General features: G+C 70.9%; 45 protein-coding genes and 1 pseudogene (1 of these 46 only partly in view). 30 read left to right on the forward strand and 16 right to left on the reverse strand.

Annotation, left to right across the window (positions count from 1 at the left end):
- A protein-coding gene (locus tag ACZ6AA_RS02395) for an FAD-dependent monooxygenase (RefSeq protein WP_471455807.1) crosses the window boundary here: on the reverse strand, positions 1-1,067 show its 5' portion. The gene continues 487 nt to the left of window position 1, outside the view; 1,067 of the gene's 1,554 nt are visible here — the first part of the coding sequence; it begins with the start codon at positions 1,065-1,067; its stop codon lies beyond the left edge, outside the window.
- A gap of 38 nt (positions 1,068-1,105) precedes the next feature.
- Between ACZ6AA_RS02395 and ACZ6AA_RS02400 the strand changes: the two genes are divergently transcribed.
- On the forward strand, positions 1,106-1,762 hold the full coding sequence (locus ACZ6AA_RS02400) for a TetR/AcrR family transcriptional regulator C-terminal domain-containing protein (RefSeq protein ID WP_468480445.1): 657 nt from the start codon (positions 1,106-1,108) through the stop codon (positions 1,760-1,762).
- On the opposite strand, the gene ACZ6AA_RS02405 is transcribed toward ACZ6AA_RS02400, so the two are convergent.
- The 3 genes from ACZ6AA_RS02405 to ACZ6AA_RS02415 all read right to left on the reverse strand — a co-directional run bounded on the left by ACZ6AA_RS02405 (position 1,728) and on the right by ACZ6AA_RS02415 (position 5,309).
- Positions 1,728-2,594 carry a class I SAM-dependent methyltransferase gene (locus tag ACZ6AA_RS02405; protein ID WP_468451033.1) on the reverse strand — a complete coding sequence of 289 codons (867 nt, stop codon included), beginning with the start codon at positions 2,592-2,594 and terminating at the stop codon, positions 1,728-1,730. The two genes, ACZ6AA_RS02400 and ACZ6AA_RS02405, sit on opposite strands and share 35 nt — an antisense overlap.
- A gap of 310 nt (positions 2,595-2,904) precedes the next feature.
- Entirely contained in the window at positions 2,905-4,311 is a 1,407-nt protein-coding gene (locus ACZ6AA_RS02410; RefSeq protein ID WP_471456596.1) for a polysialyltransferase family glycosyltransferase, read from the reverse strand.
- A gap of 17 nt (positions 4,312-4,328) precedes the next feature.
- Positions 4,329-5,309, reverse strand: coding sequence for a glycosyltransferase family 2 protein (locus tag ACZ6AA_RS02415; protein WP_468451034.1), 981 nt, complete (start codon positions 5,307-5,309; stop codon positions 4,329-4,331).
- Positions 5,310-5,507: 198 nt separating this feature from the next.
- Here ACZ6AA_RS02415 and ACZ6AA_RS02420 point away from each other — a divergent pair, with 198 nt between their 5' ends.
- The 8 genes from ACZ6AA_RS02420 to ACZ6AA_RS02455 all read left to right on the forward strand — a co-directional run bounded on the left by ACZ6AA_RS02420 (position 5,508) and on the right by ACZ6AA_RS02455 (position 23,888).
- Positions 5,508-6,851 carry a DUF6716 putative glycosyltransferase gene (locus ACZ6AA_RS02420; RefSeq protein ID WP_471455811.1) on the forward strand — a complete coding sequence of 448 codons (1,344 nt, stop codon included), beginning with the start codon at positions 5,508-5,510 and terminating at the stop codon, positions 6,849-6,851.
- A 203-nt stretch (positions 6,852-7,054) separates the two neighbouring features.
- Positions 7,055-8,359: a cytidylyltransferase domain-containing protein gene (locus tag ACZ6AA_RS02425; RefSeq protein ID WP_471455814.1), complete on the forward strand. Its 1,305-nt coding sequence runs from the start codon at positions 7,055-7,057 to the stop codon at positions 8,357-8,359.
- A gap of 13 nt (positions 8,360-8,372) precedes the next feature.
- Positions 8,373-9,314: an N-acetylneuraminate synthase family protein gene (locus ACZ6AA_RS02430; protein WP_468451038.1), complete on the forward strand. Its 942-nt coding sequence runs from the start codon at positions 8,373-8,375 to the stop codon at positions 9,312-9,314.
- Between the two features lie 136 nt (positions 9,315-9,450).
- Positions 9,451-10,683 (forward strand): hypothetical protein, encoded by a 1,233-nt coding sequence (locus tag ACZ6AA_RS02435; protein ID WP_468451040.1) that lies wholly within the window; start codon positions 9,451-9,453, stop codon positions 10,681-10,683.
- A 443-nt stretch (positions 10,684-11,126) separates the two neighbouring features.
- On the forward strand, positions 11,127-12,635 hold the full coding sequence (locus ACZ6AA_RS02440; RefSeq protein WP_471455818.1) for an FG-GAP repeat protein: 1,509 nt from the start codon (positions 11,127-11,129) through the stop codon (positions 12,633-12,635).
- Positions 12,636-12,797: 162 nt separating this feature from the next.
- Entirely contained in the window at positions 12,798-16,412 is a 3,615-nt protein-coding gene (locus tag ACZ6AA_RS02445) for a LamG domain-containing protein (protein ID WP_471455820.1), read from the forward strand.
- A gap of 106 nt (positions 16,413-16,518) precedes the next feature.
- Positions 16,519-23,481 carry a polymorphic toxin-type HINT domain-containing protein gene (locus tag ACZ6AA_RS02450; protein WP_471455822.1) on the forward strand — a complete coding sequence of 2,321 codons (6,963 nt, stop codon included), beginning with the start codon at positions 16,519-16,521 and terminating at the stop codon, positions 23,479-23,481.
- Between the two features lie 92 nt (positions 23,482-23,573).
- On the forward strand, positions 23,574-23,888 hold the full coding sequence (locus ACZ6AA_RS02455) for a hypothetical protein (RefSeq protein ID WP_471455824.1): 315 nt from the start codon (positions 23,574-23,576) through the stop codon (positions 23,886-23,888).
- 84 nt (positions 23,889-23,972) lie between these two features.
- Here ACZ6AA_RS02455 and ACZ6AA_RS02460 read toward each other — a convergent pair.
- Positions 23,973-24,509 (reverse strand): annotated as a pseudogene (locus ACZ6AA_RS02460) (tyrosine-type recombinase/integrase); the annotation flags it as partial.
- A 366-nt stretch (positions 24,510-24,875) separates the two neighbouring features.
- Here ACZ6AA_RS02460 and ACZ6AA_RS02465 point away from each other — a divergent pair.
- The gene (locus ACZ6AA_RS02465; protein WP_471455826.1) at positions 24,876-25,433 is read left to right on the forward strand and encodes a hypothetical protein; all 558 of its coding nucleotides are present in this window, start codon (positions 24,876-24,878) and stop codon (positions 25,431-25,433) included.
- Positions 25,434-26,246: 813 nt separating this feature from the next.
- Here ACZ6AA_RS02465 and ACZ6AA_RS02470 read toward each other — a convergent pair.
- Positions 26,247-27,335 (reverse strand): glycosyltransferase, encoded by a 1,089-nt coding sequence (locus ACZ6AA_RS02470; protein ID WP_471455828.1) that lies wholly within the window; start codon positions 27,333-27,335, stop codon positions 26,247-26,249.
- Positions 27,336-27,804: 469 nt separating this feature from the next.
- On the opposite strand from ACZ6AA_RS02470, the gene ACZ6AA_RS02475 reads away from it, so the two are divergent.
- From ACZ6AA_RS02475 to ACZ6AA_RS02520, 10 genes are all read left to right on the forward strand, one after another.
- Positions 27,805-28,431 (forward strand): hypothetical protein, encoded by a 627-nt coding sequence (locus tag ACZ6AA_RS02475; protein ID WP_471455830.1) that lies wholly within the window; start codon positions 27,805-27,807, stop codon positions 28,429-28,431.
- Positions 28,432-28,779: 348 nt separating this feature from the next.
- Complete coding sequence (locus ACZ6AA_RS02480) at positions 28,780-30,015, forward strand: amidohydrolase (protein WP_471456598.1); 1,236 nt, start codon at positions 28,780-28,782, stop codon at positions 30,013-30,015.
- 300 nt (positions 30,016-30,315) lie between these two features.
- Positions 30,316-31,398: a BMP family lipoprotein gene (locus ACZ6AA_RS02485; RefSeq protein WP_468451060.1), complete on the forward strand. Its 1,083-nt coding sequence runs from the start codon at positions 30,316-30,318 to the stop codon at positions 31,396-31,398.
- Positions 31,399-31,730: 332 nt separating this feature from the next.
- The gene (locus ACZ6AA_RS02490; RefSeq protein WP_468451062.1) at positions 31,731-32,783 is read left to right on the forward strand and encodes a BMP family lipoprotein; all 1,053 of its coding nucleotides are present in this window, start codon (positions 31,731-31,733) and stop codon (positions 32,781-32,783) included.
- Positions 32,784-33,028: 245 nt separating this feature from the next.
- Positions 33,029-34,684, forward strand: coding sequence for an ABC transporter ATP-binding protein (locus tag ACZ6AA_RS02495; RefSeq protein ID WP_471456600.1), 1,656 nt, complete (start codon positions 33,029-33,031; stop codon positions 34,682-34,684).
- Positions 34,681-35,832 carry an ABC transporter permease gene (locus ACZ6AA_RS02500; protein WP_468480453.1) on the forward strand — a complete coding sequence of 384 codons (1,152 nt, stop codon included), beginning with the start codon at positions 34,681-34,683 and terminating at the stop codon, positions 35,830-35,832. Before ACZ6AA_RS02495 ends, ACZ6AA_RS02500 begins: the two co-directional genes overlap by 4 nt.
- On the forward strand, positions 35,829-37,091 hold the full coding sequence (locus ACZ6AA_RS02505; RefSeq protein ID WP_468451066.1) for an ABC transporter permease: 1,263 nt from the start codon (positions 35,829-35,831) through the stop codon (positions 37,089-37,091). Before ACZ6AA_RS02500 ends, ACZ6AA_RS02505 begins: the two co-directional genes overlap by 4 nt.
- A 25-nt stretch (positions 37,092-37,116) precedes the next feature.
- Complete coding sequence (locus ACZ6AA_RS02510) at positions 37,117-37,515, forward strand: cytidine deaminase (protein WP_468451068.1); 399 nt, start codon at positions 37,117-37,119, stop codon at positions 37,513-37,515.
- Between the two features lie 127 nt (positions 37,516-37,642).
- Positions 37,643-38,923: a thymidine phosphorylase gene (locus ACZ6AA_RS02515; protein ID WP_471455835.1), complete on the forward strand. Its 1,281-nt coding sequence runs from the start codon at positions 37,643-37,645 to the stop codon at positions 38,921-38,923.
- Between the two features lie 330 nt (positions 38,924-39,253).
- Positions 39,254-40,036 carry a hypothetical protein gene (locus ACZ6AA_RS02520; protein ID WP_471455837.1) on the forward strand — a complete coding sequence of 261 codons (783 nt, stop codon included), beginning with the start codon at positions 39,254-39,256 and terminating at the stop codon, positions 40,034-40,036.
- A 74-nt stretch (positions 40,037-40,110) separates the two neighbouring features.
- Here the strand turns inward: ACZ6AA_RS02520 and ACZ6AA_RS02525 are convergent, their stop codons facing one another.
- Positions 40,111-41,073, reverse strand: coding sequence for a LysR family transcriptional regulator (locus ACZ6AA_RS02525; RefSeq protein ID WP_468451074.1), 963 nt, complete (start codon positions 41,071-41,073; stop codon positions 40,111-40,113).
- A gap of 62 nt (positions 41,074-41,135) precedes the next feature.
- Between ACZ6AA_RS02525 and ACZ6AA_RS02530 the strand changes: the two genes are divergently transcribed.
- Together ACZ6AA_RS02530 and ACZ6AA_RS02535 are read left to right on the forward strand one after the other, a co-directional pair.
- Positions 41,136-42,485 carry an MFS transporter gene (locus ACZ6AA_RS02530; protein WP_471455840.1) on the forward strand — a complete coding sequence of 450 codons (1,350 nt, stop codon included), beginning with the start codon at positions 41,136-41,138 and terminating at the stop codon, positions 42,483-42,485.
- Between the two features lie 192 nt (positions 42,486-42,677).
- A complete protein-coding gene (locus tag ACZ6AA_RS02535; RefSeq protein WP_468451078.1) occupies positions 42,678-43,661 on the forward strand; it encodes a sigma-70 family RNA polymerase sigma factor in 984 nt (327 codons plus the stop codon).
- On the opposite strand, the gene ACZ6AA_RS02540 is transcribed toward ACZ6AA_RS02535, so the two are convergent.
- Positions 43,572-43,904 (reverse strand): STAS domain-containing protein, encoded by a 333-nt coding sequence (locus ACZ6AA_RS02540; protein WP_468451080.1) that lies wholly within the window; start codon positions 43,902-43,904, stop codon positions 43,572-43,574. The two genes, ACZ6AA_RS02535 and ACZ6AA_RS02540, sit on opposite strands and share 90 nt — an antisense overlap.
- A gap of 367 nt (positions 43,905-44,271) precedes the next feature.
- Here ACZ6AA_RS02540 and ACZ6AA_RS02545 point away from each other — a divergent pair, with 367 nt between their 5' ends.
- The 4 genes from ACZ6AA_RS02545 to ACZ6AA_RS02560 are packed head-to-tail and all read left to right on the forward strand — an operon-like array spanning position 44,272 to position 47,089.
- Positions 44,272-44,409 (forward strand): lasso RiPP family leader peptide-containing protein, encoded by a 138-nt coding sequence (locus ACZ6AA_RS02545; RefSeq protein ID WP_468451082.1) that lies wholly within the window; start codon positions 44,272-44,274, stop codon positions 44,407-44,409.
- 34 nt (positions 44,410-44,443) lie between these two features.
- Positions 44,444-46,354 carry an asparagine synthase-related protein gene (locus tag ACZ6AA_RS02550; RefSeq protein WP_471455844.1) on the forward strand — a complete coding sequence of 637 codons (1,911 nt, stop codon included), beginning with the start codon at positions 44,444-44,446 and terminating at the stop codon, positions 46,352-46,354.
- 16 nt (positions 46,355-46,370) lie between these two features.
- Positions 46,371-46,664, forward strand: coding sequence for a lasso peptide biosynthesis PqqD family chaperone (locus tag ACZ6AA_RS02555; RefSeq protein ID WP_471455846.1), 294 nt, complete (start codon positions 46,371-46,373; stop codon positions 46,662-46,664).
- On the forward strand, positions 46,661-47,089 hold the full coding sequence (locus ACZ6AA_RS02560) for a lasso peptide biosynthesis B2 protein (protein WP_471455848.1): 429 nt from the start codon (positions 46,661-46,663) through the stop codon (positions 47,087-47,089). Before ACZ6AA_RS02555 ends, ACZ6AA_RS02560 begins: the two co-directional genes overlap by 4 nt.
- 808 nt (positions 47,090-47,897) lie before the next feature.
- Here ACZ6AA_RS02560 and ACZ6AA_RS02565 read toward each other — a convergent pair.
- Positions 47,898-48,212: a hypothetical protein gene (locus ACZ6AA_RS02565; RefSeq protein WP_471455850.1), complete on the reverse strand. Its 315-nt coding sequence runs from the start codon at positions 48,210-48,212 to the stop codon at positions 47,898-47,900.
- A gap of 116 nt (positions 48,213-48,328) precedes the next feature.
- Here ACZ6AA_RS02565 and ACZ6AA_RS02570 point away from each other — a divergent pair, with 116 nt between their 5' ends.
- On the forward strand, positions 48,329-49,048 hold the full coding sequence (locus ACZ6AA_RS02570) for an ATP-binding cassette domain-containing protein (RefSeq protein WP_471455852.1): 720 nt from the start codon (positions 48,329-48,331) through the stop codon (positions 49,046-49,048).
- Between the two features lie 4 nt (positions 49,049-49,052).
- Here ACZ6AA_RS02570 and ACZ6AA_RS02575 read toward each other — a convergent pair whose 3' ends face one another.
- Positions 49,053-49,814, reverse strand: a complete 762-nt coding sequence (locus ACZ6AA_RS02575; protein WP_468451092.1) for an alpha/beta hydrolase — start codon at positions 49,812-49,814, stop codon at positions 49,053-49,055.
- Positions 49,815-49,917: 103 nt separating this feature from the next.
- On the opposite strand from ACZ6AA_RS02575, the gene ACZ6AA_RS02580 reads away from it, so the two are divergent.
- Together ACZ6AA_RS02580 and ACZ6AA_RS02585 are read left to right on the forward strand one after the other, a co-directional pair.
- On the forward strand, positions 49,918-51,111 hold the full coding sequence (locus ACZ6AA_RS02580) for an adenosine deaminase (protein ID WP_468451094.1): 1,194 nt from the start codon (positions 49,918-49,920) through the stop codon (positions 51,109-51,111).
- Between the two features lie 132 nt (positions 51,112-51,243).
- Complete coding sequence (locus tag ACZ6AA_RS02585; protein ID WP_468451096.1) at positions 51,244-51,762, forward strand: ATP-binding protein; 519 nt, start codon at positions 51,244-51,246, stop codon at positions 51,760-51,762.
- 102 nt (positions 51,763-51,864) lie between these two features.
- Here ACZ6AA_RS02585 and ACZ6AA_RS02590 read toward each other — a convergent pair whose 3' ends face one another.
- The 5 genes from ACZ6AA_RS02590 to afsQ1 all read right to left on the reverse strand — a co-directional run bounded on the left by ACZ6AA_RS02590 (position 51,865) and on the right by afsQ1 (position 55,697).
- Positions 51,865-52,065 carry a PspC domain-containing protein gene (locus tag ACZ6AA_RS02590; RefSeq protein WP_468451098.1) on the reverse strand — a complete coding sequence of 67 codons (201 nt, stop codon included), beginning with the start codon at positions 52,063-52,065 and terminating at the stop codon, positions 51,865-51,867.
- A gap of 103 nt (positions 52,066-52,168) precedes the next feature.
- Positions 52,169-52,720: a VanZ family protein gene (locus tag ACZ6AA_RS02595; protein ID WP_468451100.1), complete on the reverse strand. Its 552-nt coding sequence runs from the start codon at positions 52,718-52,720 to the stop codon at positions 52,169-52,171.
- Between the two features lie 90 nt (positions 52,721-52,810).
- Complete coding sequence (locus ACZ6AA_RS02600; RefSeq protein ID WP_468451102.1) at positions 52,811-53,419, reverse strand: hypothetical protein; 609 nt, start codon at positions 53,417-53,419, stop codon at positions 52,811-52,813.
- Entirely contained in the window at positions 53,416-55,023 is a 1,608-nt protein-coding gene (locus ACZ6AA_RS02605; RefSeq protein WP_468451104.1) for an ATP-binding protein, read from the reverse strand. Before ACZ6AA_RS02605 ends, ACZ6AA_RS02600 begins: the two co-directional genes overlap by 4 nt.
- Positions 55,020-55,697: a two-component system response regulator AfsQ1 gene (gene afsQ1 / locus ACZ6AA_RS02610; RefSeq protein WP_037659607.1), complete on the reverse strand. Its 678-nt coding sequence runs from the start codon at positions 55,695-55,697 to the stop codon at positions 55,020-55,022. The genes ACZ6AA_RS02605 and afsQ1 overlap by 4 nt, the downstream gene beginning before the upstream one ends.
- 201 nt (positions 55,698-55,898) lie before the next feature.
- On the opposite strand from afsQ1, the gene ACZ6AA_RS02615 reads away from it, so the two are divergent.
- On the forward strand, positions 55,899-56,675 hold the full coding sequence (locus tag ACZ6AA_RS02615; RefSeq protein WP_190114670.1) for a SigE family RNA polymerase sigma factor: 777 nt from the start codon (positions 55,899-55,901) through the stop codon (positions 56,673-56,675).
- 242 nt (positions 56,676-56,917) lie between these two features.
- Here ACZ6AA_RS02615 and ACZ6AA_RS02620 read toward each other — a convergent pair whose 3' ends face one another.
- On the reverse strand, positions 56,918-57,553 hold the full coding sequence (locus tag ACZ6AA_RS02620; protein WP_468451106.1) for a uridine kinase family protein: 636 nt from the start codon (positions 57,551-57,553) through the stop codon (positions 56,918-56,920).
- Between the last annotated feature and the right edge of the window lie 118 nt (positions 57,554-57,671).

A 57,671-nucleotide genomic window follows, 5' to 3' on the forward strand; every position in this document is an offset into this window, starting at 1 on the left:
TACGTGTCGAGCAGCCCCGCGTCCGCGCCGTGCCGCAGCACCGCGCCCAGCTTCCAGCCCAGGTTGTAGGCGTCCTGCACGCTGGTGTTGAGGCCCTGGCCGCCCGCGGGGGAGTGCACGTGCGCCGCGTCGCCCGCGAGGAAGACGCGGCCCGCGCGGAAGGCGTCCGCGAGCGCGGCGCGCGGCCGGAAGTCGGAGGCCCAGCGGACCTCGGTGACGTCGGCGGCGGTCAGGTGGGTGCGCGCGGCCACCGCTTCGCGTACGCCGTCGGGGGACAGGTCGGGCTCGGCGCCGCCCGTGAACCGGGCGACCAGCTGGAAGTCCGGGATCCCCGGCAGCGGGCAGATCGCCGCGAAGTCGCCGCCGCTCGCGGCCCCTTCGGACGGGTGGGTCCCGGCCGGCGGGAACACGTGCCAGTTGTCCCGGTCGAGCGCGCCCTCGGCGACGCGGATGTCGGCCACCAGCATGGGCTGCGGGTCCACGGTCTCGCCCGTCATGCCGATGCCGAGCGCGCGCCGCACGGCGGAGCGGCCGCCGTCGGCGGCGACCGCGTACGCGGCGCGGACCGTGCCGCCGCCCGCCAGGCCCGCCGTGACCCCGTCCGCGTCCTGCGCGATCCCGGTGGCCTCCGCGCCGAAGGCGACCGACCCGCCCAGCTCCGTCAGGCGGGCGTACAGGATCTCCTGCGTGCGCCACTGCGGCACGAGCACCGGACCCGCGTACGGCGCCGAGTCCACCGGCTCCGGCTCGTCGAACATGCGGTACTCGCCCTGCCGGACGCCGTCCCGCCACACCATGCCGACCGGCGGCGCGCCGCCCGCCTCCAGGATCGCCCCGGCCACCCCGAGGTCGTCGAAGACCTCCAGCGTGCGCGGCTGCACGCCCTTGCCGCGCGAACCGGGGAAGAGGCCCGCCGCCCGCTCCACGACGAGGGCGCGCACACCCCGGCGCGCCAGGTCGCAGGCGAGGGTCAGGCCGGTGGGGCCCGCGCCGACGACCAGGACCTCGGTCGTCGTCACGCCATTCGGGTGGTTTGAGGGGATTCCCTTAACGTCGTTAAGTGCCATACCCCCGAGGGTGCGCTTAACGGTGTTAAGTTGTCAAGGTGGCTACGACACGACTGGACCGGCGGCGGGTGGCGCGCGTCGCGCTCGGCCTCCTGAACGAGACCGGGCTCGACGGCCTGACCCTGCGCGCCATCGCCAAGGAGCTGGACGTCAAGGCCCCGGCTCTGTACTGGCACTTCAAGGACAAGCAGGCGCTGCTCGACGAGATGGCGACGGAGATGGTGCGCGGCGCGGCGGCCGACCTCACGGGCGCCCCGGACGCCGACTGGCAGACCTCCGTCACGACGGCGATGCGCGCCCTGCGCCGCATGCTGCTGCGCTACCGCGACGGCGCGAAGGTCTACAGCGGCACGTACTTCACCGACACGTCGTACGCGGCGCCCGTGGAGGCCCAGCTGCGCCGCCTCACCACGGCGGGCTTCACCCCGGGCGCGGCGGCCCGCGCCCTGCTGACCGCGACGAGCTACACGATCGGGTACGTCATCGAGGAGCAGGCCACGGGGCCGCGCCCGGGCGAGGGCGGCGAGGGGTACGACCTGGCCGCGCGCGCCGAGCGCCTGAAGGACTACCCGCTGGCGGCGGCCGCGGGCGAGGAGATGTTCCGGGGCTACGAGGACGGCTTCGAGGCGGGCCTCGCGGCGGTGGTGGCCGGGGTCGGCGTCACCCTGCTCGGCCCCGGCGCACGGCCCGCGTGACGACCGGCGGGAGCAGGTCGGCGGCGAGGCGGCGGGCGCGGGAGCGGGCCAGGGAGCGGGCGGCGGCGGGGCGCTGGGCGGCGGCCGCGGGGGACTGGGCGGCGGAGCGGGGGCCGCGCTCCGGGGCGTCGGCCCGGGTGGCCGCGCGGTAGTGCCGTGACGGGGGGAACGCGGGCGCCGCCATGCCCTTCTTGGACTTGACCCGGATGATCCGGTGCCCGGCCGCCTCCTGCACGCTCAGATGGCAGTCGTCCCGCTCCCGCACCATGTCGAGCAGCTCCTCCTGCACGGGCCCCGGCTCGTCCCAGGTGCCGTACAGCTTCTGGGAGCTCAGGCAGATCGGCTTCAGGCCGCGGTTGAGCACCGCCTCCCAGGCCGCGATGGACACGCCCGGCGTGTGCTCGGAGCGGAAGTCGTCGAGGACCACGATGCCCTCGGGCAGCAGGGTGTCCCTGGCCGCGCCGATGTCGCCGTGCACGTGCTCGTACAGGTGCGAGGCGTCGACGTGCACGAACCGGCAGGACCTCGGCGGCACTTCGCCCGGCACCACCGAGCTGGGCCCGCGCAGGACCCGCGGCAGCTCGTCGTGGAAGGAGAGGTAGTTCCGCTCGAACGCCTGCTTGGTCAGCGTCGGATAGGACTTCTTCGACTCCGCCTTGTTGGCCCCGTCCGGCGCCTCGTCCTCGAAGAGATCGCAGACCGTGTAGCCCTCGCCGTCGACCAGATGGTGGCCGAGGAAAATCGCACTCTTGCCCATATAGACGCCGATCTCCAGGAGATCGCCCCGAACTCCCCGGCTCTCCTGCCGGGTCAGCAGCCAGTCGAACAGCATTTGATCAAGATTCGGGAACCAGCCGGGAACGTCACTGAGCTCTTGCGGCGGCATGGATATGTCGTGCGCAGCAGGCATGAGGGAAAACCACTCTCTTGTTGCGGACGCAAGTTTCCCGGGAAACTAGGGGATACCCCGGAAGCGGTCAAGGCGCGTGCCGCAATGCTGCTTTTGGACATCCGCAGGACGGCTGAGAAGGTCCGGGAAGATGAATTCCCCGTGAACGCGAGCGGATTTTCACCTTACCCGCGGCCGGGGTGCGCGGCACGCCGGTGCCCCGCACCCCCCGACCGCCGAGGAACGCGCCCGCTCAGCCCAGCGCCGCCCGCTTGATCGACCGGGCCCGCCGCGCGACCTTGCGCACCGCCGCGTTGCGCGGGATGAACGCGAGCTGCACCGGGATGCCGCCGGGCAGCGCGAGGGCGGTCAGCCTGCGCTTCTTGAAGTACCGCCAGGTGCGCTCGTTCAGGTGCGCGGCGAGATAGCGCTCCGTGGCCGGGCGCAGGCTCGGGTAGATCTTGGGCTGCATGGCGAAGCCCACGGCGCGCACCAGACCGCTCAGCGCCGCCGCGTCCGGCTCCTTGCGGCGCCCGGAGACGGCCTCGCGGTCGCCGAGCTCGGGCAGCAGCGCGTCGACCAGCGTGACCGGGATGCGGTTGCTGTTCTCGTACGGCTTCAGGCGCTCCAGGAGCGTCTCCGTGCCGATGCGCGCCACCGGCAGGTCGTAGAACGCGGAGGCGGTGAGGAGCGCCGTGGAGAAGCAGCCGACGACGAGGGCGGGCCGCATGCGCTGGTAGAGCACCTCGGCGAGCACCGGTGTGTCCAGGACGGTCAGCTGCACGCCGAGCCGCTCGGCCTCCTGCTCCAGCTGCCGCGACCAGCGCGCGGGGGCCGTCGGATGGGGCTTGAAGACCACCTGCCTGTGGCCGAGCGCCGCCGCGCCGCGCAGCATCCGCGCGTGCAGGTCCTCTTCCTCCTCGGGGTCGAGGATGTTGAGGGCGGAGAGGTACTGGCCGAGCAGCAGCGCCGGTTCGGCGATCCGTGACAGCGCGTCCAGGGAGCCCGACTCCGCCTCGCTGTCGGCGAGTTCACCGAGGACCTTCAGGAAGGTGTCGGTCGGTACGAGCTCGGGCTCGACGGCGAACTCGGTGAGGAGCAGCGGCTTCAGGCCGGGCACCAGGTCGAGGTGGAGCAGTCGCCGCACCCGGGTGCCGACCAGCGGGTCGATCTTGTTGCGGGTGGGGCCGTAGCTCATCAGGCCGTCGGCGTAGACGTCGACGGGCGCGCCCGTGAAGATCTGCGTCAGCGCGAGGGCCGGGTTGACCTGGATGGACTCCACGGCCAGCTCGATGTTGTCGTCGCCGAGGTCCCAGGCGAGCCGCAGATAGCGCTGCCACAGCGGCAGGTCGTCGCCGCGCGGGGACCAACTGCCCGGGTGGAACGGCGAGATGGCCTCGTTCCAGGAGAGCACGTCGTCGAAGCGGCCGCGCAGCCGCTCGAAGCCGGGCATCGTGTCGACGGACGGCGTGGTCTCCGGGGTCGCCGCGTTGTTGGCGATCAGCAGGACGCGCCGGTCGGCCGGGCCGAAGCGGTCGGCGTCCAGGGCGGCGGCCAGGGTGGCGACGCCGTACAGCGTGGACGCGAAGAAGATCTGCGTGGTGCGGCGGCGGGCGTCGGGGCGCGCGGCGGCGAGGGCGGCGGCGTGCGGGTCGGGCACGGCCTGGCCTGCGGGGCTCACGCGGCCACCTCCCCGGCGCCGACGGCGCGGCGGCGCAGTCGGCGCAGCCGCGTGGCGCGCTGGACGTCCATGGAGTCCAGGGCCTCGTCGAGGACGCCCTGGGGCATGCGCTTGAGCGCGGCGGCGCTCAGCGACTTCAGTTTCCGGGCCACGGCCGGCTCGAACCTTTCGATGGATCCCAGGTGGTGGGAGATGATCGCGCAATACGTGCGCACGGCCTTCGGCAGCAGCAGGTCCGCGTCGCGGTCCTCGGCCGTCTCCCGCACCACCTGGTCGAACGCCTTGATGAAGTCGAGCTGGCGGACGTCGCCGATCTGCGTGAGCGACGAGGCGACCCCGCGCCGGTAGAAGACACCGAGCAGCCCCACCGCGGCGAACGACTTCGCCTCCCGGTGCAACCGCCAGATCCACGGCCGGTCCTCGGCCGTGCGCAGCCCGTGGGTGAAGTGCAGAAGCCCCTGGTCGAGCAGGCGGCGGTGGTACATCCCGGCCCAGGCGAAGGCGTAGTCCACGGACGTGGAGCGGTCGGCGGGCAGGATCACGTCGCGCGGGGACATCACCGCACCGCGCAGGCCGTGCGGCACCCGGTGCACGCTGCGGGCGCGCGCGGTGCACTGCACATGGTCGGTGCGGACGAAGTCGCAGCCCAACTCCTCCATGGCGCCGAGCAGTTGCTCGTAGTAGCCGGGGGCGAGCCAGTCGTCGCCGTCGAGGAAGGTGATGTACTCGCCGCGGGCCGCGTCCAGACCCGTGTTGCGGGCCGTGGCCAGGCCCCCGTTCTGTTCATGTCTGAGGTGGACGGCGCCGGGGAGCTCGCGCGCGGCACGCTCCAGCACGTCCGGGGTCTCGTCCGTCGAACAGTCGTCGACGAAAATGAATTCGAAGTCTCCACGCACGTTCGCGTGCAGGGACTTCAAGGTGTCGGGCGCGTATTGCTGCACGTTGTAGAACGGCACGATGACGGAGAGCTTAACCACGTGCGAGACGTTAGGTGTCGGCCCGGCATTCGTCTTGTCCCGCAGTGGGATGTCAGGTGAACGAAGCGTGGCGGAATGGTTAACCGGGCATCCCGTCACACGTTTGCCAGCCCCCTTCGCCATTCGTCGGCATGCTGTTAACCGTTTGTTGCACCTGAGTTGGGCCATCAATCGGAATGCCTTCCTAGCGTCTTCGCTGTGCCAGTAAGCAACAAGACGACGCGGGTCGCCGTGCTCGCCGACTCCGACACCCGGTGGAAATGGGGCTCGCTCACCGCGAAGCGCCTCACGGGAGCCGCCGAGGGCGAGGAGGCCGCACCGGACCTCCGCCTCGACGGTTATCTGCTCCGCGGCCGGGCCACCCCCACCCCCCGCCAGCTCGAAGAGGTCGGGGTGCGCGCGGACAGCATGCGCGAGGTCACCGCCATCGAGTTCCTGAACGCCGTCGGGTCCCGCCGCGACGAGGAGGCGTACGACGTCATCGTCCTCGCCCTCGTCGGCGGCGCCGTCCAGGCCGTCCTGCACGGCCTCGCCCGCGCCCACGACGGCGCGGCCCGGCGCCCCGTCGTCGTCACCGGCTACGTCGGCGTCGTCTACGAGAAGCTGGCCGACGGACTCCTCCTGCGGCACGGCGCGGACGTCGTCCTCGCCAACTCCCGCCAGGACGCGGAGCGGTTCCGCGCCGTGTACGAGGGCGTGGGCGCCGACGCGTCCGGCGTCGTGGAGGCAGCGCTGCCGTTCCTCGGCGGCGAGCCGTACGCGCCCCGCGACCCCTACACCGTCGTCTTCGCCGCCCAGCCCTCCGTGCCGGAGAAGCGGGCCGACCGGGTCTATCTGCTGTCCCGCCTCATCCAGCACGCCCGGCGCCACCCCGAGCGCGAGGTGCTCCTGAAGCTGCGCAGCAAGCCCGGCGAGCACACCACGCACATCGAGGAGCTGCCGTACCAGAAGCTGGTCCGGGGCGAGGAGCAGCCCGCCAACTTCCGCCTCGTCTACGGGCACATGGGCGAGGTCCTGGACCGCACCGACCTGCTCGTCACCGTCAGCTCCACCGCCGCCCTCGAATCCCTGCACCGCCGCATCCCCACCGCCGTCCTCACCGACCTCGGCGTCCGCGAGGCGCTCGGCAACCACGCCTTCATCGGCTCCGGCTGCCTCGCCTCCTGGGACCAGCTCGACGCCGGACAGAGCCCCGAGCCCGACCCCGACTGGGTCGCGCGCCAGGGCGTCGCCGCCGACGGGGCGTACGAGACGGCGTTCGACGCGGCCCGCGCGCGGGTGGCGGAGCTGACCGGCCGGGCCCGCGACGGCAAGCTCCCGCCGATCCAGCCGTACTACACCCAGGTCACCGCCCCCGGCTACCTCCCCGGCATCCTGGCCCGCCACCACCTGGGCCCCGACGCCGCGCCCCTGCCCGGCGCCCCGTCCGCCGACCGCGACCCGGGCCCCGTCCGCCAGGCCGTCCGCAGCGCGGCCCGCGGGGCGTACCGGCACGGCGTGCAGCGGGTCGCGCCGGTGATCCGGCGGATGGGGGAGCTGTGAGGGGGGCGGACGCGGTCGAGGCCGGCGCGACCCCGTCGCACGCGGCCGAGAGCCCCTCGGGCCCCGAGGCCACCGCCATCCCGCCGCAGGGCCCCACCCGGCCCGCGCCGACCACCCCCACCCGGTCCACCCCCGAATCCGCCACCCTCCCCCGGCCCGCCGCCCCGACCAGCCCCCCACCAGGCATCCCTGAAGGAGCCTCCATGTCCAAGCCCCACCCAGCGGGCCCGTCCCACCCGGAGGGCGAACCGGTGCGCCGCGTCCTCGCCGTCATCCCCGCGCGGGGCGGCTCCAAGGGTGTGCCCGCCAAGAACCTCGCGCCGGTCGGCGGCGTCCCGCTGGTGGCCCGCGCGATCCGCGCCTGCGTGGCCTCGCCGCTGGTCACCGACGTCGTCGTGTCCACCGACGACACGGTGATCGCCGAGACCGCGCGGGCCGCCGGGGCCGAGGTCGTGCTGCGCCCCGCCGCCATCGCCGGGGACACCGCGACCAGCGAGGTCGCGGTGCTGCACGCCATGGACGGCTACGAGCAGCGGCACGGCGTCACCGTCGACGTGGTCCTGCTCGTGCAGTGCACCAGCCCCTTCATCGTCCGCGAGGACGTCGACGGCGTGGTCGGGGCGATCACCCGCGGCGGCGCGGACACCGCGCACACCGTCGCGCCCTTCCACGGCTTCGTGTGGCGCGACGCGAGCGACGAGCCGCCCGCCATAGAGGGCGAGCGCACCGCGGCCGAGGGCGGTACGACCACGGTCGTCACCGACACCACCACCTCCGGCGGCTACGGCGTCAACCACGACAAGTCCTTCCGCCCCCGCCGCCAGGACCGCCCCCAGGACCTCCTGGAGACCGGCGCGGTCTACGGCATGGCCGCCACCGGCTTCCGTACCCACAAGCACCGCTTCTTCGGGCACACGGAACTCGTCCGCACCGACCCCGCGCGGGTCCTGGAGATCGACGACCCGCACGATCTCGCCCGCGCCCGCGCCCTCGCCCCGCTCTTCGACGCGGACCGCGACGGCGCCCTGCCGACCCGCGACGACATCGACGCGGTCGTACTCGACTTCGACGGCACCCAGACCGACGACAGGGTGCTGATCGACTCCGACGGACGGGAGTTCGTCACCGTGCACCGCGGTGACGGCCTCGGCATCGCCGCCCTGCGCAGGTCGGGTCTGACGATGCTGATCCTGTCCACGGAACAGAACCCGGTCGTCGCCGCCCGCGGACGGAAGCTCAAGATCCCCGTTCTGCACGGCATCGACCGCAAAGACCTCGCACTGAAGCAGTGGTGCGAGGAGCAGGGCATCGCTCCCGAGCGCGTGCTCTACGTCGGCAACGACGTCAATGACCTCCCGTGCTTCGGCCTCGTCGGCTGGCCCGTGGCGGTCGCGAGCGCCCACGACGTCGTACGCGGCGCCGCACGCGCGGTCACCTCCGTCCCCGGCGGTGACGGCGCGATCCGAGAGATCGCCGCCTGGATCCTCGGCCCCTCCCTCAACAGTTAAGGAAAGTCCCCCCATGAGCAACACGTCCTCCAACGACCGCCTGCGCACCTTCGGTTCGAAGACCGCAGGGCCCGGCCACCCCGTCTACATCACGGGTGAGATCGGCATCAACCACAACGGCGACCTGGAGAACGCCTTCGCGCTCATCGACGTGGCCGCCGACGCCGGCTGCGACGCGGTGAAGTTCCAGAAGCGCACCCCGGAGATCTGCACCCCGCGCGACCAGTGGGACATCGAGCGCGACACCCCCTGGGGCCGGATGACGTACATCGACTACCGCCACCGCGTGGAGTTCGGCGAGTCCGAGTACCAGGCCATCAGCGAGCACTGCGCCAAGCGCGGCATCGACTGGTTCGCGTCCCCGTGGGACACCGAGGCCGTCGCCTTCCTGGAGAAGTTCGACGTCCCGGCGCACAAGGTCGCCTCCGCCTCCCTGACGGACGACGAGCTGCTCCGCTCCCTGCGCGCGACGGGCCGCACGATCATCCTGTCCACGGGCATGTCCACCCCGAAGCAGATCCGCCACGCGGTCGAGGTCCTCGGCTCGGACAACATCCTGCTCTGCCACGCCACGTCGACGTACCCGGCGAAGGCCGAGGAGCTGAACCTCCGCGTCATCAACACTCTCCAGGCCGAGTACCCCAACGTCCCGATCGGCTACTCCGGCCACGAGACGGGCCTGCAGACCACCCTCGCGGCCGTCGCCCTCGGCGCCACCTTCGTCGAGCGCCACATCACCCTGGACCGCGCGATGTGGGGCTCCGACCAGGCCGCCTCCGTCGAGCCGCAGGGCCTGTCCCGCCTCGTCCGCGACATCCGCACCATCGAGGCCTCGCTCGGCGACGGCGTCAAGAAGGTGTACGAGTCCGAGCTCGGCCCGATGAAGAAGCTCCGCCGTGTCGCGGGCGTCGTCGCCGAGTCCGAGACGGGCGACCGCGAGCCGGTCGCGGTCTGACGCCTGTCGGCCCACCGGCGCCCCGGGAACACGGGGCGCCGGTTCCGTCGGCTCCGGCCCCGGGCCCCGGCCCGTCGTGGCCGGGCCTCCGGCGGCTCCACGGGGGACCGTCGCACCGCTGTACACGGGAGGACTCATGTCAGTACGAAGCGGTCGGCGCACCGCCACCCCGACGACCGACGGCGGCACGCTGGCGTTCGTGGAGTCGCCGGTGCAGTTGCTCAATGTGCTGGAGTGGGCGCACACGGCGGTGCGGGGTGAACTCCCGCAGGAGGACCGGCCGGTGGACGAGCCGGCGGACCTCTCGGCGAGCCCCTCGGCGGACCCGCCCGAGGAACTGACCCTGGTCGTCCTCTCGCCCACCGACCCCATGACCCGCGGCCAGCTGCGCCGCATGTGCGAACTGGCGCGCGGCGAGGGCTTCCATGTGCGCTGGGAGGAGGCGCGGGGCGGCACCACGGCGCCCTTCCACACCATCGGCGGCCTGGCCGGACCGCTGCGCAGGGCCCGCCGGATAGTGATCGGCGACCCGTTCTCCCGCTACGTACAACTGCTCCTGTCCATCACCCGCGCCCGCGACCTGGTGGTCGTGGACGACGGCACCGCGACGATGGAGTTCATCTCCCAACTGGCGCGCGGCGAACGCCTGGTGCGCTGGCACCGCAGGGGCGGCCGTCCGGGCGCGCGGGACATGGTGTTCATGCCGGTGTCGTCCAAGGCGCGCCGCCGCCTGACGCCGAGCGGCGACCGCAAGGTCGAGGTCTTCTCGTCGATGCCGATCGAGTCGGCGCCGGACGGGGTGACCGTCACGGCGAACGCCTTCGCCTGGACGCGGGCCCGCTTCGGCCCGCCGCGCATCACGAAGGGCTCGGACCTGGTCGGCACGTCCCTGGTGGAGACGGGCGTGGTGGACCTGGACCGCTATGTCGAGGCGGTGGCGGCGCTGGCGCACACGCACGGCGCGACGCGCTACTTCGCCCACCGCAGGGAGAGCGCGGAGAAGCTGCACCGCCTGGCGGTCGACACGGGCCTCCAGGTCGTACGCCCCGACCTCCCCCTCGAACTCATCGCCCGCAGAGGCCCCATCGGCCGCACCATCCTCAGCTTCCCCTCCACCGTCGTCCACACCCTCCCCCTCGCCCTCGCGGGCACCGAGGTCAAGGTCGCCGTCATGGACATCGACCCGTCCTGGCTCACGGACACGGCTTCCCCCCGGGCACAGGGGTTCCTTGCGGGGGTGACGGGGACGGCTCGGGATGTGCAGCGGTTGGCTTCGGAGGTCGATGCCTCCGTGGCGGCCAAGGCCCCGGGGGGCCTTGCGGCTGCCGCGGGGGCGCCTTCGACGCTGGGGCAGACGGCCTCGGCGTAAACCGGGCCGCGCTGCCCGTCCCACCTGCGGCTACTTGGCAAAATCTTTCGACTGCGGTGCGTGACATGAGGACCCGCTCATTCCGTCCTCCTGGCCGAAAGTCGGCACCCCAGTCCTTCGCGTTTGCCGTTGGCGAACTCCGGCTCTCCATGAGCATTCACTGGTGAACAGGGGCTTGATGGGGCTGTAGTGGACTCTTGATTCGCAGGTGTCACGTGGTGAAGGCGCATTGGCCGATACTCGCCCTCGGCTGCGCACGCCCAGTGAGGCGCCGTGACAACCGGCGATGCGCTGTGGCCTGAGTCACGTTGACCGCTTCTGCGGGCCCGGCATTTACTCACCTCCGCCGTGAACATCCTGTGACGGCGATCTGTAACTCTGGGGTGGGGACTGTGGAGTTGAGTCGAAGGTCGCACAGGTGTGCGCGGACGACGAGGTGGGGAGTGGCCGCGGCCCTTGTGGTGGCGGCCACGACGTCGCTGTCCGTGGGAGCGACACCGGCGGCCGCCGCGACGTGCACGACCGGCACGCTGCCGGACTTCAACGGTGACGGCATTCGCGACATGGCCGTGGCCGACCCCGAGGCGACCGTCGACGGCAAGGCGAACGCGGGCCTGGTCCGGGTCGTCCTCGGCGGCGACAAGGGCGTCACGGAGATCTCCCAGTCGCTGAGCGGCATGAACGCCGACCCGGAGGCGGGCGACAAGTTCGGCGCGTCGATCGCCGTGTACGACGCCGACATGGACGGCTGCGACGACCTGGTGGTGGGCGCTCCCCACGAGGACGTCACCACCGCCGACGGCGCCCAGGCGGACGCCGGCGCGGTCTACGTCGTCCACGGCCGACCGGCGGGCATCGGAGCGGGCTCCACCATCAAGAGCTACACCCAGGCCGGTCTTGACGGCGACACGGCCACGGAAGCGGGCGACCTCTTCGGGTACGCCCTCGCGGCCGGTGCCAAGTCGGGCGGCAAGCCGTACCTCGCCATCGGCGTGCCGGGCGAGGCCATCGGCAGCCTCTCGGACGCGGGCTGCATCCACTACGTCCAGGGCGCCAAGAAGACCACGGTCAACCAGGACGACCCGGATGTGCCCGGCGTGGCCGAGGCCCACGACCGGTTCGGTCAGACCCTCGCGGCCACGAGCCGCTTCATCGCGGCCGGGGCGCCCGGCGAGGCGATCGGCGACGAGTCGTTCGCCGGGGCGGTCACGCTGTTCAACCACACCATCGAGGACGGGCGGCCGACCTCCCTGGACGGGGTGGACGAGAACCACCCGGCTCTGGTGTCCGGCGCGTCCGCCAAGGACGACCGCTTCGGTACGGCGCTGTCCATGGTCCCGTACCGGCCGTCGGGCGCGGACTCCGAGACGGACGCGTTGCTCGCCGTCGGCACACCCAACGAGAACGTGGGCACCGTCGCGGACGCGGGCGCCGTCACCGTCCTGCGGGTCAAGCCGTCCGGCGCCGTCACCGAGGTCAACTTCATCGACCGCCTCGCGTCCGGCGGCGACGACCGGCCCGCCGCGTCGGACTTCTTCGGCCAGCGCGTCGCCCTCGCCAACACCGAGCCGGGCGAGACCGGCACCGCCGAGACCGTCAAGCTCGCCGTCGGCGTCCCCAACCAGGAAGTGGGGACCGCGGAGAACGCGGGCGCCGTGCACGTCCTTTCCGCCCTCGGATCGCCCGGGCGGGGGAGCAAGGTCCTCACGCGCGGCCACGGCCTGCCGGGACCGGCCGAGTCGCGCGACTTCGCGGGGCTCGGGCTGTGGGCCACGTACAAGGACCTCTACGTCGGCGTGCCGTACAGCAAGACGTCGGGGGACCGCCGGGGGCTGGTGTACGCGGCGTCCTGGAAGCACATCGAGGACGGCACGGGGTCGGTGCGCACGGTGAAGCCGGGTGCGGACGGCATCCCGGACGAGGGCAAGGCGTTCGGCTCGAACATCCGGTAGCCGACGCCGGGCGGACGCACGCGCCACGGTGCGCGGGCCGACTCCGCCCGCGACGCGAGCGGGGCCTTCGACGCAGGGGCAGCAGGGGCAGCAGGGGGACCAGGGGGCATGGTGAAGAGCAGGGCAGTACGGCGTGCGCGAAGAACGGCCGTGGTGGCCGGAGTGATCACATCCGTCCTTGCGGCCGGGGTCACCGGACTGCCCGCGGCGGCCGTGACACCGTCCGAACGGCCGCCCGCGGCCACGGACAAGGCGCCGCGTACCGCGTTCACGGACGACGCGGCCGCACGGCGCGCGGATGCGTCCGGGAAGCGGGTCGAGGTCCTCGGCCGACGTACCGAACGCGGCCAGACCTTCGCCAACCCGGACGGCACCTTCACCGTCAAGGAGTTCGCGCAGCCCGTCCGGACGCGGAAGGGCGGCACGTGGGCCGACATCGACACGACGCTGGTCAAACAGCCGAACGGCGCCCTCGCCCCCAAGGCCACGCCCATCGCTGTGACCCTTTCCGGCGGTGGGGAGGGCCCGTTCGCCACGATGGCGCGCGACGGCCGGACACTCTCCCTGTCCTGGCCCGGCAAGCTGCCCGCGCCCGACGTCGAGGGCGCCACGGCCACGTACCGCGCGGTGCTGCCGGACGTCGACCTGGTCGTGCGCGCGGAGCCCGAGGGTTTCGCGCATCTGCTGGTCGTCAAGTCCGCGAAGGCGGCGGCTGATCCGAAGCTGGAGGCCATCAACCTTCCCGTCGATGCCCGGGGCGTCGACGTCCGCAGGGACGCCGAAGGCGGGCTGGTCGCCAAGGACGGACGAACCGGAGGCACGGTCTTCGAGGCCCCGCAGCCGGTGATGTGGGACTCGAGCGGTGACAGCCGGGCCGCGGGGCGCGACAAGGGCGCGGCGGCGGCTCCGCAGGCCGTACCGGGCGACGGCGCCCGGGTCGCGGATGTCGCGCTCGGTCTGCGGCGCGACGTCATGACCCTGAAGCCGGACATGAAGCTGCTCAGGGGCGAGCACACCCGCTTCCCGGTGGTCATCGACCCGGTGGCGCGGACGAAGAGCCGCACGGCGTGGACCTGGGTGTCGTCCGCGAAGCCCGGCCTGGAAGGCTGGAAGTTCCCCAACTCCGACGACGGCGTCGAGTCCGGCAAGGGCGTCGGTCGCTGCCCGGCGAACTTCTCCGTGCGCTGCACCGGCAGCGACGACGTACAGCGGCAGTACTACGCGATGCCGACCGGAAGCTTCGAGGACAAGAGGATCCTCAAGGCCGAGTTCGCGATCACGCTGGTGCACACGTACAACAGCGAGGCGCGCTCCGTGCAGCTGCACCGCGTGAACAGCTCCGGCGGCAGCGCCATCAACTCCCGTACGAACTGGTCCAACAGGCCGTCGAGCAAGGACCACATCACGTCGGAGTCGCCGACCGACCCGACCGGCTCCTGCTCGGCCACCAACCAGAACGTGCGGTTCAACGTGAAGGGCACCCTGCAGAAGGCGGCGTCCAGCGGCTGGGACACCACCACGTTCGGGCTGCAGGCCGCGAGCGAGGACTCGTACGTGTCGTGGAAGCGGTTCTGCAACAACGCGGCGCTGGAGGTCACGTACAACAGGGCGCCCTACCAGCCCAAGATGGACGACCTGTCCATGGACCCCGGAGGCAAGTGCGCCTACGGGGAGGCCGCCAAGCACTACACGAAGAAGGCACCGACGCTGTCCGTGGACATCTGGGACCCGGACCACGGTGACGCCCACGGCAACTCGGAGAAGCTCAGGGCCCAGTTCGAGATCTTCTGGACGGACAAGAACGGCGCCGAGAAGAAGCACGTCGTCACGACCGGCTACAAGCAGTCGGTGTCGCAGCGCGGCCGCAACAGCGGTGTCGCGGGGTTCGACTACAAGGTCGGCGAGGACATCCCCGGCGACGGCACGGGCTCCTTCACGCTGCCGCAGAACACCGTGATCGGATGGTGGGTGCGCGGTGGTGACGACATCGAAGGATCGGACGAGTCCTGGGGGCCGTGGAGCCACGAAGGCTCCGGCACCCGGTGCGAGTTCATCCTCGACTCGACCAAGCCCGACGCCCCGGAAGTGAAGTCCGAGAAGTACCCCAACGACGACAAGTGGCACGCGGGCGTGGGCGACTACGGCACCTTCGAGCTGCACTCCGAAGGAACCGACGTGGTCAAGTACCGCTACCAGTTCACGGGCGAGGAGGAGCGGACCGTCACGCCGGGCGCGCCCGGCAGACCGGTCACCGTGCGCTGGATGCCGCGCCGGGAGGCCCCGATGACCCTGTTCGTCAGGGCGGAGGACCGGGCGGGCAACAGCAAGGACATCACCAAGTCCTACCGCTTCCGGGTCGCCAAGGGCCGCTCGGCCAAGGCCGCCTGGGCCCTCGCGGACCCGGTCGGGTCCCAGCAGGCCGCGGGGAACGACGGCACCCCGGCGGCGACGGCCGGACCGGGAGTGACGTTCGGCGAGGACGGCCCGCACGGCTCGGTGCGCACGGCGGCGACCCTGAACGGCGGCAGCGGTGCCTACCTCAACACCGGTCAGCACGTCGTCGACACGGACAAGACGTTCTCCGTGGCGGCCTGGGTGCAGCTCCCCGAGCTGCCGAAGAGCTCGATGAGCGTGATCAGCCAGGACGGCACGGCCCAGTCGGGCTTCTCGCTCGGCTACGACGCCACGTCCAAGCGCTGGTCCTTCCTGGCACCCGACAGCGAGATCGACTCGATGATCTCGTGGCAGGTCCAGGGACCCAGGCCCGTGCCCGGCGAGTGGACCCACCTCGTCGGCGTCTACGACAAGGACGAGGTCAAGGGCAAAACCCCGGGGACCATGCGCATGTACGTCAACGGCACGCTCGTGCAGGGCGACATCCAGGAACGCCCGACCACCTGGAACGCGACCGGCTCACTGCAGATCGGGCGCGCCCTGGAGCCCGACGGATACACCGCGCACCTCAAGGGAACCGTCGCGGACGTCCAGGCCTTCGACCGGGTCCTCTCCGCCGGTGAGACACAGAGCCTGGGCGGAATCCCGCCGCTGCAGCGCGCCTACTGGGACATGGACGAGTCCGCGGGCGGGGTGGTCCCGGACCGGTCCGGGGGCAAGGGCCTGACGATGCGCGGCGGTGCGTCCGTCTACCAGGCGGACGACTCCTGCGACGTCCTCGACCCGAACTGCAAGCCGGCCGAGCAGCCGGTGTGGGGCGACGGCCATCTCGCGCTCGACGGCAAGGACGGGTACGCGAGCCGCCCGGCCGGACTCCTGAAGTCCAAGGCCAGCTTCACGGTCACGGCGCGGGCCAGGCTCGCCTCGCCCGACGCCACGGCCGACCAGACGGTGTTCTCGCTGCCCGGGACCGAGGGCTCGGCGGCCACCGTGCGGTTCGACAAGGACTCCGGTCGCTGGCAGCTGCGGCTGACCGAGAAGGACAAGCCGGACGCGGCCCAGCAGGAGGTGACCGCGAAGGGAGTCCAGCCCAGCAGCTCGGGCGACGGCGACCACCTGGCGCTGTCCTACAACGCGCTCTTCGAAGAGGTCCGGCTCTACGTGAACGGCCAGTGGACCGACCAGGTCGTGAAGTGGCCCAACGACTGGGACTTCGCCACGGCCGGAGTGCAGGTGGGCCGCTCGGGACCGACCTCGGGATCGCAGTACTTCTCCGGCGCGATCGACGAAGTACGGGTCTTCGAAGGGGCCTTCGACGAAGCCCTGGTGGCGACCGTCGCGCGCCTGGAGTCCGGCGTGAACCTGGACGGAACGGTGACGTAGCCGCGGGCAGCCGGACGGGGCGGCACCGAGAACCGGCCGCCCCGTCCGCCGCGCATTCCGCTGACACCCCTCTCTTCCGCTTCCGCGACCTTCCCGGAGTGATGACATGTCTACGTCCCGTCGGTTCCGCCTGCCCTCCTGGTCCGCACACCCAGGAGCACGCCGTCAGGTGGTCCTCGCCCTCGGCGTCTCCCTGGCCGTGGGGCTGCTCCCGCAGTACGTCCCGCAGGCGGCGGCCGACGACAAGGGCCGCACCCGCCCGGGCCTCCAGAAGGACCTCGGCGAGCCCGTGCCCGGCACGGACCTCAAGCCCGAGGGCGGCAAGGCCGACCCGGCGGAGAAGGCACGGGTGGACAAGCCCGCACCGGTCAGCTGGCCGAAGCCCGGAAGCGACGCGGTGTCGGTCGGCTCCTCGGCACGGCCGACCAAGGCGACCGGTCTGCCCGTGAAGATCGGCCCACCCGAGGAACGCGCGAGATCCGGACCGGGGGTCCCGGACACCGTCAAGGTCGACGTGGTCGGCCGGGGGAAGACGAAGGCGGCGGGCGTCGACGGCGTCCTGCTCACGATCGCCGATGGCGGGAAGACCAAGGGGAAGGCCGCGGGGAAGGCCACGGCGAACGGGTCCGAGGACGCACGCAAGAGCGGGTCCGACGCGCCCAAGGGCGCACCGACGGACGGAGCGGACCGCCCCGGGGTCGCGCGCCTCACCCTCGACTACTCCGGCTTCGCCGACGCGTACGGCGCTGGATACGGCTCCCGCCTCCGCCTCGTACAGCTCCCGGAGTGTGCCCTGAGCACGCCGCGGAAGAGCGGCTGCGCCACCGCGCGCGAGCTGCGGACCGCCAATGACACCACCGCCAGGACACTGAGCGCCGACGTCCCGGTCGGGACACGCGGCGACCGGTCCGCCGCCACCGTGCTCGCGGCCACCGCGGGAGCCTCCGGCGACCAGGGCAGCTTCGGCGCCACCCCGCTCGCCCCGTCCGCCGAGTGGAGCGTCTCCAACTCCTCCGGCGCCTTCAACTGGACGTACCCACTGCGCACACCGCCCGCCCCGGGCGGACTCGTGCCGTCGGTCGCGCTCGGCTACAACTCCCAGTCCGTCGACGGCCAGACCGGCGCGACCAACAACCAGGGCTCCTGGATCGGCCAGGGCTTCGGCTACGAGCCCGGCTTCATCGAGCGGCGGTACAAGCCGTGCGCCGACGACGGCCACGACAAGGCCAACGGCGACCAGTGCTGGGCCTACGACAACGCCACCATCCAACTGGCCGGCGGCAGCTCCGGCGAGCTGATCCTGGACGACGCCACGGAGAAGTGGCGGATCAGCGGCGACGACAACAGCAAGGTCGAGAAGCTGTCCGGGGCCGGCAACGGCGATGACAACGGCGAGCACTGGCGCGTCACCACGACCGACGGCACCGAGTACTACTTCGGCCTGGACAACCTGCCCGGATACACCTCGGGCAAGGAACAGACCGGATCGACCTGGACCGTCCCGGTCTACGGCGACGACGCCAAAGAGCCCTGCTACGACGCGACGTTCGCCAACGCCCACTGCAAGCAGGCCTGGCGCTGGAACCTCGACTACGTCGTGGACCCGCACGGCAACGCCATGTCGTACTTCTACGGCAAGGAGACCAACTACTACACCCAGGGCCTGAAGACCGACGAGAACGGCAAGTCCTACACTCGCGGCGGCTACCTCAAGCGCATCGACTACGGTCAGCGCCACGAGAAGGTGTACAGCACCCCCGCCGCCGCCCGCATGGTGTTCGACACCGACGAGCGCTGCCAGGGCGCGGCGGCGGACTGCCAGCCCGGCGACCTCACGGACGCGACGGCGGGGCGCTGGCCCGATGTCCCCTGGGACCTCAACTGCAAGGCCGAGACGAAGTGCAAGGGCCAGAACAGCCCCACGTTCTGGACCCGCAAGAAGCTGAACAAGGTCACCACGCAGATCCGGTACGGCGACGGCTACGCGGACGTCGACTCCTGGGACCTCGGCCACCTGTTCACGGACAACGGCGACAGTTCCAGATCGCTGTGGCTCAACACCATCAAGCAGACGGGCCACGCGGGTTCCGGCACGGCCGAGACCCCTTCTGTCGAGCTGGGCGGAGAGCAGCTGGCCAACCGTGTCCGCAAGAAGGACGACCCCATCCAGGACCTGAAGCGCTTCCGCCTCGCCTCGGTCGCCAACGGCTCCGGCGGTCGGCTGAGCGTCGTCTACCGGAAAGCCGAGTGCACGGCGGCCGACCTGCCCCCGGCGGACTCGCCCAAGACGGCCTGCTTCCCGGTGAAGTGGAACCCGCCCGGCAAGGAGAAGCCGATCACCGACTGGTTCCACAAGTACCTCGTCGAGCGCGTGGTCGAGGACGACGTGGCCGCGGACGCGCCGGACAGCGTCAGCACGTACGAGTACGAGGGCGCGGCGGGCTGGAAGAAGGCCAAGGCCGACGGCATCACCAAGGACGAGTACCGCACGCACAGCGACTGGCGTGGCTACGGCAAGGTCCGCGTGACCAAGTCCGACGGCACCGTCAGCTCCTCCGACCAGCGCACGGAGCACGTCTTCCTGCGGGGGCTCGGTGGTGAGGTCACGGACTCGACCGGCACCAAGCACACCGACGCGGACGAGCTCTCCGGGCAGGAACTGGAGACGACCACGTACGACGGCGGCTTCGGCGCCGACAAGGTCGTCTCGAAGAGCATCAGCACGGCGTGGTCCCACACCACGGCGACCCGGGAGAAGACCTGGGGGACCCGCAAGGCGTACTACGTGCGCCCCCAGACCACGCGGACGTACACCGCGCTCGGCGGCGGCAAGTGGCAGGAGGTGGCCGCCACCACGCGCTACGACTCCACCACCGGCCGCGCGGTCGAGACCGACGACTTCGGTGAGGTCGGCGACGGCACCGACAACCAGTGCGTCCGCACCGAGTTCGCGGACAGCAAGGGCGCGCACATCTACGACCTGGTCTCCCGTGTCGAGAAGGTCGCCGTCACGTGTGAGGCGAAGCCGGACCGCAAGACCCAGGTCATCTCCGACGACCTGACGTTCTACGACGGCAAGGGTCTGGGAGAGGCGCCCACCAAGGGCGACACCACGAAGGTGCGGCGGCTGTCCAAGCACGACGGCACCACCGCCACCTACCAGACGGTGACGGAGACCGCGGCGACGGACTTCGACAGGTTCGGGCGGCCCCTGAAGGTCAAGGACGCCAAGGGCACCGAGACCACGTTCCAGTACACCGAGACCGACGGCCTGACGACCAAGCAGACGGAGACCAATCCGCTGGGCTGGCAGGTGTCCACGGAGTACGTCCGCTCCTGGGGGTCCCCGTCCGCGCAGATCGACATGAACGGCAAGCGCAGCGACCTCGGGTACGACGCCCTCGGGCGGCTCACCTCGGTGTGGATGCCCGACCGGAACAGGGACAAGGACTTCTCCCCGTCGATCAAGTACAGCTATCTGATCCGCCAGAACGCCCCGACCGCGGTCAAGACGGAGAAGATCGAGAACAACGGCACGTCCTACGGCACCGAGTACACGCTCTACGACGGCATGCTGAGACCCCGTCAGCAGCAGTCCGAGGGCCCGGGCGGCGGCCGGATCGTCGCCGACACGCGCCATGACGCCTTCGGCAACGTCGTCGAGACGGCCACGGACTACTACACCAAGAAGGCTCCCAGCGACGAGATCTTCAAGCCCACCGGTGAGGTGGACGGCCAGACCGTCACCCGGTACGACGGCGCCGGTCGCAAGACGGCCGAGATCTTCCAGGTCGCCGACGAGGAGAAGTGGCGCACCACGTACGCCTACGGCGGCGACCGCGTCCACGTCGATCCCCCGGCCGGTGCCGTGCCCACCACGACGGTCACCGACGGCCGCGGCAGGACGTCCGAGATCCGCCGCTACAAGGGCGACAAGCCCGTGCCCACGGGCACCGCGGCGGACTACGAGGCCACGTCCTACACCTACACCCCGGCCGGACAGCTGAAGTCCGTCGAGGACCCGGCGGGCAACTCCTGGTCGTACGGATACGACCAGCGGGGCCGCAAGACGTCGGCCACCGACCCGGACACGGGCCAGTCCACCTACTCCTACGACGTCCTCGACCGGCTCGTCTCCACGACGGACATGCGCGGCAAGAGCCTGTCCACGAAGTACGACGAGCTGAGCCGCCCGACGTCCACCTGGGAGGGCAAGCCCGACGAGGGCACCCAGCTGACCGCGACGACGTACGACCACGTCGCCAAGGGCCAGCCGTACGGCACGTACAAGTACGAGAACGGCAAGGTCCAGACCTCGACGCTCAACGTCCAGCTGGACGAGCTGTACCAGCCGACGCTGACCAAGGTGGCGCTGGGCGGTGACACGGCCGCCGAGCTCGCGGGCACCTACGAGTTCGGCACCCAGTACAACCCGGACGGCACCGTCCAGTCGCAGAGCGTCCCCGCCGCGGGCGGCCTCGGCTCCGAGACGCTCACCTACACCTACGACGAACTGCAGCGCCCGACCCAGCTCCTGTCGACCCTGGACGGCAAGCGCCAGGGGGCGTACGTCGGACAGGCCTCGTACGCCCCGACCTCCCAGCTCCAGCAGCTGGAGCTGGGCACGATCGGCGGCTCGGAGGGCAAGAAGACCTGGCTCACCTACGAGCGCGAGCGCGGCACCGACCGGCTCTCGAACTCCCGGGTGGACGTCTCGGGCGTCGACGCGGTGACGTACGACGCCGACTACACGTACGACGCGTCCGGCAACGTCACCTCCGTCGCCGACACACCCACGGGCGGCCAGGCGGACGTCCAGTGCTTCCGCTACGACTGGCAGCGCAGGCTCAAGTCCGCCTGGGCGACGGCCAACGCCGCCGACGAGGCCGCGGGCACCGGCAAGCAGAACAAGGCGTGCGCGGACGACCCGAGCGCGCCGACCCTCGGCGGCCCCGGGGCCTACTGGCAGGACTTCGACTACGACGCCTCGGGCAACCGCAGCAAGCAGGTCCTGCACGGGGTCGGCGGCAAGCCCGACGTGACGCGGACGTACACCTACGGCAAGGACGCGGACGGCAACGGCGGCCCGCACACCCTCACCAAGGTCGTCACGGACACCCCGGCGAGCGGCAGCGGCCCCGCCGTGAAGTCGCAGGACACCTTCGCCTACGACGCCTCGGGCAACACCCGCCGACGGGTCCTCAACGGCACGACACAGGACCTGACCTGGAACGCCGAAGGCAAGCTGACGAAGTCGGCGAAGCCGGACGCGGAGGCCTCGGCCTTCTCCTACGACGCCGGCGGCAACCGCCTGCTGCGCAAGGAACCCGGCGAGCAGACGCTGTACCTGCCCGGCATGGAACTCAGCCTGAACACCGACACCCGCGCGGTGCGGGCGACCCGCTACTACTCCTTCGCCGGCCAGACGGTGGCGATGCGCACGACGAAGGGCGTGCAGTTCCTGGCGGGCGACCACCACGGGACGTCGCTCGCGGCGGTCGACGCCCAGTCCGGTGCCGTGACCCGGCGCCGCATGGACCCCTTCGGCAACGCGCGCGACGCCGGTGTGACCGATCCCTGGGTGGACGACAAGGGCTTCCTCGGCAAGCCCGTCGACACGTCCACGGGGCTGACCCACATCGGGGCCCGCGAGTACGAACCCGAGAACGGTCGCTTCGTCTCGGCCGACCCGCTGATCGACTTCAACGATCCGCAGCAGATCAACGGGTACGCGTACGCCAACAACAGCCCGGTGACGATGTCCGACCCGACGGGTGAGAAGCCCGACGAGTGCGCCCTCATCGGTGTCTCGTGCCGGCTGAAGGACAACGGCGGCTGGACCTCCAAGCCGACGCCGGTCTACAAGAAGTACTACATGCTCGACAAGACACCGGCCCAGCGGAAAGCCGTCATCGTCCGCACCAGGGCCAACGTCGAGCAGAGCCGCGCCGTCCTGGCCGCCAAGGAACTCGGCAAGATCGTCCAGGACGAGCTGGGCATCACGGACGCCCTCGACTGCTTCAGCACGGGCAGCCTCGGCTCCTGCGGGGCGACCATCCTCAATGTCGTCACGAGCGCGATCGGCGCGAAGATCGGCCAACTCGCCAAGAAGTACGTGTGGAACTGGAAGAAGGGCATCGCACTCGCCAAACGCGTCTGGGGCCTGCTCGGCAAACTCAAGAGCAGCTACGGCAAGTGGCGCAGCCTGGACAAGAAGGCCGACAAACTGGAGGACGCGGCCGAGAAGTCGTGCGCGTCCAACAGCTTCACGCCCACGACCAAGGTCCTGATGGCCGACGGCACCACCAAATCCATCAGAGACGTCGACATAGGCGACAAGGTCCTCGCCACCGACCCGAAGACCGGCAAGACCAAGGTCCGCACGGTCACGGCGGAGATCAAGGGCAAGGGCCCCAAGAACCTCGTCAAGGTCACGCTCGCCGTCGACGGCAAGAAGTCCCCCAAGAAGTCCGCCAGGACGGCCTCCGTCACAGCGACGGACGGACACCCCTTCTGGGTCCCGGAGTTGGGCAAGTGGCTCGACGCGACCGACCTGCGGTCGGGGCAGTGGCTGCGGACCAGCGCGGGGACGTATGTCCAGGTCGCGGCGGTCGAGCGGTGGACGCAGTCGGCGACGGTCCACAACCTGACGGTTGCGGATCTGCATACGTACTATGTGGGGGCGGGGAACGCACCGGTACTCGTTCACAATTCAGGTGGTACCTGTCCGCTCTACCGAAGTGACACCCGCGGCCCGGACGAGATATTTGAGTCGGGATTTGAGCCGAGAGGCGACAATATGGACCTCCTGGAGCATGCATCTGGATACTCAAGGGACTCTGGATATATTTCCACCACCACTTCAGAGTCTGTGGCGATCAAGCGCGGCGGAAACGTCTACGAAATTCGCGGCGTTGATGGAGTGGATGTGAACAAGGAATTTCCTGGGAATCCGTTTGCGCATGAAAGGGAGACTGCAATTCCAGGGCGGGTTGATACGAGTTGCATCGTTGCTTGCAGACTTCGAGACGGAACTAGGGTTCCTAACCCCAACTATGGCGGGGGATGATTGTGGAGGAGTTGGCTCGGACCGCAATCAGGGCAAACGGGGAGAAAGTCAACGTGTTGCTCCAAATTTCTACACTGCCTTCGACTCTTCGGGTGAGATTGACCGATGAAGAGTTTGAGCGAGTCTATGAAGAGGTTGATTTGGTGGAGTGTCTCAAATCAGCCCGCCGCGATCTCGAAGCCATGGGGCTGCTCCTGTGTTGCCAGGGTGTGAGATTGAATGTCTTCCCGTCGGGGATGGCGAGGCAGATGACGGAAGGGCGATTGGCCTACTCGTTGGAAGCCGGAAAGGAACTCTCTGATGACGATCTCGTGGATATCTTCGCTCCAGCAGACTGTTCCGAAGTCGCAACGCTAGAAGACCAACTAGCGGCAATGAGGGAACTGTTTCGCATGAAACGAAGTTGATTCACCTTGGGTGAATTTGATGGCCCCACCGGATTATTCCGATGGGGTCATCAGTGCGGATTGGCGGCAGCGCTGACGGCGACGTCAGCAGACGGCTGCTGTGGTCGACGGGTCTTCAGGGGCGCTGTTGGTCGCGCTGAGCGCGTCGTTGATGGTGTCGATGGCCTGGCGCTGGAGGCGCAGCCGCACATGGGCGTAGGCGCCGGCGGTGACGCCGAGGTGGGCGTGGCCAAGCAGCTCCTTGATGACGACGAGGTCGACGCCTTGTTCCAGGAGCAGGGTCGCGGTTGAGTGCCGGAGATCGTGGAAGCGGATGGTTCGGAGTCCTGCGCTGTGGAGGAGGCGGCGAAAGCGGCGGGTGAGGTTGCCGGGGTCGAGCGGCTTGCCTTTCGTGGTGGTGAAGACGAGCCCGGTGTCCATCCAGCCTGTTCCGGCCGCCTGGCGCTCTTCCTCCTGCCGTTCCTGGTGGATCTTGAGGGAGCTGATGCATTCGGTGGGGAGGGCGATGCGGCGTTCGGAAGCGAGCGTCTTGGTGTTCAGGGCGGTCAGGCCCTGGCTGCGGGTGCGCTGGAGGGAGCGGTGGATGGTGGCGGTGCCGCCGTCGAGGTCGAGGTCTTGTTGATCATGCCCGATGGGTGGAGCCGCTAAAGCGTGAAGGGTTTCGGGCTCACTCCTTGGCGCAGGTGGTCCTCTCGGTGATGGGGGCCTTTCGATCACTTCTTGGAATACCGCGAGAAGCCGTACCTGGGCTGAATCGAATGATGGCAGTAGCTAACGGCAACAACCCCCAGCGTCATCCATCTGGTATTAATGGGCAGCAGTGGAACTTCTTCTCGTGGAGGCGCCCGCAGTTTGACGATCCAGGTAAGGGGGCAGATTTGTATGAGCTTCCATTGGAGATGTTCCCCGGACTCTTGGGTGTGATGATTCCAGGGCCGGGGAGAGTGTCGTGATCGGTCTCTGGAGCAAGTCGCAGGTGATGGAGAGATGGCGGAAAAATCCGAGGGAGAGCTTGGTCGGCTCTGGGCCCGCCCTGCGGTGTCGTCAGCTGGGGCGTTGGCGGTTTTTCATGTGGAAGTTGGACGATGGGAGGAAGCGGAGAGCTTCGCCCGCCGCGTTCGAGAGCTCGTAGCAGCCGGGGTTGAAATGTCCCGGAACGGAGAATTGTTCGAACTGGATCAGCTTCCAGTGGATGCCCTTCCGGACTGGGTCAGCGGTGACGACTTCTCTCAGGTGCGCCGGGATGCCCGTCTTCGGTACTCCCTGCATCGTGGTGAAGAGGAGTGGACGACCCAGGATCTTCTCTTCGCGTTCGAGCCGAAGCAGAGGCATTGGAAATGGTGGGATGTGACTCTGCTTGGCGGAAACCTACTTCAAGTGTGGGTAGATTCTCTGGGTGAACCCGTCTTCGCCTGCGATGAATTGAGATGGATTCTCTATCTAAGTGGTGCTCATGCCGTCGTCGGGCCGTCGCTGTTGTCGCCCGATCTTTGGGGCCAGGAACCGTCGGCTGGCGTCGACGTTGATTCCTCGCGCTCAGGTTGATTCGCCTCCATCAGGCAAATCTGAAGCCCTGCCAGGTGCGTCTTGGGTGTACGGGACGCTGCGGGCGCTCAAGGGCAGGGCGTTGGTCGCTGTGTAGTAGGGCCTCAGGCGGGTCGTGGTGGTGGGGTGGGCGTGGGGGAGCTCCGTCGCGGGGTACGTGTCCGTCTTCTTGCGTTCGACTGTGTCTCCTGTGATGCGGCCCAGGTGGATCCGGCCCGCCGTGGTGTGTACGTGGACATCCCAGATCGTGTGGTCCGCCGTGCCGTGGTGGGTCTGTGCTTCGGCGTAGGGATCGTGAAGTGGAAGTGGGTCGGGGTGAGGTTGTGGGCCGGCACGGTGATGTCGGGGGTGGGTGGGGTGTGTGGGGGGCTTGATGCGGGGGGGGGGGGGGGGGGAGGGTCACCGTCGTTCCCTCGGGTGGAAGTTGGGCGTTTCCGAGGAGGTGGGCCGTCACCGTGGCCCCCGTTTCGTCGATCAGGACCTGGTCCACCTCCGCGTGTGCCGGGCGGAGCCACGTGCGCAGGGCCAGGTAGTCGTCGCGTTTGCGTAGGAGGAGACCCAGTGGGCCTCGGGGGAGGGTCGCGGGGGCCAGGACTACGGCCAGGTCCCCGGTGGGCGTGATGCGGGCAGAGGCTGTGGGGGAGGGGGACAGGGGCGGCTCAGGGGAGGGGGCGGGTTTGGGGGTGGCTGTGGTGTGGCTTGGGCCCGTCAGGGCCGTGCGGATTCGCGCGGCGAGGCGGGGGCGAGAGGGCGCGGTCGTCGGTCGCAGCGCGGGGCGCAGTTCCTCGATCAGGCCGAGGTACCGGCGCGCGATCACCGACGGCACGTACGTCGCCGCCTTCGCGCGCGCCGCCACCCCAGGCGGGCGCGCAGGTCCCGGTCCTTCATCAGGGACTTCAACGCGTCCGCGTACGCCTCCACCCCGCCCTCCAACGGCACGAGCACCCCGTCCGCGCCGTCCGAGACGATCTCCGCCGGGCCGTGCGGGCAGTCCGTCGTGACGACCGGGACGCCGCAGTGCATCGCCTCGACGATGGTCATGCCGAAGGACTCCATGTCGGAGGAGACCGCCGCGATGGCGCCCTTCGCCCACTCCGTCTCGATGGGCGCGGCCGGGCCCATCAGCAACACCTGGTTGTAGAGGCCGAGTTCGTCGATCTGGCGGCGCAGGCGGGCCCGTTCGGGGCCGCGGCCGTAGAGGCGCAAGCTCCAGTCGGGGTACTCGGCGGACACCTTCGCGAACGCCGCGACGAGGCGGTCGTACCGCTTCACCGCCACCAGCCGGCCCGCCGCCACTACGACCTTGGAGTCGAGGGAGGACGGCCGGACCGCAGGGGCGGTGACGCCGTTCGGGATGCAGAGGATCTTCGCGCGTACGTCGGGGAGTGCCGCCCGGTACAGTGCCGCGTCCGCCTCGGAGACCGTGACGAACGCGTCCAGGCCGGTGGCGATCGCGGCGTTCTGGTCGCCGCGGAGCTGGTCGCTGTGCGCGTCGGGGGAAAGGTGCTCCTGGCCGATGCGGAGGTAGCCGTTGAGGATCGGGCGTGTTGCTATCACCACGTCCGCGTCCGACTCTTTCAGGTGTTCGGCTATGACCTGGTCGTGCAGCGCCGTGTAGTGCAGGCGGCCGAAATCCACTCCCTTTTCCGGGAACATGGTGTTCGGGAGTTGATTCAGTTCGTGGTCGCCCTGGTGCGCGGGGAAGTCCGTGCGCATCTCGATGAGGGAATGCAGGCGTACGCGCGGGTCGAACGGTAACTCCTGTCTCTCCGCCACCCTGTGCACGCTCGTGACCTGCACGTCGTGCCCGGCTGCCGCCAGCGCGCCGGACAGGTTCGCAGTGGAGCGGATCGTGCCGCCGATTCCGTACGCGTTGTGGAGCAGGAATTCAATCTTCATCATTGGCCCCTGATCTTTCCCTGTGTATGGGGAAAGTGAATTCACGGGGAGGCGTGGGTGTCAACGCGGGGCGTAAATGGGTGGGAATTCACGGTTCCGGTGCGTCCGTCGGCCCGCGCGCGGGGAGTCGGTCGGCGCCCCCCCGCGGGGAGGCGAGGGTGGCGCCGACCGCTTCCGGGGACCGGGAGAGCCCCGGAAGGCCAGAGGGCCCGGTGACGAGCCGCCACTCCCTACGTTCGGAGCGTCGGGCGGGGAGGATTGGGCATCGTTGCTGATTTGTCCTGGCGAATGGTTCGTCAGATGGCGGTGCGGGGTGGCTACTTCCGGCACATCTGTCTGAACTCGTCTTCTCTGTCGGTGTTTGCGTACGTCAAGTGGGAGGTCTGCGTCACAGGTAGGGGGGTGCCTGGACTCCCCGTACTAAGGGCTCCTACTCTTGCCGTTCACTCAGTTTCCGTACCAGGAGCCACCTTTGCTATTCCGAAAGAACATCCTGCGCTTCGGCGTGCCCGCAGCCGTCCTCGCGCTCACGCTCACCGCGTGCGGAGGGGACGACGGCGGTTCGAAGAAGTCGAACAGCAAATCCAAGGACGAGGCCCCGGTGGCGGACTCGAAGGAGAAGCCCGCCGGGGAGAAGCCGGGCGGCGGCGCGCTCGGCGTCGGCAAGAGCGCCACCGGCAAGGTGAAGGAGGGGACCACCCCCGTCACGTACGAAGTCGTCGCGCAGAAGGTCGACGTCGGGACCGAGGCCGACACGCAGAAGCTGGTGCGGGACCCGAAGAAGGCCAAGGGGCTCGTCCCCGCCGTCGCGCACCTGAAGTTCACGCACAAGGGCGGCGGCGTCGTGAAGGAGACCCCCGACGCCGCCGACACCACGGAGATCTGGGCCGACGGCCGGCGCGGGGGCCTCGTCATCGGTGCCTCCGAGGACGCGCCCGGCTGCGACGACCCGCTGGACATCGAGGGCTGGAAGCAGGGCGAGAGCCATGTGCTCTGCGAGACCTACCTCGTGCCCAAGGGCTCCAAGGGCCTTGAGGTCCACTGGGCCGAGAAGGAGGACGGCGAGCCGTACATCTGGAAGTTCGACGGTCACCGGTAAGAGTTCGCCCGTAACCGGTAAGTAGACGCACATCCGTGCGCGGGTGAACGACGACGGCGCCGCCCTCGGCAGGGGAGGGGCGGCGCCGTTCCCGTCGGCTGCCCGTCAGCCGCTTGGCGCGATCTTCCGGCGCCCTACGTCGCAAGGATGACCCCACACCCAGAGGTGGACCCACCTGACCTGCGGTGATCGCTCTCCGCCTAGCGGAGGTAACTATTCTTCATACCCGCCGTACCAGCCGGACATGCGCACGCGGCCAGCTTTCTTACCTCAATCTGGCTGAACTTTTGTTGATCGAGCCTTAGTTGACCCGTCGGTCGCCTTACCCTTCACAGGGTGAACCAATTGATGTCCCGCGAGTCCGAATCCGAGTCCGTGCCGCCCGGAGATCTGCCCGGCGCGCTGCCAGAAGAGCTGCGCGCCGAACTCGTGGCCTTCCGTCGCGACTTGCACATGCACCCGGAGCTGGGCCACCAGGAGTTCCGCACGACCGCGGCCCTCAAGGCCCGCCTGGAGGCAGCGGGGCTCGAACCCCGCGTCCTACGCGTCGGCACCGGACTCATCTGTGACATCGGGGGTACCCCCGACGGTGCCGCCCGCCCCGTCCTCGCCCTGCGCGCCGATATCGACGCCCTGCCCATCCCGGACACCAAGACGGGCGTGTCCTACCGCTCCACGGTCCCCGACCGCGCCCACGCCTGCGGCCACGACGTGCACACCACCGTCGTCCTCGGCGCCGGACTGGTCCTCGCCGAGCTGGCGAAGCAGGGGCTGCTTCCGCACCCGGTGCGGCTGATCTTCCAGCCCGCCGAGGAGGTCCTGCCCGGCGGCGCCACGGACGCCATCGAGTGCGGCGCGCTCGACGGCGTCGGCCGGATCATCGGCGTGCACTGCGACCCCCGCGTGGACGCAGGGCGCATCGGCCTGCGGCACGGACCCATCACCTCCGCCTGCGACCGCCTGGAGGTCTCCCTCGACGGCCCCGGCGGCCACACCGCCCGGCCGCATCTGACGACGGACCTCGTCACCGCCGCCGCCAAGGTCGTCACCGAGGTCCCGGCCCTGGTGGCCCGCCGCATCGACGCCCGCTCGGGCCTCGCCGTCACCTGGGGCCGCATCGAGGCGGGCCACGCCTGCAACGTCATCCCCCAGCACGCCGAGCTGTCCGGCACCATCCGCTGCCTCGACCTCGCGGCCTGGCGGCAGGCCCCCGACCTCGTGCACGCAGCCATCCAGGAGATCGCCGACCTCTACCGCGCCAAGTCGGAGATCAACTACGTCCGCGGCGTCCCGCCCGTCGTCAACGAACCGGTGGTCACGGACCTGCTCCGGGACGCCATGGCCGCCCGCCGCGGCCCCGCCTCCGTCGAGGACACCGAGCAGAGCCTGGGCGGCGAGGACTTCTCCTGGTACCTGGAGCGCGTCCCCGGCGCCATGGCCCGGCTCGGCGTCCGCACCCCCGGCGAGCGCGGCACCCGTGATCTGCACCAGGGCGACTTCGACGCCGACGAACACGCGATCACGGTCGGCGTCGAACTCTTCACGGCCGCAGCCCTCATCGACGGCGCCACGCGTTCCGCATAACGGCGCGACACGTTTCGCACAGACGGCGCGACACGTTCCGCACAACGGGGCGACGCGTTCGGTACAGACGGCGCAACACATTCCGCATCAGGGCCACCACCCCCGGCCCCACGCCCGCGTAACTCCCCTTACGCGGGCGTAACCCGTACCACCCTTCGAGGGCCCGACCCACCCCGCCACGAATCGATAACGGCCACCGCCGAAACCGTTCCCTCCCCTTTCTACGCGCGTTAATGTGCGCCGAAATCAGCGCCGTCACCGGTGCGTTGGGGAACGTTCGAAACGTAAGGGGTGCGTCCTATGCGTCGGCGTCGAGTGTCGAGGATTTCCCAAGTGGCCGTGACGGTGGCGACGTTCGCCCTCGTGGCCTCCGCGTGCGGCGGCACCAGCAGCGATGCCGCCAAGGACGACGACGGGGGGAAGAAGGACGACGGGAAGTACTCCGCCAAGGGCATCGGCCTCGCGTACGACATCGGCGGCCGGGGCGACCAGTCCTTCAACGACGCCGCGTTCACCGGCTACGAGCGGGCCCGCAAGGACCTGAAGATCGGCGGCATCGCCATGGAGCCGGGCGACGGCGAGTCCAGCGCCGACAAGACGCAGCGCATCGAGACCCTGGCCCGGCAGGGCTACAACCCGGTGATCGGCGTCGGATTCGTGTACGCGCCCGCCGTGCAGGAAGTCGCGAAGAAGTATCCGAAGATCACTTTCGGACTGATCGACGACGACACCGTCAAGGCCGACAACGTGACCGATCTCGTATTCCACGAGGAACAGGGCTCGTATCTCGCCGGGGTCGCGGCGGCGAAGGCGACCAAGGTCAAACACGTCGGATTCATCGGGGGCGTGGACATCCCGATCATCCATAAATTCGAGGCCGGGTTCGTGCAGGGCGTGAAGTCGGTCGACCCGAAGATCAAAATAGAGAAGCGGTATCTGACGGAGAAGCCCGAGGAAGGCGGATTCGCCAGCCCCGACAAGGGGCAGGACGCGGCGAGCGGACAGCTCGAAGCCGGGGCCGACGTGCTCTACCACGCGGCCGGGCTCTCCGGGCAGGGCGTGATCCAGGAGGCCGGGTCGCAGAAGAAGTGGGCGATCGGCGTCGACTCCGACCAGTACAAGCAGAAGGCGCTCGACAAGTACAAGAAGTACATCCTCGGCTCCGCCCTGAAGGACGTCGGCGGCGCCGTCTACGACCTCACCAAGTCGGTCGTCGAGGGCAAGCCGATGACCGGCACCCAGCGCTACGACCTGAAGTCCGGGCGCGTGGGCTTCTCCGATGCCAATCCGGCGTACCGGGACATGAAGGACGTCGTGGCTGCGGTCGAGAAGGCCAAGAAGGACATCGTCGAGGGCAAGGTGACGGTCAAGACCCGGCCTTGATCCGGGTTTTGTGTGGTGTGTCCGACGTCGTACGTATAACGACGTCGGACACCCGTCCTTGAGTCGTACGTATAACCCGTTGGGCCCCGGTGAATCCGCCGCAGTTCAGGCCTCCGATGGCCGCCGCACCCGGCCGTCACCCGCCCGACGCCTGGTGGCCACAGCTCGATAACGGACCGGACAGAAGGGTTCTTATGTCAGGTCTACGCGCGTTACGCTGCGGCGAAATCAGCGCCGGGTGAGGCGCACTGCACGTACGTGGCTCGTCGTGTGTCCCCAGGTCCGCAAGCCGCGTCCGTACTCACGTCCTTGTACATAAGGAGTTCGTCTCTATGCGCCGGGTGTCCCGAATAGCGCTCGCGTCTGCCGCGACCGCCGCTCTCGCCGTTTCCGCCACCGCCTGCGGCGGTACCTCCAGCGACGCCGCCAAGACCGACGACGGCAAGAGCAAGGGTGTCGCGATCGCGTACGACGTCGGCGGCGCGGGCGACCAGTCGTTCAACGACGCCGCCACCGCGGGCATGGACCGCGCGGCCAAGGAGCTCAAGGTCGGCAAGAAGGCCGTCGAGCCCACCGACGGCGAGTCGGACGCCGACAAGGTCCAGCGCCTCACCGAGCTGGCCAAGCAGGGCTACAACCCGGTCATCGGCGTCGGCTACGCCTACGCGCCCGCCATCAAGGAGGTCGCGGCCAAGAACCCGGACGTCACCTTCGGCATCGTCGACGACGCCACCATCAAGGCCAAGAACGTCTCCGACCTGGTCTTCAACGAGGAGCAGTCCTCGTACCTGGCCGGTGTCGCCGCCGCGAAGGCCACCAAGTCCAAGACCGTCGGCTTCATCGGCGGTGTCGACAACCCGCTGATCCGCAAGTTCGAGGCGGGCTTCGTCCAGGGCGTCCAGGACACCGACAAGTCGGTCAAGGTCAAGCGCCAGTTCCTCACCGAGAAGGCCGAGGACGGCGGCTTCTCCAGCCCGGACAAGGGCAAGGAGGCGGCCAGCGGCCAGATCGAGGGCGACGCCGACGTGGTCTACCACGCCGCCGGTCTCTCCGGTCAGGGCGTCATCGAGGCCGCCGCCGCCAAGAAGGTCTGGGCGATCGGCGTCGACTCCGACCAGTACAAGCAGAAGGCGCTCGACAAGTACAAGAAGTACATCCTCACCTCGGCCACCAAGGACGTCGCCGGAGCGGTGTACAACCTGGTGAAGTCGGTGAAGGATGACAAGGCCGAGGGCGGCGTCGTGCGCGCGGACCTCAAGTCGGGCGGTGTCGGCCTCGCCGACTCCAACCCCGAGTTCACCAAGATGAAGGACCTGCAGGCCGCCCTGAAGAAGGCCGAGCAGGGCATCACCAGCGGCAAGATCAAGGTCAAGACGGCGCTGTAATGGCGCCGTTACGGCGGCGGAACGGGGTGTGAGGACACTGGCGCAACGGCCTCCTCGCGCCCCGTTCGCGCGGCCAGGGCCTCAACCACCGCGCCCGGCACCCCAGTTGACGGCGTACGACGGTCAGACGGCGTCGTGCTCCGTGAGCTCGGGCGGCCGTCCGGTGGCAACTGAGGCGTGAAGCAGGGGCACACACCGCGTGTGCGGGTCCGGCCCCTTTCCTTTTTCCTTCAGGAGAGTGCGCCATCGACGCGTCCACCAGCCCTCCGCCCACCGAACGCCCGGCCGCGTGTGCCGTCGAACTCGTCGGCATCACCAAGCGTTTCCCGGGCGTCGTGGCCAACCACGACATCCACCTCAGCGTCCGCAAGGGCACCGTCCACGCCCTCGTCGGCGAGAACGGCGCCGGCAAGTCGACGCTGATGAAGATCCTGTACGGCATGCAGAAGCCCGACGAGGGCACCATCGCCGTCGACGGCGAGAAGGTCTCCTTCGCCAGCCCCGCGGACGCCATCAGCCGCGGCATCGGCATGGTCCACCAGCACTTCATGCTGGCCGACCAGCTGACCGTCCTGGAGAACATCGTGCTCGGCAGCGAGAAGCTGTACGGCATCGGTGCCGGGGCCCGCCGCAAGATCGCCGAGATCTCCGACCGCTACGGCCTCGGCGTGCGCCCCGACGCCTACGTCGAGGACCTCGGCGTCGCCGACCGCCAGCGCGTGGAGATCCTCAAGGTCCTCTACCGCGGCGCCACCACGCTGATCCTCGACGAGCCCACGGCCGTGCTCGTGCCGCAGGAGGTCGACGCGCTCTTCGACAACCTGCGCGAGCTCAAGTCCGAGGGCCTGTCCGTCATCTTCATCTCGCACAAGCTCGGCGAGGTCCTCTCCGTCGCCGACGACATCACCGTCATCCGGCGCGGTACGACGGTGGGCACGGCCGTCCCGTCCGAGACCACCCCGCGCCAGCTCGCCGAGCTGATGGTGGGCAGCGAGCTGCCGACGCCGGAGACCGCGGAGTCCACGGTCACCGACCGGCCGATGATCCAGGTCGAGGGCCTGAAGCTGCTCGCCGACGGCGAGTCGGGCCGCGCCCTCCTCGACGACATCTCCTTCACCATCCACGAGGGCGAGGTGCTCGGCCTCGCGGGCGTGGAGGGCAACGGCCAGACCGAGCTGATCGACGCCCTCATCGGCCTCAAGCACGCCGACTCCGGCGTCATCCGCATGGCGGGCGAGACCATCACCGACTGGGCGACCCGCAGGCGGCGCGAGGGCGGCGTCGGCTACATCCCCGAGGACCGCCACCGCCACGGCCTGCTCCTCGACTCCCCGCTCTGGGAGAACCGCATCCTCGGCCACGTCACCGAGAAGCCCAACAGCCGCGGCTTCTGGCTGGACACCAGGGGCGCGCAGGCCGACACCCGGCGCATCGTCGAGGAGTACGACGTCCGTACGCCCGGCATCGACGTCACCGCGGCCTCGCTCTCCGGCGGCAACCAGCAGAAGCTGATCGTCGGCCGCGAGATGAGCCACAAGCCGCGCTTCCTCATCGCCGCGCACCCGACCCGCGGCGTGGACGTCGGCGCGCAGGCGCAGATCTGGGACCAGATCCGCGAGGCGCGCCGCGAGGGCCTCGCGGTGCTCCTCATCTCCGCCGACCTGGACGAGCTGATCGGTCTGTCCGACACCCTTCGCGTGATCTACCGGGGCCGTCTGGTCGCGGACGCCGACCCGGCGACGGTCACCCCGGAGGAGCTGGGCTCGGCGATGACGGGCGCGGCGTCCGGACACCTGGAGCACGTCGAGGACGACGCCGAGGACACCGCCGCGGCCGCGGACGCCGGGTCCGGCGCCGCCGACGTACAAGAAGAAGCCGCCCCGGAGGACGAGGCCCGATGAAGAAGTTCGACAAGGAGCGGGTGCTCCTCGCGGTGGCCGGTCCGGTCATCGCGCTCATCGCGGCCGTCGCCCTGACGTCGGTCGTGCTGCTCGCCTCGGGCAAGAACCCGATCGAGCCGTACAGCCTGATGTTCGAGCAGGCCGGGTTCTCCGACGTCCAGGTCCTGATCATCAACCAGGCCGGGATGTACTACCTGGCGGCCCTCGCGGTGGCCATCGGCTTCCGCATGAACCTGTTCAACATCGGTGTGGACGGCCAGTACCGGCTCGCCGCGATGGTCACGGCCGTCGTCGGCGCGCATGTCTCGCTGCCGTCCGGCCTGCAGATCCCGCTGCTCATCCTGGTCGCGATGCTGACCGGCGCGTTCTGGGCGGGCATCGCGGGCATCCTGAAGACCACCCGGGGCGTCAGCGAGGTGGTCGCCACGATCATGCTCAACGCCATCGCGACGAGCGTCATCGGCTACCTCACCCTCACCGAGAACTTCGGCGTCCCGGTGGGCAACAACCAGACCACCGGCGTCATGCACAAGTCCGGCTGGTTCCCCGGCATCTCCATGGGCGACTCCGGCGAGATCTACGGCTTCGTGGTCATCGCGGCCCTCGGCGGCGTCCTGTACTGGCTCGTCCTCAACCGCACCCGCTTCGGCTTCGACCTGCGCGCCACCGGCGCCTCGCAGTCGGCGGCCGCCGCCTCCGGTGTGAACGCCAAGCGCATGGTGCTCACCGCCATGGTGATCTCGGGCGCGGTCGCGGGCCTCGCGGGCATGCCGATCCTCCTCGGCGACGTCCACACGTACAGCCTGAGCTTCCCCACCGGCCTCGGCTTCACCGGCATCACCATCGCCCTGCTCGGCCGCAACAACCCGGTCGGCATCGCGTTCGCCGCGCTGCTCATCGCCTTCCTCGACAAGGCGTCGCCCGCTCTCGACTACGCCCAGCCGGTGGCGTACGACAAGGAGATCGCGGTGATCATGCAGGGCCTCATCGTGATCGCGGTCGTCGTCTCCTACGAGGCGGTACGCCGCTGGGGCCTGCGCCGCCAGCAGCAGCGTGTCGGTGAGGAACTGGCCGCCGCGGCCCGTGCCGCCCGTGACAACGGCAACTCCGGCAACAACGACTCCGTGAAGGAGGTGGCTGCCCGATGAGCACGGCAACCGTCACCAAGGCCGCGCCCGCGACTCCCAAGCCGGGCCGCCGCCGCATCTCGCTCCCCGTCCTGCTCCTGATCATCGCGGGCGTCCTGGTCCTGACCTCCGTGGTCCGGCTCATCACCGACGCCCACGGCATCACCTCCACCGGCCAGATGTCCGGCGCCCTGCGCCTGGCCGTGCCGATCGGCCTCGCGGGCCTCGGCGGCCTGTGGGCCGAGCGCGCGGGCGTCGTCAACATCGGCCTCGAAGGCATGCTGATCCTCGGCACCTGGTTCGGCGCCTGGGCGGGCTACCAGTGGGGCCCGTGGGTCGGCATCGTCTTCGGTGTGCTCGGCGGGGCGCTCGGCGGCCTGCTGCACGCGATCGTCACGGTCACCTTCAACGTCAACCACATCGTCTCCGGTGTGGCCCTGAACATCCTCGCCCTCGGCACCACGCGCTACCTCTCCACCTTCGCCTTCGAGGGCGAGGAGGGCGGTACGTCGAAGCAGTCGCCCGGCGTGGAATCCCTCGGCAAGTTCTCGGTGCCGGGGCTCTCGGACTGGCTCCAGGACCTCAACCAGAAACACTGGTTCCTGGTGTCCGACATCGCGGGCCTGCTCGGCGGTCTGATCACCGACGTGTCGCCGCTGACCCTCATCGCCGTCGCGATGGTGCCGCTGAGCTGGTTCATCCTCTGGCGCACGGCGTTCGGCCTGCGGCTGCGCTCCTGCGGCGAGAACCCGATCGCGGCGGAGTCCCTCGGCGTCAACGTCTACAAGTACAAGTACCTGGCCGTCATCATCTCCGGCGGCCTCGCCGGCCTCGGCGGCGCGTTCCTGTCCCTGGTCGCCTCCAACATCTACCTGGAGGGCCAGACCGGCCAGCGCGGCTACATCGGCCTCGCCGCCATGATCTTCGGCAACTGGATGCCGGGCGGACTCGCGCTCGGTGCCGGTCTGTTCGGTTACACCGACAGCCTGAAGCTGCGGGGCGGCGGCACGAATGTCCACGCTCTGCTGCTTCTGATCGCCATCCTTCTTCTCATCGGCGCGGCCTACCTGATCTGGCGCAAGCGCTACGTCCCCGCGGTGATCACCGCGGCGGCCTCGGCGCTGATGTTCCTCTGGTACGGCCTCACCGACGAGGTGCCGAACCAGGTCGTCACCGCCACGCCGTACGTCGTCACGCTGCTGGTGCTCTCGCTCTCCGCCCAGCGGCTGCGGATGCCGAAGGCGGACGGGATGCCGTACCGGAAGGGACAAGGGAAATGACGCACTCCGCCAAGGGGCGAGGACAGTGACCGCCGCCGCGGACGCCGACTGGGACGCGCTCCGGGAGGCGGCGCGGGACGCCATGTCCCGTGCGTACGCCCCCTACTCGGGATTCCCCGTCGGCGCCGCGGCCCTGGCCGACGACGGCCGCACCGTCACCGGCTGCAACGTCGAGAACGCCTCGTACGGCCTCGGCCTGTGCGCCGAGTGCGGCCTGATCTCGCAGCTCCAGCTGACCGGCGGCGGTCGCCTCACGCACTTCACCTGCGTGGACGGCAAGGGCGACATCCTGATGCCGTGCGGCCGTTGCCGTCAGCTCCTGTACGAGTTCGGCGGCGCGGGGCTCCTTCTGGAGACGTCGTCCGGGGTGCGGTCGCTCGGTGACATGCTGCCGGACGCGTTCGGTCCGGAACGCCTGAACTGACCCTGAACCGGGCACGGCCCCCGCCGAGTTGGCGGGGGCCCTGCCGCATGCTCGCTCTATGCGCGTAGAGTCGGCTCGACGCACGCCGGTCACTGACGACCGGCACCGCTGGAAGGGATTTGCTGCCATGGACGTAATCTCCGTCATTCGTACGAAGCGGGACCGGGGCGAGCTGAGCGACGAGCAGATCGACTGGGTGATCGACGCGTACACGCGCGGCGCCGTCGCCGACGAGCAGATGTCGGCCCTGGCCATGGCGATCCTCCTGAACGGCATGAACCGCCGTGAGATCTCCCGTTGGACGGCGGCGATGATCGCGTCCGGCGAGCGCATGGACTTCTCCTCCCTGTCCCGCCCCACCGCCGACAAGCACTCCACGGGCGGCGTGGGCGACAAGATCACGCTCCCGCTCGCCCCGCTGGTCGCGGCCTGCGGCGCGGCCGTGCCCCAGCTCTCCGGGCGCGGGCTCGGCCACACCGGCGGCACCCTCGACAAGCTGGAGTCGATCCCCGGCTGGCGCGCCCTCCTCTCCAACGAGGAGATGCTCAACGTTCTGAACGACGCGGGGTCGGTGATCTGCGCGGCGGGTGACGGTCTGGCGCCCGCCGACAAGAAGCTGTACGCGCTCCGCGACGTGACCGGCACCGTCGAGGCGATCCCGCTCATCGCCTCCTCCATCATGTCCAAGAAGATCGCCGAGGGTACGGGTTCGCTGGTCCTGGACGTGAAGGTGGGCACCGGCGCGTTCATGAAGACCCTGGACGACGCCCGCGAACTGGCCTCCACGATGGTCGGGCTCGGCACCGACCACGGCGTCCGCACGGTCGCCCTCCTCACGGACATGTCGACGCCCCTCGGCCTCACCGCGGGCAACGCCCTCGAAGTCCGCGAGTCCGTCGAGGTCCTCGCGGGCGGCGGCCCCTCCGACGTCGTCGACCTGACCCTCGCCCTGGCCCGCGAGATGCTCGCCGCGGCCGGGCTGCCCGACGCCGACCCCGCGAAGGCGCTCGCCGACGGCTCCGCGATGGACGTCTGGCGCCGGATGATCGCGGCCCAGGGCGGCGACCCGGACGCGGCCCTGCCCGAGGCCCGCGAGACCCACACCGTCCTCGCGCCCGCCTCCGGTGTCCTCACCCGCCTCGACGCGTACGACATCGGCGTCGCGGCGTGGCGCCTTGGCGCGGGCCGGGCCCGCAAGGAGGACGTCGTCCAGGCGGGCGCGGGCGTCGAACTCCACGCCAAGCCGGGCGACTCCGTGGTGGCGGGCACCCCGCTCCTCACCCTCCACACGGACACGCCGGAGCGCTTCGAGTACGCCCTGGAGTCCCTGGAGGGGGCGTACGACGTGGCACCGGCCGGGACGGAGTTCTCGGCGCGGCCGATCGTGCTGGAGCGGGTCTCGGCCTGACACCGGGGCTCCGCCCGGGGGGTGTCCGAGGCCGGCTGGGAGCGTCGGGTCCTTTGATCCCGCACACACGATTCAGGCCCGGCAGCGTCGCTTCCGGGCCGTGTTCGTCACCTGAGTGGGTGGATGCGGGGTGTGGGGGCGTGGGGGGTGTGGTTAGCGTCGTGGGAGTGGGTCCGCCTGTGTGGGTCGGGTCACTGACTTCCTCTCTGACTTCTTCGGTGCGGTCTGTCTCTCTGGCGATCTGTGTCGGTCCTTCCCGGCCCCTGAGGGTGCGTTCTCATGGTCTTAGGTCCGGCTGGGTGGCTGCTGGGGATGGACCGCGGAGATGCGGTGATCTTGATGCTCCGGACCATTCCTGTGGGGGTTGCCCTGGCCGCGGTGGCCGTGGCGGGGGCTGTTCCCCCGGCCCTGGCGGCCGGGGGAGCGCACCGGTCCCCCGCCCATGCCGCCTCGGTGCGGGCGGTGGAGGCCGTGGCGTGTACTGATGCGCAGGAGGACAGCGCCGACGCCGACACGGCCGGGCGTGACGCCGCGTTCAAGCAGTGCCACGCGGCCCGCGCCGCCAGCGCTGCCGCCCGCGCCGCCGGCGCCGCGGGCAAGATCCGCGAGTTCGCAGGCAAGTACGGCTCGGGCGGCGTCGTCAGCACTGGCGCCCCGGACGAAGCGGCCACCAAAGCTGCCGATGCCGCGGCCCGCGCTGCCGAAGCCCTCGACTCCAAGACTGCCGCGACGCAGGCCGCCACCACCGCCGCCCTCGCCCAGAGCAACGCTGACGATCTCGCCGCCCTGACGGCCAGGGTCGCCGCCAGCAGTGCCACCGTCGCCGAGAATGCCAAGCGAGAGGCCGACGACGCCGAAGCCATGGCCGCCGACGACGCCGCCAGCCTTCGTACCAACGCCGATGCCGCTGCCGCCAGGGCCGCTGAACTCGACAAGATCGCCAAGGCGGCTGCTGTCGCTGCGGCTCCGGCCACTCCCGCCGCGGACGCGGCCAAGGCTGTAGCGGATGCCGAGGGACTGGACGTGGCGAAGAACAAGGCAGCTGATGCCGCCGAACGCAAGGCAGTCGAGGCCCTGAACCCCCCTCAGGCCGTGAAGGCTGTTCGGAATTAGCTCATCATGGTGTGGGCAGGGTGCTGCGCGCCCGCGTACGGCAGGCCCTCCGCCGGCCGTCGTGCACGCAGCCGCTACTCCGGCAACAACCGCCCCCTCCTCCCCAGCAGAAACTTCTTGAACGCCGCCACCGGTGCCGTGTCCGGATGCCCCTCCAGCCACGCCACCCCGATCTCCCGCACGGCCCGCTGCCCGGTGACGGTCAGTTCGACGACCCCGGGGCGGGCCACGGCGGGCGGTGGGAGGAGGGCCACGCCGAGCCCCGCCGCGACCAGCCCCCGCAGGGTCTCCGCCTCCTCGCCCTCGAAGGCGATGCGGGGACGGAAGCCGGCCTCGGCGCACAGGTCGTCGGTGATGCGCCGCAGGCCGTAGCCGGGTTCGAGGGTCACGAAGGCCTCGTCGGAGGCCTCGGCGAGGCGGACGCGCTTACGGGTGGCGAGGCGGTGGTCGTCGGGGACGACGAGGCGCAGGCGCTGTTCGTCGAGGCGGCGGGCGACGAGGCCGGGGGCGTCGGGGACGGGGGACGTCAGGCACAGGTCGAGTTCCCCGGCGCGCAGCCGGTCCAGCATGGCCTCGCCGTAGTTCTGGACGAGGGAGAAACGGATGCGCGGGTGGTCCGCGCGGAAGGCGCGGATCAGGCCGGGGACGGTCTCGGATCCCATGGTGTGGAGGAAGCCGAACGCCACCTTGCCGGAGGCGGGGTCGGCGTCCGCGCGGACCGACTCGACCGCCTTGCCCACCTCCGCGAGCGCCCGCTCCGCGGAGGCCAGGAACGTACGGCCCGCGGGTGTCAGCGACACCGTACGACCGTGCCGGGCGAACAACTCGACGCCCAGGTCCTGTTCGAGCCGCACCAGGGCGCGCGACAGCGTCGACTGGGGCACCTCCAACTCCCGCGCGGCCCGCGTGACGTGCTCGGTCCGGGCGACCCCGGCGAAGTACGCGAGCCGCGGAGCGAGCAGCCGCACGATGTGAGCTGTGTCCTCTGTGTCACTGTTCTGCGACAGGCGGACGCCTGACCTCTGCTGATGCTGCATGGGAACGATTATGGCGATTCCATGCATTGGACGCATGAGAATCCTGGCCGTACGTTCGTGGCATGCCTCCTGCCAGTAGCGGGGCGCCCGCCCTCCACGCGGTCGCCCTCACCCCGTCGTCCCCTGCTTCCCCTTCATCCGCCGCCACGTCGACCAAGCCGATCGAATCGGCCGGGCCGACCGAATCCACGAACGGCCACGACACGCGCATGGCACCGGGAGGCCCGGGCTTTCGCCGCATGAGCTTCGCCCTTTTCCTGGCGGGCGTCGCCACCTTCGCGCTCCTGTACTCCACCCAGGCCCTGCTCCCGTTGATCTCCGCCGACCTCGGCGTGAGCGCGTCCACGGCGAGCTGGACGGTCTCGGCGGCGACGGGCGCGCTCGCCCTGTTCGTGCTTCCGCTGAGCGCCCTGTCGGAGCGGTTCGGACGGCGCACGCTGATGACGGTCTCGCTGACGGTGGCCGTCGCCGTGGGCCTGCTGGTCCCGTTCGCGCCGAACATCGGCGTACTGATCGCGCTGCGCGCCGTGCAGGGCGCCGCGCTCGCCGGACTCCCGGCGTCCGCGATGGCGTACCTCGCCGAAGAGGTCCGCCCCAAGGCGCTGGTCGCCGCGATCGGCATGTTCGTCGCGGGCAACTCCATCGGCGGCATGAGCGGCCGCATCGTCACGGGCTGGGCCGCGCAGGCCTGGGGCTGGCGCTGGGCGCTCGCCGTGGTCGGCCTGCTCGCGGTGGCCGGTGCGCTCGCCTTCCGCGCCCTGCTGCCCGCCCCGCGCCACTTCACGCCGGGCACGCTCAGCCCCAAGTCGCTGGCCCGCACGGTCCGTTCGCACCTGTCGAACCCGCTCCTGTGCCGCCTGTACGCGATCGGCGCGCTGTTCATGACCGTCTTCGGCGCGGTCTACACGGTGATCGGCTACCGCCTCACCGAGGGCCCGTTCTCGCTCCCGCAGGGCGTCATCGGCTCGATCTTCCTCGTCTACCTCGTCGGTACGGCGTCGTCGGCGGCGGCCGGGAAGCTGGTGGCGCGGCTCGGCAGGCGCGGCGCCCTGTACCTGGCCGTGAGCACCACCGCGGGCGGCCTGCTCCTGTCCCTCTCGACCTCGCTCGTCCTCGTCCTGCTCGGCCTGGTCCTGATCACGGCCGGCTTCTTCGCGGGCCACGCGGTCGCGTCCTCGTCGGTGAGCCGCACGGCCACCAGGGGCCGCGCACAGGCCTCCGCGCTGTACCAGTCCGCGTACTACGTGGGCTCCAGCGCGGGCGGCACCCTCGGCGCCATGGCCTTCCACGCGGGCGGCTGGGGCGGCACGGTGAGCCTCGGCATCCTCGCCGTCGTCGGCGTCGTGTCGATCACGCTGTACGGGAGCCGGGTGGCACGCGTGGAGCGGGTGACGGCGGCCCGCACCGCCTGACCTCCGGCTTCGGCACCCGGGTCAAGGGCGCACCACCGGTCCACCGGTGGTGCGCCCTTACCGTAAACAACCCCTTTGAGCTGCCGGTTTCGCCGCTCCGGAGGCCATTGTCAGTGGGCTGCGGTAGCTTCCGAGGTGCTGGGACTTCAGCGCCGACGGGCAGACGCACGCAGAGGCACAGGGGTGGGTGGGATGAGCAACAGCACCGGGGCGACCACGGAACTGGACGCCGGACTGGAGAAGCACCGCGTCGAGCTGACGGGGTACTGCTATCGCATGCTGGGCTCGGCCTTCGAGGCCGAGGACGCCGTGCAGGACACGATGGTCCGCGCCTGGCGCAGCTTCGACAAGTTCGAGGGCCGCTCCAGCCTCCGCTCCTGGCTGTACCGCATCGCGACGAACGTCTGCCTGGACATGCTGAACGCGGGCAACCGCCGCGCCCGCCCCATGGACCTCACCGCCTCCACGCCCCTGGCCCAGGCGGCCCTGACCCCCCGCGCGGACAACGTCTGGCTCGAGCCGATACCGGACGGCCGGGTCCTGCCCACCATCGGCGACCCCGCCGAGGCCGCCGTCGCCAAGGAGTCGGTGCGCCTCGCCTTCATCGCGGCCCTGCAGCAACTGCCCGCCAAGCAGCGGGCGGTGCTGATCCTGCGCGAGGTCCTGGCGTGGAAGGCCAGCGAGGTCGCCGAGCTGCTCGGCACGACCGTCGCGTCCGTCAACAGCGCCCTCCAGCGTGCCCGCGCCACCCTCGCCGACCGCCCGGCCGACGACACGGCGACGTCCGACCCGCTGGACGAGGAGCAGCAGAAGCTCCTCGACCGCTACGTCGCCGCCTTCGAGGGCTATGACATGGCGGCCCTCACCGCCCTGCTGCACGAAGACGCGATCATGACGATGCCCCCGTTCGACCTGTGGCTGCGCGGCCCGCAGGACATCACGGGCTTCATGGCGACCATCGGCGCCCAGTGCGAGGGCTCCCGGCTGCTGCCCGTCGCGGTCAACGGCACCCCCGGCTTCGCGCAGTACAAGCCGGACCCCGACAAGGGCGGGTACATGCCCTGGGCGATCCAGGTCATCGAGATCTCAGCGGGCCGCGTCGCCGGATTCCACTGCTTCCTCGACACCCAGAGGTGGTTCCCGCTCTTCGGGGTCCCCCTCCACCTCGACGCATAGCTCCGCGAGGCCGACGAGCCGGAGCAGCGCCCAGAGGGCCGGGGTGGGGCCACGCAGTCGCAGCCCCGTCCCCGCCCTGCGGGCGGCCAGTCTGAGCCGCGCCACCGCCTCCACGGTCACGAGGTCGGCGGTGGTCACGGCGCCGACGTCGCAGATCACCTCGGCGGCGCCGGACGCGAGCACGACGGCGTGCAGGTCGGCGACCAGCCGCGGTATGTCGTCCTGGCGGACGGGCCCGCTCATGACCAGCAGGTTCGGCGAATGTGCTTGAGAGACTGCCACGTTAGGGGGACCGCCCGCGCCCTCGGAACTCATCGGTAGCCCCGCGGACTCTTCCCGCGCCCGCCGATCCCCAGGCACGCCCCGGGCCACGTCGGCCTGAACCCGTCCGGCTCTCCCGGGTCGCGCGGGGCCCCGCCGATCCCGCCCCGACTCCGGGCGCGCACGGCGCACGCGGCACCGCCCTCGTGCCTCCTCCGAGGGGGCAAACCCCTCCACTTCACTGGATCAGGTGGGACGGGCATCCCGGGGGCGTAGTCCCGAGAGGCCCTGGGCACGGTCCGCATCGGCGTGGAGTTCCACGCCACCGGCGGACGAGAGGAGCCCCTTCATGCAGCAGGACGACATGTACGAACCCCCGGCCATGGTGGAAGTCGGTGACTTCGCCGAACTGACCCGCGGCGAGGCCCTGGGCGCGCACTACGAGGGCGGCTTCCCGCCCTACGAGTGGTACCTCGGCCCCAACTGACCCCGGACCGACAGCACATGACGGGTGACGTGCCATGAGCGGTGACGTATGGTTCACGATCCTCCCGGACGGTGAATCCGGCGTGGCCGCGGCGCGACTCCTGCGCCCCTGCGCCACCGACACCGTCGCACACCCCTCCGGCCGGCCCTGGCTGCTCGGCAGCTGGCCGGACGGACACGTGACGGTGGGAACGGCAGGGGCGCGGCGAGTCGCGGTGATCGGGCGCTGCCCGGTCACCGCCGAGGAGCTGTCCGCGCGCGCGGCACGGCTGCGGGACGTCGGCGCCATCGAGGACATGGAGCGGATCGCCCACGGCCTGACCGGCAGCTTCCACCTCGTCGCCGCCGTCGACGGCGCGGTCCGGGCCCGGGGGAGCGCGTCCGGGGTGCGGCGGCTCTTCCACGCCCGGGTGGCCGGGGCGTCCGTCGCCGCCGACCGGGCGGACCGGCTCGCCGCCGCGACCGGGGCGGCCCCCGACGAGCGGATCCTCGCCGCCCACCTGCTCGCGTCGCCGCTGCCGTACCCGCTGGACGACCTCTGCGTCTGGCAGGGCGTCCGGGCCGTACGGTCCTGCGACAGCCTGCTGCTCGACCCGGACGGGCGGGCCCGCACCCGGCGCTGGTGGACCCCGCCGGAGCCGCACCGCGCCTGGCGGGACGGACTGCCCGAGGTGCGCGCCGCGCTGACCGCGGCGGTGGCCGCCTGCACGGCCGACGGGGGCACCGTCAGCGCGGATCTGTCGGGCGGCCTCGACTCCACCAGCCTGTGCTTCCTGGCCGCCCGGGAGCAGGAGCGGACCCGCCCGCCCGGGGCGAGGCTCGTGACCCTGCGCTGGCAGAGCATCGACCCGGAGAACGACGACGGAACCTGGGCCGCGCGCGCCGCCGCCCACCTGCCCGACAGCGAGCACATCACGCCCGACCGCGACCAATGGCCCCTCTGGTACAGCGACTTGGCGGCCCTCACCGGCGACGCCGTCCCCACCGACGAGCCAGGGCCATGGGTGCGCGACGGCGCCAGGATGGCGGAACTCTGCCGCCTCATGACCGGCCGGGGCTCGCGGCTGCACCTGATGGGCGGCGGCGGGGACGAGCTGTTCAGCACGTTCCCGCCCCACCTGCACGACTACGTACGAAGCCGTCCGCTGGCCGCGTACAGCCGCATCCGCACCCAGCGCGCCTCCCAGCACTGGCCGCTCGGCCCCCTCCTGCGCCAGCTCGCCGACCGCAGGACGTTCGGCCAGTGGCTGACCGCGTGGGCCGAGGGCCTGGGCGTCGCCGAGCAGTCATCGGCCGCCCTGGTGCGCGGCGCGCCCTCGACGGCGTGGGGCGTGGACCTGCCCATGCCGCCCTGGGCGACCCCCGACGCGGTCCGGGCTGTCCGAAGCCTGCTCCTGGAGGCGGCCGAGAACACCGGCACCGCCGAGCCCCTCGCGCCCCAGCGCGGCCAGCACACGGCACTCGCGTGCGTACGGACCGGCGGGCGCGGCCTGCGCCAACTGGACCAGGTCACCTCCGCCCGCGGCCTCGGGCAGGCCGCGCCCTTCCTCGACGACCAGGTGATCGAGGCGGCTCTCGCCATCCGCGTGGCCGAGCGCAGCACCCCCGGCCGCTACAAGCCCGTGCTCGCCGAGGCGGTGCGCGGCACCGTGCCCGACGACGTCCTGCGCCGCCACACCAAGGGCGAGTACAGCACCGACTTCCACGCGGCCCTGCGCCGCAACCGCGCCGCCCTGGTCGCGTTCTTCGACGACTCACGGCTCGCCCGCGCCGGACTGATCGACGACGCGGCCGTCCGCGCGTCCCTGCTGGGCGTGCACCCCACCCCGGAGGCCCTGCGCTCCCTCAGCTCCAGCCTGGGCACGGAGATCTGGCTCCGCGCGGCCCCCGCGCGCACCGGCCGGCCGAGCCCCGCGCCCACCACGCTCCCCGAAGGAACACCGTGACCCCCGAAGGAGAAAAGTGACCCCGCCCGTACCCTCACCCCTGGCGCAGGCCCTGACCCTGCGCCCCGACGTCTGCGCGACGGACACAGCGGACGGCATGGTGCTCCTGGACGAGGTCACCGGCCGCTACTGGCAGTTGAACCGCACGGCCGCGCTGGTGCTGCGCAGCCTGATGGACGGCGCCGCACCGCCCGACACGGCACGCGCTCTCCGCGAGGCCCACCCCCGTCTCACCGTCGAGCGCGCGGGCGCCGACTCGGCCGCGATCACCGACGAACTGCTCGCGGCCCGCCTGGTGGTGCCCCGATGAGCCAGCCGATGGTGCCCGCCACCCACACCGGCCTGCCCCTGCGCCATCGCCCACCGGCGCTCCTGGCCACGGCCGCCGCCCGCCTGATCGCCACGCTCAAGCCGCACCGCATCCGCCGCGTCCTCACCGTGGCCCGGCGCGGTGCCGCCCCGGCCACCGCGGCCCAGGCCCTCGCGGCGCGCCGGGAAGTGGTCGCCGTCAGCGCGCGCTGCGCCGGAGAGGGCTGCCTCCAGCGTTCCGTGGCCACGGCGCTGCTGTGCCGGATGCGCGGGGTCTGGCCGGACTGGTGCACGGGGGTGCGCACGGGGCCGTTCCGCGCCCATGCCTGGGTCGAGGTCGACGGCCTCCCGGTGGGCGAACCGCACCAGCCGTCCGCGTACCACCGCATGATGGTGGTGCGGGGCGTACGGGAGGAGCGCCCCTGAACCCGCCCACGAGACCCACACCCCGAACCCGAACCCGCATCACTCCTTGTGGGGGTGTTCGGGGGCTTTGAAGGCGCGTGCGTTTGCTCGCGGCTCAGCATGGGTGCGTGACCGATTCCCCTCAGCAGGTTGGCCTTCGCAGGGATCCGCGGTTCGAGGACATCGCTGATGCCTCCTGGTGGCGGATGGCCGGGCGGTTGCCTCGTACGCTCGGGGCCGCGGTGCGGCTGGGGTGGGGTACCGATCGGGGGGCGATGGTGTGGCTCGCCGGGTGTCAGGTCGTTCTCGTGGGGGCGGCGGTCGTCGGGCTCGCCGCGTTGCCCGGTGCGTTGGAGCAGTTGTTCCACGGGGGGTCGGTGGCGGAGCGGGTGGCCGCGGCCGCTCCCGCACTGGTCGTGGTCGGCGTCGCCGCCGGGGTGCGCGCCGGGGCCGACGCGGTCGGCGCCTACGCCTCCGCCCGGCTCGCGCCGGAGGTCGCGTCCGAGGCCGATCTCCAGATCCTGGCGGCCGCGCCGCGGGTGGAGCTGGAGGCGTACGACCAACCCGGTTTCGGCGACCGGCTCCAGGCCGCGGGGCGTGGCGCCGAGGCGACCGAGAATCTGATCGCCGACGCCCAGGCACTGGTGTCCGCGCTCGGCCAACTCGTCGCCGCCGCCTCGGTCCTGACCCTGCTCCACCCCGTACTGCTGCCGCTGCTCGCGCTCGCCGTGGTGCCCAAGGGCGCCGCCGCCGTCACCACCGCGCGCATCCAGCACCGCGCCGACCACCAGAACACCGCGGACAGCCATCTGCGGTACCTGCTGCGGCACTACGCCACGCACCAGCGCACCGCGGCCGAGGTGCGCGCCACCACGATGGCCGCGTTCCTGGCCGACTGGTACGCGGAGATCACCGGCCGGATCAGGGCCACCCACCGCCGGGCCGCGCCCCGGGTCCTGCGTGTCACGCTGCTCGGCGCGGGCCTCAGCGGTCTGATGCTCGCCTCGACGTGGGCCGCGCTCGGCTGGCTCGCCGCGAGCGGGCGGATGCAGCTCGCGCTCGCCGCCACGGCCGTCATCGCCGTCCGTACCTGCACCGGCGCGCTGACCTCGCTGGTCCTCGCCGCCGCCCGCCTGTTCCGCACCAGCCTGTACCTGGAGGACTGGCAGACGTTCCTGCACCGGGCGGCGGCGCTGCGGGCCGTGCGGGGGGTCCCTGGCGGTTCCGGACGGGGCGCCCGCCGAGATCCGCGCCGAGAAGGTGAGTTACACCTATCCCGGCGCGACGACCCCGGCGGTCGACGGCGTCAGCCTCACCCTGCGGCGCGGCGAACTCCTCGCCCTCGTCGGCGAGAACGGGTCCGGCAAGACCACCCTGTCCGCCCTGCTCACCGGGCTCCGCATCGCCTCCACCGGCACCGTCAGCTGGGACGGCACCGACCTCGCCGACGCCGACCCGCACACCGTGTGGGCGAAGGTCGGCCTCGTGCCCCAGGACTTCACCCGCTGGCCGATGGACCTGCGCGCCAACATCCACCTCGGCCAGCCCCGCTCCGGGAACGACGCCCTCCTCCTGGACGCCGCCCGCGCCGCCGGTGCCGACCGCGTCGTCGCGGACACCCCGCACGGCCTGGACACGCTGGTCGCGGGCTCCCACTGGGGCGGCACCGACCTGTCGGGCGGCCAGTGGCAGCGCATCGCCGTCGCCCGCGCCTTCTACCGCGACGCGGCGATGCTCATGCTCGACGAGCCCACCTCGGCGATGGACCCCCGCGCCGAGTACCTCGTCATCCGCCGCTTCAAGGAGCTGGCCGCGGGCCGGACCGCCGTCTTCGTCACCCAGGGCCTGGAGAACGCCCGCATCGCGGACCGGATCGTCGTCCTGGACCGGGGGCGGGTGCGTGAAGAGGGGGATTTCGAGGGGTTGTTGGCGCGGGACGGGCTGTTCGCCGAGTTGTATCGGCTCGCTCAGGATCGGTGACAGCTCAGCGCAGCGTCCTGCCGAACCCCGAAGCCAACGGCATCCGTAACCCCAGAGGCGGCGGCGCAGCCAACGCGTCCTCGACCGGCCGGGCGTACCGATGCCCGAACAGCACCCCCTGCACAAAATTGGAGGCCAACGCCCGTACCTCGGCGTGATGCTGACTGAGCCGATGCCCGTCCGAGTGCACCTCGAACCGACACACGTCCCGATTGGCCTTCTTGGCCCGCTCGGCGAGCCGGAACGACAACTCGGGATCGGTCCGCTCGTCATTCGTGCCGTGCACGATCATCACGTGCCGCCCGACAAGTTGCTTCACCGGCTCAGGCGGCGCGGCCACATCGTCCTCGGGCAGCCAAGGAGCCAGCGCCAGAACGGAGTTGACGGCGGAGTGCGCGGCGGCCCGCAGCGCCGCCCGGCCGCCCATGTCGACGCCGACGAGACACACGGGCACATCGCCGTAGCGTCGTACGACCTCGTCGGCCGCCCACTCGGCGTCCCGCGCGAGCTGCGCCTCCGCGCCGTTCCAGCCGGCGACCCGGTAGTGCACGACGTGCGCGGCGAGCCCGTCGGCCTGCCCGGCCCTGGCGAGGTGCCGCCCGAGGGAACGTATCGCCGTGGCGGCGAAGGGGGAGGGCTTGCGGGCAGACGTCTCGTGGCCGCCCGGCAGCAGCAGCGCGACCGCGCTCACCGTCGAGGGGCGCGCGGCGACCGCACGCCCGAGTCTGGCCGTGCGCACGGGACGGGACGTCGCTTGCTGTGCCATGGCAGAACAGTGTCAGAAGTCATGGTGTATGCCACCTGTCCGCAGGGTCACTGTTCCATATCGACCCGGTGAGTTCTACGCGCGTAGGAGTTAGAGTGCGGAAATGACGAGCCAGACCAGCAAGATCAGCGCAGCCGGCGGCCACCCGGGGCGCCCGGGCAACCCCGGAACCCCCGACCCGGAGCAGATCCGCCGCGCCCCGAAGGTCCTCCTCCACGACCACCTCGACGGCGGCCTGCGTCCCGGCACGATCGTCGAGCTGGCCCGCGAGAACGGGTACGAGGGCCTGCCCGAGACCGACCCCGACAAGCTCGGCGTCTGGTTCCGCGAGGCGGCCGACTCCGGCTCCCTGGAGCGGTATCTGGAGACGTTCGCGCACACCTGTGCCGTCATGCAGACCCGCGACGCGCTGTTCCGCGTCGCCGCCGAGTGCGCCGAGGACCTGGCCGAGGACGGCGTCGTCTACGCCGAGATCCGCTACGCCCCCGAGCAGCACCTGGAAGCGGGCCTGACCCTCGAAGAGGTCGTCGAGGCCGTGAACGAGGGCTTCCGCGAGGGCGAGCGCCGCGCCAAGGCCAACGGCCACCGCATCCGCGTCGGCGCGCTCCTCACCGCGATGCGGCACGCTGCCCGCGCCCTGGAGATCGCCGAACTCGCCAACCGCTACCGCGACCTCGGCGTCGTCGGCTTCGACATCGCGGGCGCCGAGGCGGGCTTCCCTCCCACCCGCCACCTGGACGCCTTCGAGTACCTGAAGCGGGAGAACAACCACTTCACCATCCACGCCGGCGAGGCCTTCGGCCTGCCGTCGATCTGGCAGGCCCTGCAGTGGTGCGGCGCCGACCGGCTCGGCCACGGCGTGCGCATCATCGACGACATCAAGGTCGCCGACGACGGCACGGTCCAGCTCGGCCGCCTCGCCTCCTACGTCCGCGACAAGCGCATCCCGCTGGAGCTGTGCCCGAGCTCGAACCTGCAGACCGGCGCCGCGACCTCGTACGCCGAGCACCCCATCGGCCTGCTCCGCAAGCTGCACTTCCGGGCGACCGTCAACACCGACAACCGCCTGATGTCCGGCACCAGCATGAGCCGCGAGTTCGAGCACCTGGTCGGCACCTTCGGCTACACGCTCGACGACATGCAGTGGTTCACCGTCAATGCGATGAAGTCGGCGTTCATTCCTTTCGATGAACGGCTCGCCATGATCAATGACGTCATCAAGCCCGGCTACGCCGAGCTGAAGTCCGAGTGGCTCTTCCGCCAGACGGTCTCGACCAGCGGGTCCGTCGACAGCTAAACGGATTTTGTACGTCAACACGGCGGCCGGGAGCAGTAACTCCCGGCCGCTTTCGACTGTTTGCGGGCTGTACCAGCGGGTGCTTACCGTCGAGCCCCGCTCAACGCCCCCGTCATCAAGGACGCATTCAACATGAAGCAGTCTGCCGTCAAGACCCTCGGTGTCGCCGCCCTCGGTGCCGCCTTCGCCGCCACGGGCGCCGGTGTCGCGAGCGCCGCGGCCGGCCCGGACGCCGTGGGCGCCCTGAGCACGGTCACCTCGACGCTGCCGCTGGAGGAGACCGCCCAGAGCCTGCCCGACGGGGCCCCCGAGGCCCTGGCCGCCGGCCACAGCGCGCTCCAGAGCGGCCTGAAGTCCGCCAAGCCCACCACCGACAAGCTCCTCCCGCTCGGCGGCGACGACCAGGGCGAGGACGGCGCCGCCGACCGGGCCATGAGCACCAAGCCCGCGCCGAAGCCCGCCGACCCGGTCAAGGGCCTGCTCGGTGGCGTCCCCGTCGTCCAGGGCCTGGGCACCAACGCCCTCCCCACCGACGCGGTGACCGGCGCGCTGCCGACCAGCGCCCTGCCCACCGACGCGGTGACCGGCGCGCTGCCCACGGGTGCGCTGCCCACCCAGGGCCTCCCGACCACGGCCCTGCCGCTCGGCTGACCCGAGCCGCCCGGCACACGCACGACGGGGCGCACCCTTGTGGGGGTGCGCCCCGTCGCCGTACCCGGACAGGCCCGTCGGCGTACCGGACCGGAACCTTCGTCACCAGGCCGTCTTCACCTTGTTCTCGGTCGGGAGCACGATCCACAGGGCGATGTAGAGCAGGAACTGGGGGCCGGGCAGCAGGCAGGACAGCACGAACGCGACGCGCACGGTCGTCGCGGACCAGCCGAAGCGGCGGGCGACGGCAGCGCACACGCCGCCGATCATGCGGCCGTCGGTGGGGCGGGCAAGGGCGGACATGGGGGCTCCTCGTGGACCGTGGTCGGGTCTGGGGCGGGAGGCTTCGGCTTGTCGTCGCCTCGGTATATCCAAGGTAGGTCCACGAAACGGGCAAAGCGTCAGGCTACGGAGCGATGCCGACCCTGGGAATCTTCGGGGTCGCCCCCTGCGGGGCCTCCTCCCTGAGGCGGGCCGTAAGGGGCCGCGCGGAGGAGCGGCGACGGCGAAGCCGGGCCCGCGCCGCGGGCACCACGGCGACATGGGCGAGCGCCACGCCCAGCGTGTTCAGGAGCAGCGAGTCGACGTCGACGACCTGACCGGGCACCCCGGTCTGCAGCAGCTCGATGCCCAGGGACAGCAGCGCCCCCGCCGCGACCGTGCGGGCGAGGGACGCAAGCCGCGAGACGTCGAGCCGCCCCCCGACCAGCGGAAGCAGCACCCCGAGCGGCGCCAGGAGAAGCAGCGCCCCGCCGATCTGCCGGGCCGCCTGCTCCGGGCCGCGCTCCAGGTCCGCCTTGATGCCGGCCAGCGGCTCCAGGTTCGCCGCGCTCACCCAGGGCACGTCCAGCGGGCGCAGCGTGATCCACGCGACGACCAGGAGATGCGCGGCGAGGAGAACCCCTCCCGCCGCGCGAAAGCGAATGGCGGCACCGCGCCCGCCCGAGCCTTGACGCACGCACCCCAAGACGCCGGTGGCGGCGGGATCGGTTCCGCAGCCGCTCGGACTCCTGCATGCGAGGTCGGGAAGGCCGCGGCCCCCGGGCCCTCAGGAATCGAGCGACTGCGACGGCGGCGACACCGTGCCGGGGCGGGCCCGCACGGCCTGTGTGCACTCGTAGCGCTCAAGGCCCGTCCCCGCGGGTCCGCCAAGCACGACGGAGCCGTCGCCGTCCGACGCCGCGCTGTCCGCGTACGTGCACACGATCTGCGCGAGCGCGTGCGACGACAGGCTCTGTGGGCGGGTGCTCAGCCGCAGTGCCTCGTCCGGGTCGTCCCGCTGGGGGCCGGTGACGGTCATGCCGCGGCGTACGTCCGTGGCGTACCCGGCCTGCTTGGCGGCCTGGGACGGCGGCACCGACAGCTCGTCGAGGAGCGCCTGCGCGATCCGCACCCGGTCCGTGGACGCCTTCTCGGTGGGGATCCGCACCGTCCGGTCGACGATCACCAGCTGCGACGCGCACACCAGGAAGATCTGCACGGGCACGCCGGTGGACTCGGCGCGCGAGGAGATGTCCGGGCCCGACGCCACGCACGGCACCCGCGAGGGCGCCGCCCCGAAGTCGGTCGGCACCTCCGTGGAGCGGATGCCGCAGCCGGCCAGCGTGGCGGTGAGCACGGCGGCGGCGAGGGCGGCGCTCAGCCGTCGCCTGGTCATGTCGCTTCCTTGCCTTCCTCGGGGCGCTCCGCGTCCCGTTCCCCGTCGGCGTCCGCCTCGGCCTCCTGGTCGGGACCGGGCTCCGCCGTCAGCGGCGAGGCGTCCCGCGGCAGCCGCAGCGTGAACACCGCGCCCCCGGCGGGCGAGTTGGCCGCGGTGATCTCGCCGCCGTGGATGTGCGCGTTCTCCAGCGCGATGGAGAGCCCGAGCCCGCTGCCTTCCGACCGCGGCCGGGACGCGCTGGCCTTGTAGAACCGGTCGAAGACATGCGGCAGCACGTCCTCGGGGATGCCGGGCCCCCCGTCGCGCACGGAGATCACCAGGCTGTCGCCGTCCAGGCGCACCGACACCTTCACCGGGGAGCCGCCGTGCTTGAGGGCGTTGCCGATGAGGTTGGCGAGGATCACGTCGAGGCGGCGCGGGTCCAGGCGGGCGTGGATGCCGCGCTCGGCGTCCAGGTCGACGGCGTCGAGCCAGGCGCGGGCGTCGATGCACGCGGTGATCTGGTCGGCGAGGTCGACGTCGTCGAGGACGAGGCGGGCGGTGCCCGCGTCGAAGCGGGTGACCTCCATCAGGTTCTCGACCAGGTCGTTCAGGCGCCGGGTCTCGCTCACGACGAGGCGGACGGCGGGCTCGATCATGGGGTCGACGGAGCCGGTCTCGGCGTCCAGCTCCTCCTCCAGGACCTCCGTGACGGCGGTGATCGCGGTCAGCGGGGTGCGCAGCTCGTGCGACATGTCCGCCACGAAGCGGCGGCTCGCCTCGTCGCGGGCGCTCATGTCCGCGACCTTCTTCTCCAGGTTCTCCGCGGTGCGGTTGAACGTACGCGACAGATCCGCCAGCTCGTCCGTGCCCGACACCCGCAGGCGCGTGTCCAGCTTGCCCTCGCCGAGCCTGCGCGCGGCCACGCCCAGGCGGTGCACGGGTTTCAGGACGGTCGTCGCGGCGGCCTGCGCGAGCAGCGCCGAACCGACCAGGGCGAGCGCCGTGGCGATGGCCAGGGACCAGCCGAGCGAGCTGAGGTCCTTGGCCTCCGGCTCCAGCGACTTGAGCATGTAGCCCGTCGGCCCGCCGCCGATCACCTTCGCCCCGCCCACCAGGTACGGCGTGCCGTGGTCCACGGTCCGCTGCCAGTACAGGTGGTACGGGCTCTTGTTGCCGGAGGAGACCGACTGCTCCTTCTTGACCGCGTCCCGCAGCGCCTTCGGCACCTTGGCGAGCGTGAAGGCGTCCAGGTCGGAGTAGCCGTACACCTGGTCACCGCTGGCGTTCTCGCTGATCAGCAGCACGCTGTAGCGCTGGCTGCTGTTCGCCATCTGTCCGGCGGCGGCCTGCAGCTCGTCCTGCGTGGGGTTCAGCGGCAGCGCGCCCGCGCGGGTCTGCAACTGCTGCCGGAAGTCCTTCAGGGCCGCGTCCTGCGCACGCGTCAGGACGGCCTCGCGGTTCAGCCAGTACGCGATGCCGGACGCGGACACGGCGGCGGTCAGCGCCACCAGCGCGAACACCACGACCAGGCGCAGCCGCAGACTGGTGAAGCGCAGGCCGGACAGGAACGCCTTGCGGGCCGCGGGCAGACCGCGGAGCTTGTCGTGCGGTTTGGTCACTGAGGCGTGTCCAGCCGGTATCCCACGCCGCGCACCGTACGGATCAGCGTCGGCGAGGACGGCACGTCCTCCACCTTCGCGCGCAGCCGCTGCACACAGGCGTCGACGAGCCGCGAGTCGCCGAGGTAGTCGTGCTCCCACACCAGGCGGAGCAGCTGCTGGCGCGACAGCGCCTGCCCGGGCCTGCGGCTCAGCTCCAGGAGCAGCCGCAGCTCCGTCGGCGTCAGCTGCAGGTCCTCGCCGTTCTTCGTCACCGTCATCGCCGCGCGGTCGATCACGAGCGAACCGAACGTCGCCGCGTCGTTGGCCTCGCGCTCGCCGCGCCGGAGGACCGCGCGGATACGAGCGTCGAGCACCCGCCCCTGCACGGGTTTGACCACATAGTCGTCGGCCCCGGACTCCAGGCCCACGACCACGTCGATGTCGTCGTTGCGCGCGGTCAGCAGGATGATCGGCAGCTGGTCGGTGCGCCGGATGCGACGGCACACCTCGAAGCCGTCGATGCCCGGCAGCATCACATCCAGCACGATCAGGTCCGGACGCTGCTCGCTGAGCAGCTTCAGACCGTCCTCGCCGGTGGCAGCGGTGGCCACCCGGTGGCCCTGGCGCGTCAGCGAAAGCTCCAGGGCCGTCCGGATGGCGTCGTCGTCCTCGATCAGCAACAGGGAAGGCACAAACGTCATTCTGTCCCATGGTGCGGGCCCAGTTCGACTGTTGGCGGGGGTCTCACACCGCACCCACACGAGTAAGCGGCGCCCTTTCGGTGCCACGAGGCCTGTTGCAGGCCTGTGACAGTCGGGGGACACCGCCATGAAGTGGGCCGGGCAGAGTTTTGGTCACACGGAAATCCCAGACTCCACGACGGGGGGCGCGAGATGAACACGCTGCACAGCACCAGCTCAAGCGCAGTTGTCACGCGTCTGCACGACGTCCACCGGAGTTCTGAGAAGCACGAGAAGTCCGGTGCCGTGAGCGGGCGGGGGTGCGCTCGCGGCACCGGGCGTCAGCACACCACGTACATGACGGTGGTTGACGCACTCAAGGGCGGCGGTGACGGGGGAGCTCACGGGGGAGCCGCGTACAGGGAGGTCTCGGGGGAGCGGACGCAGTCCCGGACGGGCAGCGAGGACGCCGAAGCGGCGTTCACCGCCTACGTCCAGGAGCGCCGCGCCTCCCTGTACGCAACCGCCTACCACCTGACCGGTGACCGGTTCGAGGCCGAGGACCTGCTGCAGAGCGCCCTCTTCTCCACGTACCGCGCCTGGGACAGGATCAGCGACAAGGCCGCCGTCGGTGGCTATCTGCGGCGCACCATGACGAACCTGCACATCAGCGCCTGGCGCCGCCGCAAGCTCAACGAGTACCCGACCGAGGAACTGCCGGAGACGGTGGGCGACACGGACGCGATGCGCGGCACCGAGCTGCGCGCCGTGCTGTGGCAGGCCCTGGCCCGGCTGCCCGAACTCCAGCGCACCATGCTGGTCCTTCGTTACTACGAGGGCCGTACGGACCCGGAGATCGCGGACATCCTCGACATCAGCGTGGGCACGGTGAAGTCCAGCATCTGGCGGTCGCTCCGCCGGCTGCGCGAGGACGAGGTCCTCAGCTTCGGCCGTGACCAGGAGGAGTCCTTCGGCGAACTGGTCGCCTGAGGACGGGGGGACACGGGGGCCGTCGCTTCGGGGGAGGCGGCGGAAGCAGTGAAGGGGGACCCACCCGGGGGAACTGGGGGGTGGTGGGAATCCAGGGGGGAAACGGGGGTCCACGGGGGATACGGGGACCAACGGGGGAAACGGACAGCGGGACCGGAAGGCCGGGGGGTCTTTCCGGGCCCGCTGTCCGGCGTTCGCCTCCAGGCCGTTCGGCGTGGGCCGCGAGCTCCTCGGCGTCGGCGTCAGGCCGCCGCGCGGGCCTTCACACAGCGGCCCGCCGCCGCGGCGGCGAGGCGGCCGAGGGCCTCCTCCTTGCCACAGGCGTGCGCGCCGAGCGCCGTCTGGCGGGCCACGATGGAGCGCTCCGCGCGCATCAGGCGCCAGCCGCGGCGCAGCAGGAACGGAACGGACTTGCGGCCCTCGCGCAGATCGCGCAGGAGGCGGCGCCGGAACGTCGTCGAGGGGCGGCCGCGCAGACAGATCGCGTCCGCGAGGACCCCCATCTCACGGCAGCGTTCCACGATGTCGGCGGCGAAGATGCCCTCCGCGATGAACAACGGCGTGCGCTCGATGTCGAGCGCCTCCTCGCCGACGCGCGAGCTCGTCGAGATGTCGTACACCGGGACCCGGGTGCGGCCGGTGCGGCACAGCTCGCCGATCGCGGCGAGGGCGACGTCGGCGTCCCAGGACAGCGGGGAGTCCCAGTCGATGTCCGAAGTGCCGGCGACCTGAGGCAGCGACGGGTCGGTGCCTTCCTTGTAGAAGTCGTCGAGGCACAGCACGGGCAGTCCCGTGCGGGACGCGAACGACGACTTGCCCGAGCCGGAGGGGCCGGCGAGCAGCACGACTCGGGTGGGTATCGGGGGATGGGAACCCAAAGCTGTGAACCTTCTCACCAGTGGTCTCGCCGAAGGGCGGCTGTGGCTGCCGCTTTCGGCCTGCTGACCCCCGTGGTCCCGGGCGTCCCCGCCCCGGTCTCGGGTTGCTGCGGGCACG

The sequence above is a fragment of the Streptomyces sp. NPDC040610 genome, from assembly GCF_055594065.1.

Bases quoted from the DNA above. Each gene is read 5' to 3' on its own strand.
- ACZ6AA_RS02405 (WP_468451033.1), bottom strand. From the start codon at position 2,594: ATGCTGTTCGACTGGCTGCTGACCCGGCAGGAGAGCCGGGGAGTTCGG.
- ACZ6AA_RS02425 (WP_471455814.1), top strand. From the start codon at position 7,055: ATGTCCAAGCCCCACCCAGCGGGCCCGTCCCACCCGGAGGGCGAACCG.
- ACZ6AA_RS02430 (WP_468451038.1), top strand. From the start codon at position 8,373: ATGAGCAACACGTCCTCCAACGACCGCCTGCGCACCTTCGGTTCGAAG.
- ACZ6AA_RS02435 (WP_468451040.1), top strand. From the start codon at position 9,451: ATGTCAGTACGAAGCGGTCGGCGCACCGCCACCCCGACGACCGACGGC.
- ACZ6AA_RS02450 (WP_471455822.1), top strand. From the start codon at position 16,519: ATGTCTACGTCCCGTCGGTTCCGCCTGCCCTCCTGGTCCGCACACCCA.
- ACZ6AA_RS02465 (WP_471455826.1), top strand. From the start codon at position 24,876: ATGGCGGAAAAATCCGAGGGAGAGCTTGGTCGGCTCTGGGCCCGCCCT.
- ACZ6AA_RS02470 (WP_471455828.1), bottom strand. From the start codon at position 27,335: ATGATGAAGATTGAATTCCTGCTCCACAACGCGTACGGAATCGGCGGC.
- ACZ6AA_RS02480 (WP_471456598.1), top strand. From the start codon at position 28,780: ATGTCCCGCGAGTCCGAATCCGAGTCCGTGCCGCCCGGAGATCTGCCC.
- ACZ6AA_RS02485 (WP_468451060.1), top strand. From the start codon at position 30,316: ATGCGTCGGCGTCGAGTGTCGAGGATTTCCCAAGTGGCCGTGACGGTG.
- ACZ6AA_RS02490 (WP_468451062.1), top strand. From the start codon at position 31,731: ATGCGCCGGGTGTCCCGAATAGCGCTCGCGTCTGCCGCGACCGCCGCT.
- ACZ6AA_RS02500 (WP_468480453.1), top strand. From the start codon at position 34,681: ATGAAGAAGTTCGACAAGGAGCGGGTGCTCCTCGCGGTGGCCGGTCCG.
- ACZ6AA_RS02505 (WP_468451066.1), top strand. From the start codon at position 35,829: ATGAGCACGGCAACCGTCACCAAGGCCGCGCCCGCGACTCCCAAGCCG.
- ACZ6AA_RS02515 (WP_471455835.1), top strand. From the start codon at position 37,643: ATGGACGTAATCTCCGTCATTCGTACGAAGCGGGACCGGGGCGAGCTG.
- ACZ6AA_RS02525 (WP_468451074.1), bottom strand. From the start codon at position 41,073: ATGCAGCATCAGCAGAGGTCAGGCGTCCGCCTGTCGCAGAACAGTGAC.
- ACZ6AA_RS02530 (WP_471455840.1), top strand. From the start codon at position 41,136: ATGCCTCCTGCCAGTAGCGGGGCGCCCGCCCTCCACGCGGTCGCCCTC.
- ACZ6AA_RS02535 (WP_468451078.1), top strand. From the start codon at position 42,678: ATGAGCAACAGCACCGGGGCGACCACGGAACTGGACGCCGGACTGGAG.
- ACZ6AA_RS02540 (WP_468451080.1), bottom strand. From the start codon at position 43,904: ATGAGCGGGCCCGTCCGCCAGGACGACATACCGCGGCTGGTCGCCGAC.
- ACZ6AA_RS02545 (WP_468451082.1), top strand. From the start codon at position 44,272: ATGCAGCAGGACGACATGTACGAACCCCCGGCCATGGTGGAAGTCGGT.
- ACZ6AA_RS02550 (WP_471455844.1), top strand. From the start codon at position 44,444: ATGAGCGGTGACGTATGGTTCACGATCCTCCCGGACGGTGAATCCGGC.
- ACZ6AA_RS02560 (WP_471455848.1), top strand. From the start codon at position 46,661: ATGAGCCAGCCGATGGTGCCCGCCACCCACACCGGCCTGCCCCTGCGC.
- ACZ6AA_RS02575 (WP_468451092.1), bottom strand. From the start codon at position 49,814: ATGGCACAGCAAGCGACGTCCCGTCCCGTGCGCACGGCCAGACTCGGG.
- ACZ6AA_RS02580 (WP_468451094.1), top strand. From the start codon at position 49,918: ATGACGAGCCAGACCAGCAAGATCAGCGCAGCCGGCGGCCACCCGGGG.
- ACZ6AA_RS02585 (WP_468451096.1), top strand. From the start codon at position 51,244: ATGAAGCAGTCTGCCGTCAAGACCCTCGGTGTCGCCGCCCTCGGTGCC.
- ACZ6AA_RS02590 (WP_468451098.1), bottom strand. From the start codon at position 52,065: ATGTCCGCCCTTGCCCGCCCCACCGACGGCCGCATGATCGGCGGCGTG.
- ACZ6AA_RS02600 (WP_468451102.1), bottom strand. From the start codon at position 53,419: ATGACCAGGCGACGGCTGAGCGCCGCCCTCGCCGCCGCCGTGCTCACC.
- ACZ6AA_RS02615 (WP_190114670.1), top strand. From the start codon at position 55,899: ATGAACACGCTGCACAGCACCAGCTCAAGCGCAGTTGTCACGCGTCTG.